At 42.3% G+C, this 45,427-nt stretch carries 63 protein-coding genes and 3 pseudogenes; 60 read left to right on the forward strand and 6 right to left on the reverse strand.

The genetic code is table 11. The features are described from left to right. Positions 1-116: 116 nt before the first annotated feature. From JC606_RS15670 to JC606_RS15900, 48 genes and pseudogenes are all read left to right on the forward strand, one after another. The gene (locus JC606_RS15670; RefSeq protein WP_198778920.1) at positions 117-842 is read left to right on the forward strand and encodes a class I SAM-dependent methyltransferase; all 726 of its coding nucleotides are present in this window, start codon (positions 117-119) and stop codon (positions 840-842) included. Between the two features lie 486 nt (positions 843-1,328). Then, complete coding sequence (locus tag JC606_RS15675; RefSeq protein ID WP_198778921.1) at positions 1,329-1,745, forward strand: GFA family protein; 417 nt, start codon at positions 1,329-1,331, stop codon at positions 1,743-1,745. A 119-nt stretch (positions 1,746-1,864) separates the two neighbouring features. Continuing rightward, complete coding sequence (locus JC606_RS15680) at positions 1,865-2,278, forward strand: lipocalin-like domain-containing protein (RefSeq protein ID WP_198778922.1); 414 nt, start codon at positions 1,865-1,867, stop codon at positions 2,276-2,278. 112 nt (positions 2,279-2,390) lie between these two features. After that, on the forward strand, positions 2,391-3,269 hold the full coding sequence (locus JC606_RS15685) for a transglutaminase-like domain-containing protein (RefSeq protein WP_198778923.1): 879 nt from the start codon (positions 2,391-2,393) through the stop codon (positions 3,267-3,269). 170 nt (positions 3,270-3,439) lie between these two features. Further along, positions 3,440-4,057 carry an HAD family hydrolase gene (locus JC606_RS15690; RefSeq protein ID WP_198778924.1) on the forward strand — a complete coding sequence of 206 codons (618 nt, stop codon included), beginning with the start codon at positions 3,440-3,442 and terminating at the stop codon, positions 4,055-4,057. A 130-nt stretch (positions 4,058-4,187) separates the two neighbouring features. Continuing rightward, positions 4,188-4,784: a nucleotidyltransferase domain-containing protein gene (locus tag JC606_RS15695; protein ID WP_443083683.1), complete on the forward strand. Its 597-nt coding sequence runs from the start codon at positions 4,188-4,190 to the stop codon at positions 4,782-4,784. 50 nt (positions 4,785-4,834) lie between these two features. Continuing rightward, positions 4,835-5,260 carry a GNAT family N-acetyltransferase gene (locus JC606_RS15700; RefSeq protein WP_198778926.1) on the forward strand — a complete coding sequence of 142 codons (426 nt, stop codon included), beginning with the start codon at positions 4,835-4,837 and terminating at the stop codon, positions 5,258-5,260. 44 nt (positions 5,261-5,304) lie between these two features. Then, positions 5,305-6,072 (forward strand): alpha/beta hydrolase family protein, encoded by a 768-nt coding sequence (locus JC606_RS15705; protein ID WP_137408504.1) that lies wholly within the window; start codon positions 5,305-5,307, stop codon positions 6,070-6,072. Between the two features lie 293 nt (positions 6,073-6,365). Then, on the forward strand, positions 6,366-6,830 hold the full coding sequence (locus JC606_RS15710) for a cupin domain-containing protein (protein WP_198778927.1): 465 nt from the start codon (positions 6,366-6,368) through the stop codon (positions 6,828-6,830). A 25-nt stretch (positions 6,831-6,855) separates the two neighbouring features. Further along, entirely contained in the window at positions 6,856-7,365 is a 510-nt protein-coding gene (locus JC606_RS15715) for a GNAT family N-acetyltransferase (RefSeq protein WP_198778928.1), read from the forward strand. Positions 7,366-7,477: 112 nt separating this feature from the next. Beyond that, positions 7,478-7,906, forward strand: coding sequence for a GFA family protein (locus JC606_RS15720; RefSeq protein WP_198778929.1), 429 nt, complete (start codon positions 7,478-7,480; stop codon positions 7,904-7,906). 268 nt (positions 7,907-8,174) lie between these two features. Beyond that, positions 8,175-8,573: a GFA family protein gene (locus JC606_RS15725; RefSeq protein ID WP_198778930.1), complete on the forward strand. Its 399-nt coding sequence runs from the start codon at positions 8,175-8,177 to the stop codon at positions 8,571-8,573. A 58-nt stretch (positions 8,574-8,631) separates the two neighbouring features. Further along, positions 8,632-9,129 carry a GNAT family N-acetyltransferase gene (locus JC606_RS15730; protein WP_004741060.1) on the forward strand — a complete coding sequence of 166 codons (498 nt, stop codon included), beginning with the start codon at positions 8,632-8,634 and terminating at the stop codon, positions 9,127-9,129. 193 nt (positions 9,130-9,322) lie between these two features. Continuing rightward, positions 9,323-9,745, forward strand: coding sequence for a VOC family protein (locus tag JC606_RS15735; protein ID WP_198778931.1), 423 nt, complete (start codon positions 9,323-9,325; stop codon positions 9,743-9,745). A gap of 192 nt (positions 9,746-9,937) precedes the next feature. Further along, a complete protein-coding gene (locus JC606_RS15740; RefSeq protein WP_198778932.1) occupies positions 9,938-10,783 on the forward strand; it encodes an MBL fold metallo-hydrolase in 846 nt (281 codons plus the stop codon). 47 nt (positions 10,784-10,830) lie between these two features. Then, a pseudogene (locus tag JC606_RS15745) lies at positions 10,831-11,046 on the forward strand (glutathione S-transferase family protein); the annotation flags it as partial. Between the two features lie 95 nt (positions 11,047-11,141). Further along, a complete protein-coding gene (locus tag JC606_RS15750) occupies positions 11,142-11,618 on the forward strand; it encodes a hypothetical protein (RefSeq protein ID WP_198778933.1) in 477 nt (158 codons plus the stop codon). 128 nt (positions 11,619-11,746) lie between these two features. Further along, a pseudogene (locus JC606_RS23415) lies at positions 11,747-12,016 on the forward strand (GFA family protein); the annotation flags it as partial. Positions 12,017-12,242: 226 nt separating this feature from the next. After that, the gene (locus JC606_RS15755) at positions 12,243-12,998 is read left to right on the forward strand and encodes an isocitrate lyase/PEP mutase family protein (protein ID WP_102413587.1); all 756 of its coding nucleotides are present in this window, start codon (positions 12,243-12,245) and stop codon (positions 12,996-12,998) included. 192 nt (positions 12,999-13,190) lie between these two features. Next, positions 13,191-13,703 (forward strand): DinB family protein, encoded by a 513-nt coding sequence (locus tag JC606_RS15760; protein ID WP_116870506.1) that lies wholly within the window; start codon positions 13,191-13,193, stop codon positions 13,701-13,703. A gap of 28 nt (positions 13,704-13,731) precedes the next feature. Next, positions 13,732-14,190, forward strand: coding sequence for a GNAT family N-acetyltransferase (locus JC606_RS15765; protein ID WP_198592997.1), 459 nt, complete (start codon positions 13,732-13,734; stop codon positions 14,188-14,190). Between the two features lie 82 nt (positions 14,191-14,272). Next, entirely contained in the window at positions 14,273-15,121 is an 849-nt protein-coding gene (locus JC606_RS15770) for an NAD(P)-dependent oxidoreductase (protein ID WP_198778934.1), read from the forward strand. Between the two features lie 115 nt (positions 15,122-15,236). Continuing rightward, on the forward strand, positions 15,237-15,686 hold the full coding sequence (locus JC606_RS15775; RefSeq protein WP_198778935.1) for a DUF3291 domain-containing protein: 450 nt from the start codon (positions 15,237-15,239) through the stop codon (positions 15,684-15,686). Positions 15,687-16,036: 350 nt separating this feature from the next. After that, positions 16,037-16,522: a GNAT family N-acetyltransferase gene (locus tag JC606_RS15780; RefSeq protein WP_004741049.1), complete on the forward strand. Its 486-nt coding sequence runs from the start codon at positions 16,037-16,039 to the stop codon at positions 16,520-16,522. A 70-nt stretch (positions 16,523-16,592) separates the two neighbouring features. Continuing rightward, the gene (locus tag JC606_RS15785; RefSeq protein WP_004741048.1) at positions 16,593-16,982 is read left to right on the forward strand and encodes an HIT family protein; all 390 of its coding nucleotides are present in this window, start codon (positions 16,593-16,595) and stop codon (positions 16,980-16,982) included. A 46-nt stretch (positions 16,983-17,028) separates the two neighbouring features. Continuing rightward, positions 17,029-17,637, forward strand: coding sequence for a pyridoxamine 5'-phosphate oxidase family protein (locus JC606_RS15790; RefSeq protein WP_198778936.1), 609 nt, complete (start codon positions 17,029-17,031; stop codon positions 17,635-17,637). 5 nt (positions 17,638-17,642) lie between these two features. Further along, positions 17,643-18,074: an NUDIX domain-containing protein gene (locus JC606_RS15795; RefSeq protein ID WP_198778937.1), complete on the forward strand. Its 432-nt coding sequence runs from the start codon at positions 17,643-17,645 to the stop codon at positions 18,072-18,074. Positions 18,075-18,176: 102 nt separating this feature from the next. After that, positions 18,177-18,899 (forward strand): riboflavin synthase subunit alpha, encoded by a 723-nt coding sequence (locus JC606_RS15800; protein WP_198778938.1) that lies wholly within the window; start codon positions 18,177-18,179, stop codon positions 18,897-18,899. A 35-nt stretch (positions 18,900-18,934) separates the two neighbouring features. Further along, positions 18,935-19,471, forward strand: a complete 537-nt coding sequence (locus JC606_RS15805) for a GNAT family N-acetyltransferase (protein ID WP_137408488.1) — start codon at positions 18,935-18,937, stop codon at positions 19,469-19,471. Positions 19,472-19,515: 44 nt separating this feature from the next. Beyond that, entirely contained in the window at positions 19,516-20,145 is a 630-nt protein-coding gene (locus JC606_RS15810) for an HAD family hydrolase (protein ID WP_198778956.1), read from the forward strand. Positions 20,146-20,330: 185 nt separating this feature from the next. Then, entirely contained in the window at positions 20,331-20,747 is a 417-nt protein-coding gene (locus tag JC606_RS15815; protein WP_102425902.1) for a GNAT family N-acetyltransferase, read from the forward strand. 45 nt (positions 20,748-20,792) lie between these two features. After that, complete coding sequence (locus JC606_RS15820) at positions 20,793-21,227, forward strand: GNAT family N-acetyltransferase (protein WP_008217726.1); 435 nt, start codon at positions 20,793-20,795, stop codon at positions 21,225-21,227. 63 nt (positions 21,228-21,290) lie between these two features. Beyond that, positions 21,291-21,626 carry a 5-carboxymethyl-2-hydroxymuconate Delta-isomerase gene (locus JC606_RS15825; RefSeq protein WP_198778939.1) on the forward strand — a complete coding sequence of 112 codons (336 nt, stop codon included), beginning with the start codon at positions 21,291-21,293 and terminating at the stop codon, positions 21,624-21,626. A gap of 71 nt (positions 21,627-21,697) precedes the next feature. Beyond that, the gene (locus tag JC606_RS15830) at positions 21,698-22,054 is read left to right on the forward strand and encodes a hypothetical protein (protein ID WP_198778940.1); all 357 of its coding nucleotides are present in this window, start codon (positions 21,698-21,700) and stop codon (positions 22,052-22,054) included. Between the two features lie 122 nt (positions 22,055-22,176). Further along, a complete protein-coding gene (locus JC606_RS15835; protein ID WP_198778941.1) occupies positions 22,177-22,716 on the forward strand; it encodes a GNAT family N-acetyltransferase in 540 nt (179 codons plus the stop codon). A 27-nt stretch (positions 22,717-22,743) separates the two neighbouring features. Then, the gene (locus JC606_RS15840) at positions 22,744-23,136 is read left to right on the forward strand and encodes a VOC family protein (protein WP_137408483.1); all 393 of its coding nucleotides are present in this window, start codon (positions 22,744-22,746) and stop codon (positions 23,134-23,136) included. Positions 23,137-23,146: 10 nt separating this feature from the next. Next, positions 23,147-23,620 carry a GNAT family N-acetyltransferase gene (locus JC606_RS15845; RefSeq protein ID WP_137408482.1) on the forward strand — a complete coding sequence of 158 codons (474 nt, stop codon included), beginning with the start codon at positions 23,147-23,149 and terminating at the stop codon, positions 23,618-23,620. Between the two features lie 46 nt (positions 23,621-23,666). Beyond that, a pseudogene (locus JC606_RS23610) lies at positions 23,667-24,001 on the forward strand (hydroxylase). A gap of 95 nt (positions 24,002-24,096) precedes the next feature. Further along, the gene (locus tag JC606_RS15855) at positions 24,097-24,513 is read left to right on the forward strand and encodes a VOC family protein (protein WP_198778942.1); all 417 of its coding nucleotides are present in this window, start codon (positions 24,097-24,099) and stop codon (positions 24,511-24,513) included. Between the two features lie 42 nt (positions 24,514-24,555). Continuing rightward, a complete protein-coding gene (locus JC606_RS15860) occupies positions 24,556-24,978 on the forward strand; it encodes a GNAT family N-acetyltransferase (protein WP_198778943.1) in 423 nt (140 codons plus the stop codon). Between the two features lie 54 nt (positions 24,979-25,032). Continuing rightward, positions 25,033-25,614: an HD domain-containing protein gene (locus tag JC606_RS15865; protein ID WP_198778944.1), complete on the forward strand. Its 582-nt coding sequence runs from the start codon at positions 25,033-25,035 to the stop codon at positions 25,612-25,614. Between the two features lie 168 nt (positions 25,615-25,782). Further along, on the forward strand, positions 25,783-26,196 hold the full coding sequence (locus tag JC606_RS15870; protein ID WP_061031371.1) for a GNAT family N-acetyltransferase: 414 nt from the start codon (positions 25,783-25,785) through the stop codon (positions 26,194-26,196). Positions 26,197-26,263: 67 nt separating this feature from the next. Further along, entirely contained in the window at positions 26,264-26,656 is a 393-nt protein-coding gene (locus tag JC606_RS15875; RefSeq protein ID WP_102423003.1) for a hypothetical protein, read from the forward strand. Positions 26,657-26,818: 162 nt separating this feature from the next. Next, positions 26,819-27,076 (forward strand): hypothetical protein, encoded by a 258-nt coding sequence (locus tag JC606_RS15880; RefSeq protein WP_137408479.1) that lies wholly within the window; start codon positions 26,819-26,821, stop codon positions 27,074-27,076. Positions 27,077-27,180: 104 nt separating this feature from the next. Next, positions 27,181-28,185 carry a S66 family peptidase gene (locus tag JC606_RS15885; RefSeq protein WP_198778945.1) on the forward strand — a complete coding sequence of 335 codons (1,005 nt, stop codon included), beginning with the start codon at positions 27,181-27,183 and terminating at the stop codon, positions 28,183-28,185. 41 nt (positions 28,186-28,226) lie between these two features. Beyond that, a complete protein-coding gene (locus JC606_RS15890; RefSeq protein ID WP_105057113.1) occupies positions 28,227-28,748 on the forward strand; it encodes a GNAT family N-acetyltransferase in 522 nt (173 codons plus the stop codon). 141 nt (positions 28,749-28,889) lie between these two features. Next, on the forward strand, positions 28,890-29,351 hold the full coding sequence (locus JC606_RS15895) for a DUF302 domain-containing protein (protein WP_198778946.1): 462 nt from the start codon (positions 28,890-28,892) through the stop codon (positions 29,349-29,351). A gap of 228 nt (positions 29,352-29,579) precedes the next feature. Next, complete coding sequence (locus JC606_RS15900) at positions 29,580-29,804, forward strand: hypothetical protein (protein WP_105057115.1); 225 nt, start codon at positions 29,580-29,582, stop codon at positions 29,802-29,804. Positions 29,805-29,892: 88 nt separating this feature from the next. On the opposite strand, the gene JC606_RS15905 is transcribed toward JC606_RS15900, so the two are convergent. Further along, positions 29,893-30,225, reverse strand: coding sequence for a PBPRA1643 family SWIM/SEC-C metal-binding motif protein (locus JC606_RS15905; protein ID WP_171731877.1), 333 nt, complete (start codon positions 30,223-30,225; stop codon positions 29,893-29,895). A gap of 333 nt (positions 30,226-30,558) precedes the next feature. On the opposite strand from JC606_RS15905, the gene JC606_RS15910 reads away from it, so the two are divergent. The 3 genes from JC606_RS15910 to catB all read left to right on the forward strand — a co-directional run bounded on the left by JC606_RS15910 (position 30,559) and on the right by catB (position 32,493). Continuing rightward, a complete protein-coding gene (locus tag JC606_RS15910) occupies positions 30,559-30,954 on the forward strand; it encodes a nuclear transport factor 2 family protein (protein WP_198778947.1) in 396 nt (131 codons plus the stop codon). A gap of 86 nt (positions 30,955-31,040) precedes the next feature. Further along, entirely contained in the window at positions 31,041-31,772 is a 732-nt protein-coding gene (locus JC606_RS15915) for a glucose 1-dehydrogenase (RefSeq protein WP_198778948.1), read from the forward strand. A 94-nt stretch (positions 31,773-31,866) separates the two neighbouring features. Next, on the forward strand, positions 31,867-32,493 hold the full coding sequence (gene catB, locus JC606_RS15920) for a type B chloramphenicol O-acetyltransferase (RefSeq protein WP_198778949.1): 627 nt from the start codon (positions 31,867-31,869) through the stop codon (positions 32,491-32,493). A gap of 34 nt (positions 32,494-32,527) precedes the next feature. Here the strand turns inward: catB and JC606_RS15925 are convergent, their stop codons facing one another. Further along, positions 32,528-33,706: a BamA/TamA family outer membrane protein gene (locus JC606_RS15925; protein ID WP_198778950.1), complete on the reverse strand. Its 1,179-nt coding sequence runs from the start codon at positions 33,704-33,706 to the stop codon at positions 32,528-32,530. 114 nt (positions 33,707-33,820) lie between these two features. Next, positions 33,821-34,186: a c-type cytochrome gene (locus JC606_RS15930; protein ID WP_137408472.1), complete on the reverse strand. Its 366-nt coding sequence runs from the start codon at positions 34,184-34,186 to the stop codon at positions 33,821-33,823. Positions 34,187-34,390: 204 nt separating this feature from the next. Here JC606_RS15930 and JC606_RS15935 point away from each other — a divergent pair, with 204 nt between their 5' ends. From JC606_RS15935 to JC606_RS15945, 3 genes are read left to right on the forward strand one after another with little or no spacing between them, the layout of a single operon-like run. Further along, positions 34,391-34,642 carry a Rho-binding antiterminator gene (locus JC606_RS15935; RefSeq protein ID WP_105024956.1) on the forward strand — a complete coding sequence of 84 codons (252 nt, stop codon included), beginning with the start codon at positions 34,391-34,393 and terminating at the stop codon, positions 34,640-34,642. Positions 34,643-34,650: 8 nt separating this feature from the next. Beyond that, positions 34,651-34,884, forward strand: a complete 234-nt coding sequence (locus JC606_RS15940; protein ID WP_186171967.1) for a hypothetical protein — start codon at positions 34,651-34,653, stop codon at positions 34,882-34,884. 52 nt (positions 34,885-34,936) lie between these two features. Beyond that, positions 34,937-35,386, forward strand: a complete 450-nt coding sequence (locus tag JC606_RS15945; protein WP_198778951.1) for a GyrI-like domain-containing protein — start codon at positions 34,937-34,939, stop codon at positions 35,384-35,386. A gap of 81 nt (positions 35,387-35,467) precedes the next feature. On the opposite strand, the gene JC606_RS15950 is transcribed toward JC606_RS15945, so the two are convergent. Then, on the reverse strand, positions 35,468-36,127 hold the full coding sequence (locus tag JC606_RS15950) for a glutathione S-transferase (RefSeq protein ID WP_198778952.1): 660 nt from the start codon (positions 36,125-36,127) through the stop codon (positions 35,468-35,470). Positions 36,128-36,231: 104 nt separating this feature from the next. Between JC606_RS15950 and JC606_RS15955 the strand changes: the two genes are divergently transcribed. Then, positions 36,232-38,487, forward strand: a complete 2,256-nt coding sequence (locus JC606_RS15955; protein ID WP_198778953.1) for a peptidase U32 family protein — start codon at positions 36,232-36,234, stop codon at positions 38,485-38,487. Between the two features lie 196 nt (positions 38,488-38,683). Here the strand turns inward: JC606_RS15955 and JC606_RS15960 are convergent, their stop codons facing one another. Together JC606_RS15960 and JC606_RS15965 are read right to left on the reverse strand one after the other, a co-directional pair. Further along, positions 38,684-39,148: an acyl-CoA thioesterase gene (locus tag JC606_RS15960; RefSeq protein WP_004741007.1), complete on the reverse strand. Its 465-nt coding sequence runs from the start codon at positions 39,146-39,148 to the stop codon at positions 38,684-38,686. Positions 39,149-39,274: 126 nt separating this feature from the next. Then, positions 39,275-41,113, reverse strand: a complete 1,839-nt coding sequence (locus tag JC606_RS15965) for an ABC transporter ATP-binding protein/permease (protein WP_198778954.1) — start codon at positions 41,111-41,113, stop codon at positions 39,275-39,277. 516 nt (positions 41,114-41,629) lie between these two features. On the opposite strand from JC606_RS15965, the gene artP reads away from it, so the two are divergent. The 5 genes from artP to JC606_RS15990 all read left to right on the forward strand — a co-directional run bounded on the left by artP (position 41,630) and on the right by JC606_RS15990 (position 45,247). Further along, on the forward strand, positions 41,630-42,358 hold the full coding sequence (gene artP, locus JC606_RS15970) for an arginine ABC transporter ATP-binding protein ArtP (RefSeq protein WP_061031351.1): 729 nt from the start codon (positions 41,630-41,632) through the stop codon (positions 42,356-42,358). 97 nt (positions 42,359-42,455) lie between these two features. Further along, positions 42,456-43,187: an arginine ABC transporter substrate-binding protein gene (locus tag JC606_RS15975; RefSeq protein ID WP_102424729.1), complete on the forward strand. Its 732-nt coding sequence runs from the start codon at positions 42,456-42,458 to the stop codon at positions 43,185-43,187. 3 nt (positions 43,188-43,190) lie between these two features. Continuing rightward, a complete protein-coding gene (artQ, locus tag JC606_RS15980) occupies positions 43,191-43,877 on the forward strand; it encodes an arginine ABC transporter permease ArtQ (RefSeq protein WP_171367241.1) in 687 nt (228 codons plus the stop codon). After that, positions 43,874-44,542: an arginine ABC transporter permease ArtM gene (gene artM, locus JC606_RS15985; protein ID WP_137408466.1), complete on the forward strand. Its 669-nt coding sequence runs from the start codon at positions 43,874-43,876 to the stop codon at positions 44,540-44,542. Before artQ ends, artM begins: the two co-directional genes overlap by 4 nt. 360 nt (positions 44,543-44,902) lie before the next feature. Further along, positions 44,903-45,247, forward strand: a complete 345-nt coding sequence (locus tag JC606_RS15990; protein ID WP_198778955.1) for a hypothetical protein — start codon at positions 44,903-44,905, stop codon at positions 45,245-45,247. The last annotated feature ends 180 nt before the right edge of the window (positions 45,248-45,427 follow it).

Here is a 45,427-nt window from a genome sequence, read left to right on the forward strand (position 1 = left end):
AGCTAACCCACGATATTGGAGGCTAGCACCTTTCGTGGGGGTCATTATGTCTATGTGCTTCTGATATCAATCATTCTGTTAAGTGTTTAAATTAGAAAATAGCATGGAAGGTAATCATGGAATATAACAGCCCCATTAACCCAAGTTGTATAGATAACTTACTAGATGAGCTATGGCTAAATGAGGACTCTTTAGTCTTAGATGTTGGTTGTGGTAATGGCGAGTTAATTAAAAGAGTTATAGAAAAATTTAATTGTCGGGCGGTAGTCATTGATAACGATGAATTGGAAATCGCTAAAGCAAAGGAAAATCTGGAATCGTATTTGGACCAAATTACCTTTCATACATCTGCATTCAAAGATGTTGAGTTGCCTAGGGGCGCATTTGATGCGTGTTTTAGCTTAGGCTCTACTCATGCTTTTGGCGATGTTGGTGAAGCTTTAGACAATGCATTATCTGACATGAAATCTCTTATAGTTTCCAATGGCGTAATTGTACTTGGGGATGCGTATTGGCGAAAAGAGCCAGATGAGGAATACTTACTCGCAACAGGTATTGATCCTTTAGAATTAAGGTCAAACTTAAAAAATATAGAAGCAGGCAATCAGTTAGGCCTCGAATGCGTTTATGCTGTTCACTCTTCCTATCAAGATTGGGACACATTTGAAAGTTCGTTTTGGTTGGCATCCGAACGAGAGTTGTTACTAGATCCTGCGAATATTGAGTTGTTGGACAAAGTCAAAACGATACGACACTGGAAAGATGCGTACTTAAAGTGGGGACGTGAAACAATGGGTTTTGCACTATACCTGTTTATTAACTCTACACACCGACCCACTTAACAAGTGTTTAAGAGTGATTTACAACGCGTGGCATTTTTACATTGCGTATCATGCGGAGGTTAATAAGGTATTACGTTTCTCAAACCTTAACGGTGCTTTAGTACGGGGTTGACATCAATGGTCATGAGTTTTGGTGTTGCTGGCTAAGTGCGAGGAACGAATCCTTTTCTAACTTAAAATCAGTAAAAGTAGGGGAGTTCAGTTCGTTTTCCTTTAGCTAACTTTCGCCTCTTAATCGCGTTTAAGTTTTGTAGCTACCCGCCACACTTCATTATTAAAAAGCTTTTGTATAATTCGAATTTTCAATATCTTGTGGCATATAAATAGAAGTCGTGGATGTACTAACAAATGACACAAGGCTGATTTGTAACACATGGCATTCTCTATGCGTTGGTTTCAGTATGTAAAGTGGTATGCAGGGGCTTTCTGTTACGTTACTGCCCTTAGCAGGGCGTTATATGTTTTCATCAATTTAGGAGTAATTTAATGTCTTACGTAGAGACTAACTGTCTATGTGGCGCTGTAAAAATCAAAGCAGAAAGCATCAACCCTAATTTCACTGTTTGTCATTGTCAGTCATGTCGAACTTGGGGTGGTGCACCTTTTTTCGCAGTTAAATGTGGAACTCAAGTCAAAATTGAGGGGAAAAACAAAGTAAAAATGTACAAGTCATCCTCTTGGGCTTCTCGTGGTTTCTGTCTTGAGTGCGGCACTCATTTGTTTTACAAGTTCAAAGAAACAGGCGAATACAACATGCCAGTGGGCCTATTTCCAAACATAGAAGGTTTGAAAATGGACATGCAATACTTTAGCGACATGCGTCCAAGCTATTACTGCTTTGCCAACGAGACTAATGAGATGACTACAGAAGAAATCATGTCTTATTTTGCGGACAAGGTGTAACTAAACATATAACAAACATTTAAAAGTGGTTCGTAACGTATGCAACTCTTATAGCACTGAGTTTCCTATTGTTTAGAACTTCATTGAGGTTAGGTCCCCAGGAAATTAAGGAAGCACAAGTGAAACTATCAAAGGAAATTCTGGTTGGTGTTTGGTCTTTAGATGAGTTCATCATCCATAGAGAATCAGGTGAAATGTTTAATTGGCCGGGGAAACAAAACGGTACTCTAATTTATACAGACAACGGGTTTGTTAGCGTCGCACAGAATAGAGATCCACTAACTAATCCTACAGACGAAGATAAAAAGAGAGAATCAAACTTCTATACCGCTACTTATGAATTAGATTTAGAGAACAATCGTGTGTTTCACTTTGGGCTTCAGTCTAGCGTGAAATCTGTTATAGGTGAACGTATGGAGCGTGAAGTTGAGCTACTAAAAGATGGTCGATTATGGTTATCTGGTAAAGGGCTAAAAGAGCGAGTCACACTCGTATGGTCAAAAGTTGATACCACGCAAACTGTTCAAGGGTGATTCATAACGCTTGGTATTTTTACTCTGAACCGGGTTACGTTCAATTTGAGGTTGTTTCTGTAAATCTCGTTTCAACCTATGCGTACAGATATCTACAAAGGATTAGAAACAGATGCTTATCAATGACTATACCGAAAACACGGAGTTTACAGAGCTAACTAATGACCTGTTAGACATCCGTAAAATATCTGATGATATAATGGGTATATGTAAGTTTGTTCAAGGGAATCTTATTCACTCATATTGGTTAGAGCACTACGGTGTTGAGGCTGATCCGTTAAACAAGCTGACCGAAATGCAGACTCGGTATGCTAAAGATTTAGTCTCTTTAGCAATGTCGAAATCAGGTGAGCCTTCACACGTTTTCAAGAAACCAAACCATAGAGTGATCAGTATTTGTAGAGACTTTTCACTATTAGTTTGCGCAGTATTGAGAACAAAAGGAATACCAGCGAGACTAAGGAGTGGCTTTGCGACTTATTTAGCTCAAAACCATTTTGAAGATCACTGGGTATGTGAGTATTGGAACAAAGAAAAAGGGTGGATAGCCGTCGATGCTCAGTTAGACGATATTCATCGCCAAGTCTTGAACTTTGAATTTGATCCGTGTGATGTACCGTCATCAAGCTTTATCCTAGCTGGGCGGGCTTGGAAGCTATGTCGTCAAAACGCTGAGTCTGATGAAAATTTTGGTTTTCGAGATTTCAAAGGATTAGCCTTTATCAAAGGGAGCCTAATTCGAGACTTATATGCATTATCAAAATTTGAAATGCATACGTGGGATACCGGTTGGGGCATACTGCCTAAATTTATAACCCCTATTTCTGGAGAGTGGGAATTAACTCTGCTAGACGAACTTGCAGAGGTCAGTTGTTCTTCAGATAGTGTTAAAGCTCTTGAGTTAGTGAAGTCGTGTAATGAAATAAGGCTTCCAAGCGGCTGGGATTGTTCTCAGTTTCCGACATTGAGTGAGCTCTATGCTTCACTGTAGCTATGGCCTACGAAAGCAAAGAAATTAAACTTGATTCATATTCCAGTGATTTTATCAGTCGTTGAAAGGTGATAGGTGAACACTGTTCTGAGAGTATTTTAGTTTGGTGTTTGGTGTTTGGTGTTTGGTGAATTTTTCGAGCCATTTCATTCATTTTAAAGGAGTAAATAGTGAGTTCTGAAAGGATAAAAAATATTGTTTTCGACATCGGCAATGTCGTCGTTCGTTGGTCACCTGAAGAGATTATTCGTCTTACTTTTGGAGATTGCGCATCTGCAGAAGAGAAAGCGAAGTCTGTATTTCAGTCTGATATTTGGTTAAATCTAAACAAAGGGCTGTTATCTGAAAATGATGCAAAAACCCAATACCGTGATGTGCTAGGTTTCACTGAATTAGAATGTGAACGTCTATTTTACTACGTTAAGCAAACCCAAATCTTGATTTATGGCTCCGTAGAGCTTATTAGACGTTGTAAATCTGCAGGTTATAGAGTTTTTGCATTGACTGATAACGTCCATGAAATTGTTTCTCATTTAAAAGCAACATATACATTTTGGGACTTATTTGAAGGCGCTATTGTTTCCGCTGAGGTTAGTCTACTTAAACCTCAAGTTGAAATATACGAATCATTGCTCTATCAGTATGGCTTAGAGGCATCAGAAACCGTTTTCATTGATGATATGCCATATAATGTGGCTGGCGCAGAGTCAGTTGGTATGAACGCAATTCTCTTTAAAAACACTTATCAATGTGCACAAGCTTTGAAAGCACTGGGTGTCCAACATTGACAATATAATTGTCACTAGATCGCAAAGCCTGATTCATGGTTCTCGGCATTTGTTGTTCGAATTGGTTGAAATATCTATCCTCAAGATCAGGTTTGACGGCTTTGTTTAATGAAAATATTTTGCTATCAAAATGGAGGTAACTTTGAGAACAGAAAAGCTAGAATTAAAGCATCTTCCCCTTCAAAGTGAACTTATTCGCTCTGTTTGCTCAGCCTTTATGGTAGAAAGTGACGTAGTAGCGGCTGTGCTATTAGGCTCATTAGCAGCAGGGAAAGGTGACCGAGTTTCGGATGCTGATATTCTTATTTTTACGAAGAACAACTTCCATAAATCTGCCAATAAGTGCTTCTCAGTTTTTGAACACGACAAGGAAATATTTTACCTACTTGACGGCTTTCACAATGATAATGCTTACTTTAAAAAGTATATCTTCAATGATTTAACGAGTACCGAAGTTCACTGCTTAGATTTGAGTGAACCGTTCAGTATTTCAAAGCCATTCAAAGTTCTATTCGATAAAACAGGCATCATCGAACAAAGGGTAACCAGTGAACCCGCTCCAAAACATGAGGATTCTCCTGCCTATACGAATGGTGATAAAGGGCTTACTTGGGAACTTTTTAATTGCATTAAGTGGATGAGTCGAGGGAACCATGAGTTGGCTAAGAACCATTTAAAGAAGCTTGTCGATAAACTTGAACCGACTGCATTAAAAAAAGAACGATAGTTTATTCTTTGCGAGAATATTATTTTTTCAACCAAATTAAGGAAAAATCATTGGATATCACTTTTACTCACTCGCCGAGCCCTCAAGATATCGATCAGATTTACCAAGGGCTAGGTGATTTCAATCGAAGATTTATACCAGAAATCACAGATGAGTCTTTTGCAATTTTTGTTCGCGATAAATCAGGAGAAATTCTCGGAGGTTTAACTGGTTTTATCTATATGACTTCAGTTCAAATTAGATTTTTGTGGTTAACAGAAAAGGAAAGAAGTCAGGGGTATGGAGCTGCACTAATACGAAAGATAGAGATGTATTGTAAAGAGCGAGAAATACGTAATATTGCAGTTGACACTTATACGTTCCAAGCCCCCGACTTTTATGAGTCTCATGGTTTCAAGGAAGTAGGTCGTTATAAGGACTATTTGAAAGAAGGAGTAGACAAAATCTCTTATCAAAAAGTATTAATAGACGACTAACAAATGGAAGCGTAAGTGACTTATAACTAAGGGTAAGAGGAATCATGGAAGGTGTTTTAGTCGAAAAAGTTGTTTTAGGTGAGATTGTACACTTGCTTTATTGCAATAAAGAGTGGGTGAAAAGCCCTTTAGTCATCATCTGTCATGGTTGGAACAATGATAAGTATGAAGGTTCTAATTTGGCGTTAAACCTAGCTCTCCAGGGTTATTCAGTCATCTGTTTTGATTCAGATAGCCACGGTGAGAGGAATGATGGCAATGCTCAGAGCATGGATAGCCACGCGCGTTTTATTAAAAGGGTGACACAGGTTATCAAGCAGAACGCAAACGACATTGATACACTTATTAAGCATTATCAAGAAGATATTCGGATTGACCCATCAAGGATAGCTCTTGTCGGCATTTCAATGGGGGCACTGTCTACATTCTATTCGCTGACTCAAAATAACCAGATTAAAGTTGCGGTGCCTATTCTTGGTTCTCCTGATTTCGTCGGTTTGGAGAAGTTCGCATTAAAAGCAGATTCGGACAATAAGACTTTCAACGAAGACGAAAAGTTAGCAATTAGGTATATGAAAGAGATCGATCCATGTTTGTATCTTCTTGAAAATGAAAGTCGCCCAATGCTAATTATAAATGGCGAGAGAGATGATTGGGTTCCAGCCAAGTTCGCGAAAGACTTTTTTGAAAAGGTTAAGAGTAAATACGATAAAAATAATACTGAAATTGCGTTCAATTTGGCTGACGAATCACATTATTTTTCGAATGATATGCGTGATCATACGATATGTTGGTTGAATAAACATCTGTAAACTACCACTTATATCTGGAACGAAAAACAGCTAACAACTGTCCCCGTTCTGATTCATAAGGCTTGGTGATTCTGTTTCCGGTGAAGGGTTCAGTTTGGAATATTTCAAGACTATGTTTTTTTAAAAATCGGCAAAGTACAAGAAATCTAATGTAAAGAGTGATTTATCGATTCAATATGCAAGCTTGAGGGATTCAGATTAAAAGCATTTTAACAGTTCGCTAAGTCTTGAGGCTAGAGAAGCTTATCAATCTTTGCTGTCGAGCTTTTCATCACATCCCACTGAGGAAAAATATGACGAAAGTAAAAGATACTGCAAGCTTAATAGGTGACACTTTTAACCCGTTTCCAGAGCCATACAAATCAATTCTGGGGGACTCTGAATGTAAGGGACTGGGAGACCTATTTGGCTTAACCCAGTTTGGAGTGAACCTAGAGATACTTGAACCCAATGCGCAATCAGCTTTAAGACATTGGCACACAAAATCCGACGAGTTCCTATATTTGCTTGAAGGTGAGCTGTGCTTAATCATGGATGGCGGTGAGCAAGTTATGAAGCGAGGAATGTGCGTTGGTTTTCCCGGTGGTATCGAGAATGGGCATCATTTAGTAAACCGAAGTGACAAACAAGCAAAGTTTATTGTAATAGGTAGCCGTGTAGCAGGCGATAAAGCTCATTATCCGGACGACGATTTTAAGTGGGTAGAAGCAAGTTCTGGTAATTGGGTGGCATGCAAAAAGGACGGCACGCGCTATTAGCATATTAGTAGATAGGAAGGGAGTTTTGACACTCACAAGAGAATTCGAATGCTTAGATCTTACATTTAGGCCAGTGGTCGTTGATGACGCCCTTTACTTGTTCAAATCTGTAGGTTCAGATTTGTTCCCTAAGTCGCTTCCTTTAGCAGACATTAAAACGCTCAAACAAGCACGAGAGTGGTGTTTAGAACGTGCTTTAGAGTGGGAAGAGGGTAAGTGCTATGTTTGGAGTTGTCGGCATTTAAACGATTCGCAAGTTATTGGTCAGGTCACGTTACTCCCTTTGGAAAATTGTTTTGCGTTAGCTTATTGGATTAGTCCCAAATGTTGGGGTAAAGGCATTGCTACGCAAATGTGCAAAGCATTATTATCACAAGTTCAGAGTTCCGGCTATCAAGGCGAAATTTGGGCTGGTGTTCACTCTTGGAATCACAAAAGCGCTTCGGTGTTGAAGAAGTTGGGCTTTCAAGAGATTACCTCTAGTAACGCAAATACTGTGGAGTACCGTTTAGCAATGGCTGAATATCAAGTTTAAGAGTTGCTGCCATTTAACCTGTGGTAGTGAGTCTTTTGGATAATCATCATTAGATATTGCTTGCCTGTGCCGATCAAACGTATTTTTATAGGTATTAACAAGGAGTATTTGAGTGAAAGGTAATTGTTTATGTGGAGTTGTCTCGTTTGAGTTGTCAGGCGTGTTACCCCTTATTTATCAATGCCACTGTTCATTGTGTCGCCAAGTCTCGGGGTCTTCATCAAATTCAGCTTTAATTATAAAAGAGTCGCAATTCAAATGGTGTACCGGCGAGCATCAAATTAAGTCATTTTCTACTCATTCGGGTTTTAAATCGGAGTTCTGTTCTCAGTGCGGTAGCCCTGTACCCAACATGAGTTCTAGCGGCGAATCTTATTGGGTTCCAGCTGCTTTGCTAACTGAAGCGGTAGATACAAAAGTTGCTGCCCATGTTTATGTTGGTTCTCACGCTAATTGGGATGTAGGTTTTGTTAATGACGGGATCCCTCAGTTTGAAACAATGCCAAATGAACAAGATTGGTTAGCGCTAAACGGGAAATAACTTCGTTAAGTGGGCTTTCCTTTTCTGCCCCAAAAGTAGCCTGAACTTAACCATAGTACTTATAACGTCGTCCATATTATCGTTTCTATTGCTCATTGATGCGCATCGCTACTCAGTTCCGTATCTATCTTTATGATTGGTGTTTTTGATATTTAATCAGTGGCTTATAGTCGACTAGTCACTTGTGAGTTAGCTTCATGCTTTTGTCGATGTTATGAATACGAAAGTGGTTGGGTGACTCGGTTAAATGCTAGTAATGAGGTATTAAATGGTTTTAGGAAGTTGTCTCTGTAATGCTGTACAGTTTAAAGTCACTGGTGACTTTAAGCGTATCGTCAATTGTCACTGTAATTTATGTCGAAAAATGAATGGAGCTGCATTTTCAACTTACGTTGCAGTACTGCAGACAGACTTTGAGCTGGTTACTGGTGATTTATCCTTTTGTGATGTGACGGAAAATGCGCGAAAACACTTTTGCGGTGAATGTGGCACACCGATATTCAATTCAAATCCAAAATACGCAGGGTTAAATATTCTACATCTCGGCTGCCTAGACTCAGATTTGTTAGGTGAGCTAAAACCAGATGTAAATATCTACAATGAGTCGAAAGTCAGTTGGTTAGAAAACATTTCAGGTTTGCCCACTTTCGACAAGGCAATAGGTTGACGCTAAAGCCCGTTCATTAGCATAGTTGAACTTGTTTATTTCATAGGTAGGCCCTTCAATGGAAGTACAATTAATTGAGATTAAAGAACAAGAACGGAAAGTGCTTGAGAACTTGTTCTCTTATTACATATACGACATGACCGAGTATATGAAGTGGAGCCCTAATAATGAGGGCAAATTCAGCTACGACTCTTCCCAGTTTGACGTGTACTGGGAGCGAGAAGATCATATTCCCTATTTCATCTATGTGGATGCCGAGCTCGCAGGGTTTGTATTGGTTCGCCGTTATCCTAGTGATTTATCGAGCTATGATATTGAACAGTTTTTTGTACTCAGAAAATTTAAAGGGCAAGGTGTTGGCAAGGAAGCCTTAGCACAGGTCGTTTCTGTATTTACAGGCAAATGGCAAATTCGAGTGTTGTTAGAAAACTCTGCGGCTCTATATTTCTGGAAGTCTGCTGTTTCTCGCATTGTTGGGGACAAATTTAGAGTGACGAAAGCCAATGATGTCGACCTTTTGATGTTCTTCATACACTTTGAAAGCAACGGTTATTGATTAGCGAAAAGTAGTTTCCGAGCTTCGTTGACATGGCTTCAAGTGAGTTAAGTATTGATAAGACAGTAGTAGCAATTCTCACTCAGTCGCTTAGCATCGTATTACTGATTAAGTTTGCTTGACCTCAAGTTAAGTTGAAGTAACAGAATGTTTTCGATTGTTATTCGTATCACTAACTAGAGGATTATTTAGCATGACTCAGATAGAGCATTTAAACATTACTGTTCCAGATATTGATGAAACCCTGATGTTTCTTAGTATTGTCGGCCCTGACTTTAAAATACGTAAAGATGTGGACCTCCCTGGCCGCCATCGTTGGGTTCATGTTGGAAATGAGCAAAGCTATTTCGCTCTTCAAGAGCCTCACTTAGACTCGCTCGCACCAAGAGCTATTCAAGAAACGTATAAGAACCATGGGGTCAACCATATTGGTTTAGTTGTACAAAATCTACAAACAATAGAAACTAAACTTGTCGAACAAGGCTATCGTCGAGGTATATATGCTCCAAGAGAAACGCATCGAAAGCGAGCATACTTTTACGATAAAGCGGGTTTTGAGTGGGAGCTCACAGAGTTTTTATCTGACATACATGATGAAATGTACTTATACGAGTGATCGTAGAAATATGTGTGACCAGCAATAAAAAGTTTACACTCGATGGCTATTACGCAATGGCTTTGTCATAAGTGGTTTTCTTGCCTATGTAGTACTCAAGGCTGCAACGGAGCCAAGGCCACAAGGAAATTAGCACCAAAGTTGCATTGATGTTTGCGCTCTGAAGAGTGGGCAAAAAATATAAGAGAAACGATGAAAATAACGACGTTAGTTGATAATAATCGCTTAGACAGTAGGCCTGATTTAGCTGTTGAACGCGGGTTGTCACTGCATATCAAAACTGAGTCGCTAAGCATGTTATTCGATATGGGAGGTGGCGGTACTTTTTGTCAAAATGCGCCTTTACTCGACGTAGAGATCAAAGACGTAGACCTAGCCGTTATATCACATAGACACCACGACCATTGTAATGGCGCCATCGATTTTGTTCGCCATAACTCTAATGCCAATGTGTTTTTGAAACACAGTGATGAGCGTAGCTACTACTTCCGTGCTTATGGTTTTAAAAATAATGTCGGTATTAATCCGGATTTACTGAAAAATAGTAGTGGTCGCTTGAAGTTCGTGAATAAGACGACCGAGATTGCGCGTAACGTATTTATCATTACTGATATCAGCGATAAATACGAAAAGCCAAAAGGGAATCAGTACCTTTACACAAAATCTCAGCACGAATGGAAGCAGGACTCATTCGATCATGAGCTTTTGTTAGTAATCAAAGAGGAAGACGGCATCGTTATTTTTACTGGCTGTGCGCATAGTGGTGTCCTAAATATGGTCGATACCGCGCTTACTCATTTTCCAGAAGAACGAATTAAAGCCGTTGTCGGGGGCTTTCATTTAGTGGGGTTACCCTTATTTGATAGCATTGGTGGGACTACGAAAAACATTAAAGACCTTGGACTTGCGTTATCAGAGTATCCAATTGATAAGCTCTACACGGGGCATTGCACCGGAAAAAAAGCATATAAGTTGTTAAAAGAAGTATTGGGAGAACGCCTGGATGCGATTCCAACAGGTAGCTGTATCATTGTGTAGTTACTCTCAAACTGGTTCCAATCAAATGTCATTTTGAAGGAGAGGGGATGGCAATTTTTTTATATAGCGCAAAGGGCTCGAATAGCTCAGAACGGGTAGAGTGGGTGCTTAATTTCAAGCAAATAGCTTACGATAGAATTGAAGTTAGCTCTAATGAACTAACGACAACATACCTCGATATTAACCCATTTGGTTATGTTCCGGCACTTTCGGTTGATGGTTTAATTTACTCTGAATCGATGGCAATCATTGAGTACCTTGAACATGGTATGGGCTCAGAATGACCACTAACGTGTCGCATTTTCGCTGCAGTAGAGGGTGGTGTTGAGTTAATTTTAGCTTACTTGGTTAGGTGTTTATGAAGGAAGTTGTACTATTTTCATTACTCTATTTGTGTTTTTACGGGATGTCTTTATTGGATAGTGATTTGTCCTCATTCACACATCATGTCGGTGTTATCAATATTGAGTCAGCCTATTGCGAGAATAGATATCGGCGCCGTATATGCGAGTCTATTTTTACTTTAGATGATATGCCGACCAGGTTCAGAGTTGATAAAAACCTTTCATCAACATTTAAAGAGGGAGAAGTCTATTATAATCGAAAAGTCGAAGTTCTATTTAATCCAAAGAGCGTCTCAAGCCAGAGAGAGCCTATAGAAGTAAGTAATATCATAAAAAATGGCTATTCTGTTTATGGATCTACGAAGTGGATCAGTGGTGTTTGGTTTGGTGTAATAACTTTGGTTTATCTGTGTATTTGTGTTGCACAATTTGTTTTCGCTATCGATAGATATGAAAAAAAACAGAACAAAAAACTTGATGCTGATTCTTAATGCGTGCCATCTACACTGTGCGTTGATTTTGGTGTCTATATCCAACCTGTGAGGTTTGTAATCTTCACTTGGTTCCGTGTTTCGTTTAATTTCCGCCACACATCTTAGTTGTGTAAGGAGGTTGGTAGTGCGACCGTCCTATTTGTCGTCGTTATGCTGCAGCTTGGGCGTACTTCTCTCCAGACCAAGTTCAAATCAGTATGAAGGAAGATACGGATTTTTACTGTTTGGGAGACAAAGAAGTAGAGTTTCACCGTTGTAACGCATGTGGGTGCCTGACGCACTATCTAACAACGCAGAAATGCTCCGAGGATATTTTGGCAGTAAATATGAGAATAGCTGAAAATGAAGTTATCTCGCGTATTCCTGTTCGTAAGATCAATGGTGCTTCCTACTAGTCATCCAATAACACAAGGCGATGAGGAATTATGGCTCAAATCTACTACGAATGTGGTTTGGTTTAAGCAAACTACCTGATGCGTATATTCGATAGCCTTATTGTTTGTTCGGTACATAAAGAGTCTGGGGTATAAATTTACTATTCACTTCCGAAACTGGCGAGTTCTTTGTTATGCCTGTTGCTAGCCTATGTCTGAAACCAAAACACTGTAAGGAGTATCAGACATGTTTAAGACAATGCATACCGCATCAAAACCACTCGTTATTTGTAATGTTTGGGATGTAGCAAGCGCCTTAATTGCAGAGCAAACCGGCTTTTTAGCGATTGGGACATCGAGTGCAGCGATTGCACGCAGTCACGGGCTTGATGATGGTGAAAATATCGAATTTGAAGAGATACTATCGGCGGTAAAAGCTATTGCACAGGCAACAGATCTACCTCTGAGCGTGGATATTGAATCAGGTTACGGAGATACACCGCAGGCAATCTATGAAAATATTACTGAGTTGGTGAATGTTGGCGTGGTCGGAATCAATATAGAAGATAGCGTAGTCGTTAATCGTGAGAGGCGACTTTGTGATTGGATGATGTTCTCGCAAACGTTGAGAAAAGTTAAAAGTATGCTCAACAAAGCCAACCTAGAAGTGTTCATTAATGTCCGCATTGACACATTTTTAATGGATGTAAAAGAGCCTCTAGTGGAGAGCATCAAGAGAATCCAAGCCTATCAGCAAGCAGGTGCTGATGGAGTTTTTCTTCCATGTATCAAAGGAACCGATGATATTAAAGCCGTTGTAGATAGCACGTTGCTGCCCATAAATGTCATGTGTGTTCCTGAATTACCAAATTTTAAAGAGTTAGAGGCTCTTGGCGTGAAGCGCATCAGTATGGGTAATTTCTTGTACGAAGCGATGCTTTCCTCATTGCAAAAGAACCTGATAACCATAAAACGTGAGCAATCATTTAGAACATTATTTTGATACCGCAACCCTAAATAGGATGCAAGCGATCGGAACTTTAAGCTACAGCACTTGTTTTCAAACCAAGTGTGACCCCGTTCCCGTGCGCGGATAAGAGTTGGGACTTTAAAACTCCACAGTTGATTCGCTTGATTTCCAAGGTTATGGAATTCTTAATGCACGGGAGTCAATCAAACAAAAAAGGACAAATAAATGCAGTTTGCTAAAGCATTTGAATACAAAAAATGGGCAAATAGTCAGCTACTCGACTTTGGAGAGAGACAATTTTCAAAACTGCCGGAAAATGATGGCATATTTTTCTTAAGAATTCTGAATCATACGACTGTAGTGGATAGTCTTTTTACAAGTCGAATCCTAGGAGAACCGGAAAAATACACTGCTGATAATACGGTTGAAACGCCTTCCTTTTCAGAGCTACGTGAGCGAATGGCTCATAACGATACTCGGTTAGTGCAGTATGCAATGTCAGCCTCAAAAGATGAGTTAGAGAAAGTCATTCAGTTTAACTTCATAGATGGTGATATAGGGACAATGTCTGTTGAAGAAGTCCTTCTCCACTTGCTCACACACGGTAATAACCACAGAGGCATGGCTTCTAGAGTGTTAGCTGAAAACAATTTAGAACGCCCAAAGGACACATTTACCCGTTACCTTCATCTCGCGGAGCCGATACGCAGAGGTAGCGCGGTGTTGAAAGAAAAATAGCAGTAAGTGAATTTGGGAATTCAATATGATGACTTTAAGAACTGCAGACACGCATGAGTTAGATGATATTTATCTTATGGGCTTTGATGTATGGGGAGGTTCCGCATCTGTCGATGAGTATCTAGCTTGTTGTAATAAAAGTGATAAGTATCAGAAGGGAACTTGGTATGTGCTTATTGAACATCAAAAAATCTTATCTTCCTTGATTGTTTATCAGGGAGTGTTTGGTCTTGAAGATGGTAGCTGTGGGCTTGGTTCCGTTGCTACACCTCCAGAGCTAAGAGGCAAAGGCTATGCTTCAAAGTTAATTAACATGATAAAGAATGAGTTACTCCAGCATCAAAATAATACGGTGTTGTTCTTACATAGTGATATCGACAAAACGTTTTATAGGCGGTTAGGGTTTACAGTGACTGAAGGTTCTGACTGCATGTACATTACGAGTGATGGTAGGGCATTTAAAGGGACCCTGCCTAGATACTTCTAATCGCAGATGTCATGTAAGCTTTTTCGTAAAATAAATTACCAGTGTTAGAAGCCTAAGGCTTGGCACTTAATTGAGGGAACGAATGAGAGTTTTGATATCAGGCACCAGTGGTTATATTGGTCGCCACGTTCATAAAATGTTCGTAGAAAGTGGCTTGGAGGTCTTTCGGTACTGTAGGGACAATGGTGTTGTTCCTTGCTCGGTTCATTCTAAAAACGTATCGAAAGGGTATGAAAATTACTTTGATGTGATTATCAACTGCGCGCGTCCTCATTGGGCAGAGTATTCAGCAAGTGAAATTGTCGATATTGAATCCAGGCTAATCAAGCAGCTTGATAATTTTGCAAGTGAAAATGCAATAAAGATTCACACCTCGGGAGTTTGGTTATTTGGCCGTGCATCTCACCAAGATCTTAAAGAGTTTAGACTTAACCCGCTCACAGCCGTTGAGTTAGACGTAAGAACAATTGAACATGCGATGAGTTCTAATTGGAATATTGTTTACTGCCCGAGCTTAGTGTATGGCGGTGACAATTGCCAATTAAAGCGAATCGTCGAGTCTCTTACTGAACAAACGGTTCAAGTTGCTGTTCCGTCGACAGGGTACAATCAATACGTGCACGTTTATGATGTCGCCAAATTTTATTTACTTTTGGTCTTAAACCCAACTTCGGAAACGCAGCACTTTATTGCAGAAGCTAAGGGGTATAGCCCAGAACAGTTTTCTCAACTCTTATTTGAATCAAACGTTATCGAAAAAGTCGATAAATGTTCTTGGAGTGAATTTGCGAGACTGAAGGGCCATGATGCAGCAGATATAGAACGATTAAATCTCACCCTTCCAGTTAGCTCTTTATTCGAATCGACAGAACTTATTAGCGACTACATAACAAGTTTATGTACTCAAATTAATTGTAGAACGCCTAGGTAGTTGCCGTGTTTCAGTGTGAAGCATCAGTGACGAGTTAAGGTTAGCGAATCGCCTTAGCTATTGCTCAAGGAAGCGTTCTTTATTTCCATCATAATCCATTCAAGGAAGAAGCATTGTGAAACTCGCTCAATTAAATATCGCACTCGCGAAATACCCTTTAGACGCACCAGAGATTAAAGATTTCGTCGATAACTTGGAATTGGTAAATGGCATTGCCGAAAGTAGTGAAGGGTTTGTGTGGCGCCTTAAAGATGAATCTGGCGATGCAACCAACATAAAAGCGTTTGATGATCCGAACATGATCGTCAATATGTCTGTCTGGGAATCGGTCGACGCGTTAAAGAACTTCATGTTTCGAACTCACCATCGTGACTTTATGCGAAGAAAGGGCGAATGGTTTCATCGCTTAGCGGAAGACACATATGTGCTTTGGTGGGTCAAGGATGATCACATCCCAACCCTTGATGAAGCGATTGAACGTTTAGAGCACCTCAGAGATGTAGGAGACTCTCCTTACGCATTTACCTTCAAAACAAACTTCACTGAGGAAGAGGCTCCAAGATAGTCTGTTGTCGGAGCTTGTTGGTGATCGGTTTACCTCAATAACTGGGTTATAAAACATTTTATCTATAGTAGCTCTTTGTTAATAATGTGTATCACTACGCACTTCCGCATCTATCCGGAATGGAGGCATATTTGCTATGGTAGTCAGTACGTTACGGAAATGTATTAGCCAGTTAGCGAAGGTTTATAACTTCTTCTAACCACTCAGTTTTGACCTTTTGCTGCTGTGTTCTCCTTTCCTAACATACTAATTATTAACAGGGCGCCTCCGATAAATAAGTACCACATCAATGTGTCAACTTGGTGGTAGTAGAATCCGTGTTGCCATAAATTTGGTTTAGGAGGAAATTCATGATCAGGGAAATGTCTAAATCTGACTTTGAGTCATTTTGGCCTACTTTCTCGGCTGTGATTCAAGCGCAAGAAACCTACGCATTTGATCCGGAAATGACGATGGAACAAGCCTTTTCGGTTTGGTGTGAACAGCCATCACAAACTTATGTCTATACCGAGAATGACGTTGTTTTAGGCTCGTATTACATAAAGCCTAATGCAATGGGTCCAAGCGGTCATATTTGTAACTGCGGTTACATGGTTTCCGAAGAGGCAAGGGGGCAGGGAATTGCTCGGTCTTTGTGCGAACACTCTCAACAAGTCGCGATTGAATTAGGCTTTGAGGCGATGCAATTCAACAGTGTAGTGTCGACGAACAAAACGGCAATCAAACTTTGGGAAAGGCTTGGCTTTAGTATTATCGGTGCCATTCCAAAGGCATATAAGCATCCTAAATTTGGTCCAATTAACAGCTACATCATGTACAAGTCACTCAAAAAGTAATGAAGCGCGATGTACGGCCTATAGCCCTTTAAGAAGGTAAGTGCTCAAAACTGAAACTTGGAGATTTTAAATGACAATAGTCGAAAAAATTGTTCGCCGCGAAATGGAGGCTGTCATCGTTTACGAATCTGATGATGTGGTTGCGTTTGCTGACCACAATCCGATCAACTTTGGGCATATTTTGATTTGTCCCACACACCCTTACACCAACTATATCGATGTACCAGAAGTTGTTCTCACTGAAATTCATTCTGTCGCTAGGCAGGTGTATCGACGTATTGAAGAGGCATTTAAACCTGATGGTATTTCATTCTTGCAAAATAACGGTGAGTTTAATGAGTTGTCTCATTATCATCTACATATCTTTCCAAGATTTGAGGGCGATCAGTTTGGTTGGAAAAGTAGTGAACTCGGCATCCAAAGTATGGAGAAACTGCGCGAGTCATTAAAAAATTTGTAATTATAGTGAAAATTAGATGCACAAAAGTGCACGAAGAGGCTTAACAATGAGTGAAATAAAAACATTAGAACAATTAAATGAGCTTTATGCCGAGCCGAGTAAAAGGGCTAAAAATAAAGTACTTCCAGCACTGGATGCCCATGCGATTACTTTGATCAACCATTGCCATTTCGCGGTTTTGGGGACGACAGACTCTCAAGGCTTTGGGGATCTGTCTCCAAAAGGCGGTGAGCCCGGTTTTATTAAGATTGTCGATGAGTCAACGGTCCTAATACCTGACAGTTCGGGGAACAATCGAATTGATGGTTTAAAAAACATCATCAATAACCCAGAAGTTGGATTACTGCTGATAGTTAATGGGATTGATGAAGTGGTACGTCTTAAAGGTAAAGCCAGCATTCATACCGATCCAAATTTGCTTGCCGCTTGTCCTGACGGGAAGAAAGCCCCAAAAGTCGTGATTAAAATCGCCGTAGAGTCTATGTACTTTCATTGCGCTAAGGCGGTAATGAGAGGCAAGCTTTGGTCTGATACGTTTAAAGTCGAGCGTTCTATTCTACCTTCACTGGCACAGATCATGAAAGATCAACAGAGCTTAGAAGGCCCAGCGATCAATCAAGACGATATGGTCAAATATTACCAATCGACACTGTGATACTCATGAAGAATGTAGTCCAAATTATCTTTGTTTCGGGCTCTAAGTTTCTGCTCGGCTTTCGTCAAAACACAGAAGCGTTCGACCAATATTGGGGATTTCCTTCCGGCAGAATAGAGCAAGGGGAGTTACCTCGGACCGCAGCAGAGCGCGAAGCGCGAGAAGAGGTCGCAGTTGACGTTGGTAACTTAGCATTGTTCGCGATTGTCTCTGATCCAGAGCTACCCATTTGTCACTATTTCTACTTATGCCATGAATGGGCTGGCGACATACAGAATGCTGAGCCCCATTTATGCCAAGAGTTACGTTGGTTTGAGCGTGATGAGCTACCCGAAAATTGCACACCGATAACTTACTTGATCACTCAGCAATTGAATGACACCGCGCTTACAAAAAACATAAAGCCTGAGATTGACCAACCAAAGCTTTGTGCGTAAGCCGTTCTGTGTTGAGTAACCGATTTTTCATTTAGGCTAGTGGCGTTGGGTATTAGTCAAACGTCACGTTGTGCCAACACTAAACACAATAACAGGGAAGATATGTTTACAGGTATTGTACAAACCGTTGCTAACATTGCTGAAGTCAGCGATAACAACGGAATAAGAACGTTCGTCATAGAGTTTCCGACAGGCTTTTGTCACGAGTTGGAAATTGGTGCCAGTATCGCAATTGATGGTGTGTGTTTGACCGTTACTGAGTTGCTCTCAGATGTTCGAGTAAAGTTTGACGTCATGCTGCAAAGCCTATTAATTACCACGCTAAGCAATTATGAAGTTGGTCAATCAGTGAACGCTGAGAGGGCGGCAAGAGACGGCGCTGAAATTGGTGGTCACCCACTTTCTGGTCACGTTGACTTTAATGTCGCGATTATCCAAATATCCGAAATTGAAGATAACTACTGCGTGCGCCTAGTTCTTCCTAATGAGTGGAAAAGATATGTATTCCCGAAAGGTTATATTGCAATCAATGGGGCTAGCTTAACCGTTTCTGACGTTAATAAAGTCGAAGGGTGGTTTGAGGTTTGGTTGATCCCAGAAACCCGTCGAATGACCGTCTTCTCATCGAAATCAGTAGGTAACTTCGTCAATATCGAAATCGAGCGTGGCACTCAAGTCGTCGTTGACACGGTGCGTGATACTCTAAATGAAAACTTAGGTCCATTGTTGCCTTTATTTGAGAAGTTACTTTCAGAGCAAGGTATCGATTTAGATGCATTGGGTTATAAGCCTAATACATTGGGTTTCTCAAGCGAACCAAAGTAATGCGGATTGGTACACCAAAAAGGTGAGCATTTGAAATGTTAGAAACGGCACGAACTCAGATTGAAGCAATGGGTAAGCAACACGCAGCAGCGCTTTTACAATATCACCTAGAAAATCGCTGTCATTTAGCTCCTTGGTCTCCCATGCGCGACGAGCAATTCTATACCTTGGGGTATTGGGAAGACTTTTGTCATGCCAGTGAAGCGTTATTCGAGAGCGGGAAAGAAATTAAATTTGTCGCAATCGACAAAGAAACGAGAGAAGTTGTCGGTGTCTGCAGTTACACCGCCATTGCTCGAGGTGTTTTTCAGGCATGCTTTTTGGGCTATCACATGGCACAAAAATATGAAGGGAAAGGTTTTATGACTGAAATTCTTGAGGTCACACTTCGATACATGTTTGACGTTGTCGGTCTCAATAGAATTATGGCGACCTATATGCCACGTAATAAAGCGAGTGAAAAGGTTTTGTTTAAGCTTGGTTTTGAAAAGGAAGGCTACGCCAGGAAATACCTGAAAATCGCAGGGAAATGGGAAGATCATATTCTTACCTCGAGGATTAGCGACAACTAGAAAGTACAATGGTGAGCAAATGACACAAGGAGAGTAAATTGAAAATGTATGAAGTGTACCTATTTGATATGGACGGTACATTGGTTAATTCAGAACCTCTAAAAGGCAAGGCTCTAGCATTAGCATGTCAAGATTATGGTGCAGCGGTAGACCACAATATTTACAAAGAGGTGATGGGAGAAAGTTGGCAGGTGGTGACAAACCACTTTTTCAAGCATGCTGATATCGCTCCAAGTTTGGCAGAGTTTAATCTAGCTTTTCGTTCACACTATGAGCAAATGCTAAGTGAGCAACTTGAATTGAATGATGGTGCTAAGGCTTATCTCAACAGCTTGAAACTTGCTGACAAAAAATGCGGTGTGGTGAGCTCTGCGGCAACTTGGATGGTTGAAAATATCTTAACCTCGTTAAAGCTTGAAGATACCTTTGACCTAGTTATCACACAGGAACATGTGACTAAGCATAAGCCTGATCCCGAAGCATACAATCTTGCTTTGTCTGGGCTTAACGCTTCACCAGAACAGACTATCGTGTTTGAAGATTCAGCTGCAGGTATTCAAGCAGGTAAAGCAAGTGGTTGTGATGTTGTTGCAATCCAGCATGAGTTCAATGGAAAGAATGACCTAAGTGACACCATAAAAATCATCAATACATATGAAGAAATGTCTCTTTGAGTATCTATCAACCATATGGACTGTAACCCTAATCTGTTCCATCACCTTTTTATCGTCAGGTGATCATCCCCCAAGCTACGCAAGAGATCGCCAAAAAGTTTGAAGATTGGCTTGTTGCCCCGGCAGAAATTTCAATAATGAATGAGTCATTTTATACAACTCGACAGACTAGGAGTACGTAGCAAATGGAATACGCGTTAGATACCGACCCATCAGATAGTGACATCAACGAAGTTCGCGCTGGTCTAATCAAACACAATACGCCATTTCTTGAAGGCATACCTAAATCTCAAGTAGGCTATTACGCCATGGAGGAGGGTGTTAAGGTTGGTGGTGTTATTGCGGATCTTTGGGGAAACTGGCTATTGATCAAGTTTCTTTGGGTCGATGACTCAATGAGAGGCAAGCAGGTCGGCAGCCAGTTACTGCAACACCTAGAAGAGTACGCACAGTCTCAAGGCTGTACCTCATCACTGGTCGACACGTTAAGTTTTCAGGCCAAACCTTTTTATGAGAAGCATGGCTACCAATGCCAAATGGTGCTTGAGAATTATCCTCTAGACTCATCATTAGCGTTTCTCACCAAGTCGCTAACAGAGTAATCATATAGGGCAAGGATGAACATAAACAAACACAAGGAAAGTGAAGTGATTAATATTCGAGAGATGTGCATCGCCGATTATGATTCTGTGATTAACTTATGGTGCGAAACCGAAGGTATGAGCATTCGCGATGCAGATTCAAAACAGAGCATTGCAACTTATCTCGAGCGTAACCCCGGCTTGAGCTTCATTGCAGAGTCTAAACAAGGCGTGGTTGGTGCGGTGTTAGTAGGGACGGATGGCCGTCGTGGATATTTGCAGCATCTAGCGGTCAGTACTGAATTTAGAGGACAAAATCTAGGTTGCCAACTAGTAACTGAAGCGGTTAACGCATTGGCTGGGGTAGGTGTCCCCAAGACACATTTATTCGTGTATAACGATAATATTAACGCTCAGAAATTCTATGAAAAGTTAGGCTGGTTTCCACGTGATGAAGTGCGGATGTATTCGTTTAATAGCTCGGGTAATAGTAACGCCTAACGGATCGATATAGTCAGAAAAAGCGGCACATAACTAATACCAGGTTAACCAAAGGAGTAAGATTTGCCTCATTGTATTATCGAACACTCGTCGACAATTAACGCCGAGCAACTGAACAAGAAAGTGTTTTTAGGAACACTGAACTCAGAGTTATTCGAAGCCGATGGACGAGACATTAAAGTTCGAAGTATCGCTTATGAGAACTACCAAACGGGTACAGAAAAAGAAGATTTTATCCATGTGACTGTGCGTATATTGTCTGGCCGAAGTGACACCGACAAAGTAATGCTATCTGAAACAGTAATGATGCAATTGCTGTCTTTGTCCCTCAGCAGAGCATCGATCACTGTTGAGGTGGTTGATATGGACAGAAATAGTTACGGAAAGGTCGTTGTGTAACAGGCTGGAAGTCGCATTTTATACGCTGATCTTTGTATCTTCACTCCAACTCGCTGCAGGAATATTGGGAAATGTTGTTTATCCATAAATCTCAACCTTTGGTTCATGGTCCAGAACTATGCTCTGAGCTCGCCGATTTTTTAACTGACAATAAGAGTAAATTTGAGGACCAACTGGTTCCAGACCTGTCGTACATCGATGATATGGCACATGTGGTCAACGGAATCAAAATCAAAAGCGTGCAACATGTGAATTATAACCAGTATCGTCTTGAATATGCGTTCGACTGGGAGCTCTTTCTCGGATGTTCTGATAGAAATGAAACAGGCGTTGAGAATGGGCGTGTCCTGTTTATCTTGGAAGACGATAATAATCTTAATTTCGATTTTCCAGATAGGAGCTCAAGAGATACTTGTGACGAGTTTTAACTGACACGTGGGGCATTGCTTTGGATTGGTGTTGATTCTTAAGGCTTGGCATTAACGATGCACAATGAGTAACCCGATAAAACATTTCTGCCATTTGAGGCGAAGTTGGAATAGGAGTAGTAATGAAAATAGTAGAAGCACAACACTCTGATTTAGGGAGTTTGTTCGTATATCTGGATACACAGTTGTCAGAAATCGCATTAGAAGAGACACCGCTATTCCAGCCAGTCTCAAAGTCAGATTGTAAAATGTCTGAAGCACATAAGGCTCGCTTTTCTGATGGGTTTAAGTTTGAGTTTGGAGAGAATGGCTGGCGAAAAATTTGGTTAGCTAAAGATTCGAATGGTGCTATTCGTGGCCATATCGACTTGCGCCATCATAATGGTAATTACTGTTCTCACCGTGTGTTGCTTGGTATGGGTGTCGACAGCAGCGTGAGAAAGCAAGGCTTAGGCTCCAAGCTAATGAATGTGGCGACTCAATACTGCCGAGAGAGCGAAGCGATTGATTGGCTCGACCTTAATGTATTGTCAAACAACCTTCCGGCTAAAAATCTTTATTTGAGAACGGGGTTTACGGTTGTCGGCGAAATGGAAGACTACTATCGAATTGATGGTCAGTCGGTGTCTGAACTAACAATGACATTACAGACGAAAGGGTAAAACATCCAAGTCAATCAGGAGACTAACTTGAGCAAACCAATAGCAATTCTGATTCATGTCCCAAACATAGAGCAGGGACTAAGTTGGTATCAAGCGGCCTTTCCTGAGTCTGTCGCCACCTATCATCCGTCTTCTGACTTTACGACTCTAGATATCAATGGTTTTTCTATTGAGATTGTGCAAGCGGATGGGAAAGTTGGCTCTGGCAAAAAGGGGACAGTCCTTTATTGGTCTACAGAGGACTTTGACAAGTCACTTTTGCATTTTCAGTTAATTGGGGCTCAGTTATACCGAGGTCCAATGGAGATTGAAGGCGGGTTGACGATGTGCCAAGTCGAGGACCCTTTTGGAAACCTGATTGGTTTACGCGGCATTCGTAAAAATATCGCTTGTAATGAGACACGACTAGATAGCGAATAAAGGAATAATAATGATTACTATAGAAAGACTTAATGATGCTCATATTGAGCAAGTTAACGAAATTCAGCTTGCGGATGAACAGGTTAAATTCGCAGGAACAGCAGCGGACTTTCTGTCAGATGGCAGCGAGACCACGCATCTACACATTATTAAATATGGCAGTGAGGTGGTGGGCTTCTTTAAGCTTGATGTTGCTTACCCAGCGGGCTACAAATTTTGCCCTGAAGGTAGTGTTGGCTTAAGGGCGTTTGCACTTGATAAAAACCAACAAGGAAAGGGGCTAGGTACTGGCGCGGTGCAAGCGCTATTTCCTTATCTAGCAGCCAATTACGAAGGGTATGAATGGATTTACTTAACGGTTAATTGTAAAAACCCCTCAGCCTATAGGTGCTATGTTAAAGGTGGTTTTGAAGATACCAATGAACAGTACCTTGGTGGCGCCGCTGGGCCACAGTTCATTATGCGTGGAGCTATTAACGCTTAACTAAAATCTGTTTATCAAAAGGCAACTGGGAATCAAAGGAATGGCCATGAAAGTTCAATATCTTGAAATTGTTACCTCTGAAGTAGATACGGTTTGTGCGACTTACGCGCAGATCTACGATGTGAAGTTTAGTGATGTGGATTTGAACTTAGGTGGTGCTAGCTCTCTAATGGTGGAGTGATTGGCGTAAGGGGACCACTTCGTGAAACTGAGGAGCCAGTCGTTCGCCATTACACGCTAGTGAAAGACATTGAAGCGGCAGTAAACGCAGCTGAAAAGTTGGGTGCTGAAGTAGCAGTTCCACCAATGGAGTTACCACGTCACGGAATGTGTGCCATTGTCATTCAAAGTGGTGTTGAACTCGGTTTTTGGCAGCTGTAGCTGGTCGTTTGACTAAGAAGTTTAAAATTTAAAGTGGCATTTGTTCTAAGGAGGGAACATGTCAATTACATCCGACACCCTCAACAAGGTATGTTATGAAACAAAATATTGTCCATATTGCACTTGTCGTAAAAGACTACGATGAAGCCCTAGATTTCTACGTAAACAAACTCAAGTTTGAACTTATCGAAGATACCTACTTACCAGAAGAAGATAAGCGTTGGGTTGTTATTGCTCCACCTAATTCACACGGTGTGAGCTTATTATTAGCGAGAGCCTCCAAGCCCGAGCAATTGGATTTTATCGGCAACCAAGCTGGTGGCCGTGTGTTCCTCTTCTTAAATACCGATGATTTTTGGCGTGACTATGAACGCATGGTGTCTCTGGGAATCAAATTCGTTCGAGAGCCGAAAGAGCAAGCCTACGGAACAGTGGCGGTATTCGAAGACCTTTATGGAAACCTATGGGATCTTCTGCAATTAAACCCAGACCACCCAATGGCAAATCGATAAACCTGAATCTTACAAGCCAACACCAAATAGCACCGGAGCAACATGGACATAACCAAAATTTCAGCGGATAACGTGCTGCCCATTCGTCACCAAGTACTCTGGCCAAACAAACCAATGTCGTTTTGTGCGGTAGAAGGCGAAGAGCATGCCTCGCATTATGGTGCTTATATTGATAACCAATTAGTTTGTGTTGCGTCTGTTTACGTTCAAGGGAAGCAAGCCAGGCTACGTAAGTTCGCTACATTGCCAGAATACCAAGGGCAGGGTGTTGGCTCTAAGGTGATCGCGCACATCATCAAAGATCTACAAGCGGATAAAGTGAGTTATTTTTGGTGTGATGCTCGCACAACCGCTTTGGGTTTCTATCAAAGGTTTGAGATGCAGGTTGAAGGCGTTGAATTCCAAAAATCAGGAGTCTCTTACTACAAGATGTCGGTTCGGTGGGGGGAAAGACGTTCACTGTAACCCTGTGCATCAGTCGTATATCTAAAACATCAATTCAAGTTAAGGAAGCGTATCGTGGAAGAAATCAAAGGCATTTTGCAATTCATGGCTGAAGTGGAAAAGTTGAAGGATGTTCATAGACAAACGAAGCCAGTTGGTCTGGATCGCTATGAAAACTCCGCTGAGCATAGCTGGCATGTCTGTTTGAGTGCTCTGATGTTGAAAGACTACGCGAATGAAGAGATCGATATAACCCGAGTGATGAAGATGCTGCTTATACACGATCTCGGTGAAATCGATGCGGGTGACACGATCATCTATGCCAGTGAAACGGAAGAAAACAAACTTAAAGAGAGAAATTGTGTTGAGCATTTGCTTGAGTCATTGCCGAGCCATCTAAGATCCGAATATTTGGAGCTATGGCTAGAATTTGAAGCGGGTGAGTCACCGGAAGCGAGATTCGGTAAAGCGATTGATAGAGTGCCCCCTTTACTTCATAACATCCATGGCGGCGGTCATAGCTGGAAGAAGCACAATATATCTAAAGATAAGGTACTGACATTTAACGGTGAACGCATTTCTAAAGGCAGCAAGGCACTGTGGAGTGAACTCGAAGTTCAACTTGAAGCGGCCGCCGAACAAGGGTTATTGAAGTAAATTTAAATCCAGATTGCCAAGGGTGATGGAAAAGGAATGACATCATCCACACCTTTTAGGCGCTGATATGCCCTTTAGATTGTGACATTCTCATCAAAATATCTAGGCACTGTTTATTTACACAGTTGTCGTGTGTATTCTCACAGCTCATTAAAAGGAGTAGTAAGAATGGCGTTCAATTACGAAGAGAAAGTCCCTAATCCAGCCGAGTTTTGTGAGATGCGAGTGAAAGCAAAATTATCACCGAAGTCACTGAAGGCAGCCACAATCGCTTTACCAAATAGTTTATACGGCATTTCTATTCGAGATGGTGACCAACTCATTGCGATGGGGCGTGTTGTTGGCGATGGCGCGTGTAATTTTGAAGTGGTTGATGTCGCAGTCGATCCAACCTATCAAGGGCAGGGTTTAGGTAGAAAAGTGATGGAATACATCGACAATTACCTATCGTCTGTTGCACTGGAAGGATCGTATGTTTCCATGATTGCTGATGAACCGGTGTTTTATGAGAAACTCGGTTATAAGCTTGTATCTCCAGCTAGCCAAGGCATGACAAAGAAGTTTCCACCCAAGCGTATGTAATAAAGAATTGTGGCTCTACTATGACGTTATGCAAAGAGCCTCAAGTTTAAAAGGAACACATCAATTAATGAAAAAAAGAATCTTGGCGTTATCGCTGCTTGGTCTATCAAGCAGTGTATTCGCTGACAGTGAATTACCAAGCACTAGTTATGAAATGACCGTTGCAGTGGAAGAGCAATCCCTAAAGCACGACTTTCCATCTGTTAAGTTTGATTACCTTGGCCAGACGCTTACCACGAGCGTTGATGAGTGTTCGTATACTGGAACGCTCTCTGAAGATGACGACAACACGATTCTTCTATCGGCCACGATGTCATGCACTTATGAAAGTGGATCAAGCTACAGTGAGATGCCAGACTTCGTGCTCAAGCATGAGGGTGGTGAAGCGAGTATGAGCTTTGGTGATGGCGAGACTGATATGTGGACATACTCCGTCACAGTTAAGAAGCTCGATTTATAGTTAACCTTCATTAGCAAGTTGACACGTTAGCCATGGCACTCTTGTCGCCTCTTGCTGCGTAACTACATGCCATGAGACGTCGATCAATATAATAAGTTAGATAATCCAACGTTAGATTGTTACTATGCAATCAACTTTATAAATGCGTATTGGTTTATATAAATGATTGATAGTAAGTACATTAAACACCCATACTACTGTGAAAACTGTAACTCAATGACTCCACACCTTGCTATGAGCAGCTCTGTTGAGGAGCAAAAGGAGCAGGCGGAATCAGAAGCAAGGCAGTGGAAAATAGGGATGATGGTGGAGTATATCGTAAACCTGCTCTTTAAAGACGACAAAGACACGCCTGGATTTTTCATAGACCAAGAATATCAATATCAGTGTGAGAAGTGCGGCACCAAGTCATGGCATTGATATTATGAAATTTTGTTTCAGTTGATACCTAACTTTTAGCATCTAAAACTTCAGCTAATAAGGCTCATTATGCCGTTTCCTTTTTGTTATGGAGGACAAAGGAAGTGATTTACCCAAAGGCTTTAAACACCGGTGACAAAATTGGTTTTTTCTCACCGTCTTCCCCTGCGACAGTGTTCGCTCCCAATCGGTTTGCTCGCGCTAAAAATTACTTGGAATCGAAAGGTTTCACCTTAGTCGAAGGCTCATTGACGGGGAAGTCTGACGGCTACCGTTCTGGCTCTATTCAAGCAAGAGCCGAAGAGCTAAACCAACTGATTCGAGATCCTGAAGTTCGCTGCATTATGTCTACAATTGGCGGCAACAATAGCAACTCGTTATTACCGTATATTGATTATGAGGCACTCAAAAAGGATCCAAAGATCATCATCGGTTACTCCGACGTAACCGCATTGCTATTGGCGATTCATGCCCAAACTGGCTTAATCACATTTTATGGCCCGGCACTTGTTGCCTCATTTGGTGAGTTTCCGCCGCTGGTTGATCAAACGTTTCAATCATTCAGTGAGTTGTTGTGCGAGAGTACAAGTCAACATCAATACACCATGCCCAAGGTATGGACGGATATTAAACACGACTGGGAAACTCAAAACTCCGCGAAGCCAGTCTACAACAATGAATGGAAGTTCATCGGCGCAGGAAAAGCCAATGGCAGAGTGATTGGTGGTAACTTGAGTACGATGGCTGGGATATGGGGTAGCCACTATATGCCCGAAATTCTCGACGGCGATATTTTCCTTATCGAGGACTCGTTGAAGGGTATTGAGACCGTAGAGCGCTCTTTTGCGCACCTGTTGGCTTGCGGGGTGTTTGATAAGGTGGGCGCTATCATCTTAGGTAAGCATGAGTTATTCGACAATAAAGGGACCGGACGAACACCACTCGATGTGCTTCTTGAAGTGTTAAAAGGGAAAAGCGTGCCGATATTGTATGGATTTGATAGCTGCCACACTCATCCAATGTTAGTCACGCCACTTGGCGTTCAAGGGAGTATAGACTTTGATAATCAGACCTTTGAGCTGCAGGGACCTTGGGTTACTAACTTCTAGTCTCATCGTGTCTCGGGAATCCATTTGGAGCAAGGAAGTGCATGGAAATCATATCTGAAATTGAAGTAAGTAAAGAGCAGCATCAAGCGATTACCACACTCAGGAACAGTGCATTCCCAGAGCATCAGGTTCAACGCTCATACTACAAACAACTCCCTCATATGCGCGCTCTGAAACACCATGAAGGACAGTTGGTTGGTTATCTTGGCCTTGATTATCGAATGATCAACGTTGGCGGTCATGCTTTTAAAGTTCTAGGTGTTATTGATTTTTGTATCGCCGAGGACGTTCGAGGTAAAGGTCTTGGTTCAACAATGCTTTCTGAACTTGATGCTTATGCAAAGGAGAGGGATGTTGATTTCATTATCTTAATCTCCGAGTTACACAGCTTTTATTCATCGCACGGTTACAACCGAGTCGTTGCCGACCATTCTTGGCTAAGGCTCAATGAGCATCTAAGTTATGGCATCGCGGTCGAGGAAGTTGACGACCTGTATGTCAAATCGATCAGCGGTGTCAGTTGGCCATCTGGGAACGTCGATTGGTTAGGGTACATGTATTAACACTGATAATAGGATGCATTGGAAAGGTGATCCTCTCGTCAAACTGAGTTTATAAACCTGTCTATACTGAGTTAGGTTACGCCACGACGTTAGATGGCGCTATGAATGTAAGTTTGATTAGGTTAAATCTCAGAGGTGACGATGAAAAAATTACTACCACTATGCGCCATTCTACTTTCTGCATCCTTTTCAGTTGCCGCTTCTGATGGTTTGATAAAGTACCAAAGTAATTACTCAGTGAAAGAGACGGCAGACCGTTTTGAAGAAATGGCCAAAAGCAAAGGTTTAACCTTGTTTGCAAGAATCGACCATCAGAAAAACGCGAGTAAGGTCGATCTTGAATTGAGACCAACGGAAGTCATCATCTTTGGTAACCCGAAAGTAGGGACACCATTAATGCAATGCGCTCAAGAAGTCGCGATAGATTTACCGCAGAAGGTGTTAGTCACGGAGGATTCTAATAAGAAAGTATGGTTGTCTTACAACGATCCTAATTACTTGGTAGAGCGTCACGCGATAAATGGCTGTGACGAGGTGATTAAGAAGATTTCAGGTGTGCTTAGTAACTTGTCTGAGGCGACGGTTGCTAAAACGAAATCTTGATTAGGTCGCGCTTAGAACTACGTGCGAAAGAGTAAGAGCTTCACATCATAAGAAGTGTGAGCGAGTTAAACAGCTTTGTGCATAAACAAGTAACTGATTGACTGACTTTTTCACGGTTGCCATATTTGTTATATGCATCTTTGATTCTATAAAATGCCTTGAGATTAATTGAAGCTATGTCATATTCATATATCTTAAGTCTCTGTTACCAATAGGATTATAGATAGGATGTATGGAAGTGAACAAACACGAGCATTTTGTTGTAACTGCAAAGCGCTAACATTGCACAAATACACTTTGTTCAGTAGCCAAGCACAAAAAGCACCACAAGATGAGAAGAAACCAGGCTTGCTGATGCAAATCTTGTCTGGGTTTATTTCCAATGGAGCAACGGGAGATTACAAATGCACTCGATGCGGTACCTACTTAGAGACGCCGGACCATCTAGATTGATGAAGGGTTTGGATAAATAAAAACGGGAAGATCTCAGCGATCTTCCCGTTGTATTTCGTTTTGCTATTGGCAATTCAATTTAGAAGTCTTAAGCGCAGCACTTCTTATATTTCTTACCGCTACCACAAGAACATGGATCGTTACGGTTAGGCGTTTTTTCAAACGTCATTGTTTTTGGCTTGTTTAGCACAGTATCAAGCTCAATCGTGTTCTCTTCTTTCTCTGCGTCTACTGTTACGTTAACGAAGATAGCGTGCTCAGCAGCCAGTGCTTCAACTTCTGCTTTACGAGCTTCAGTTTGAACCATTGCAGAGATTGGAGATTCTTCAGTACCCGCTTTTACATCGCGGTTTACGTTGTAGCCTGCAAGAACGTGGTTTTGTCTTGTTTCGATACGGCCTTTGAAAAATAGTTTCGACATGGGGTACTCATTAAGAAATAGTGTTATTGCGCTCATGTTGATGGCGCATGGAGCGGGGGATTATACGCATATATTCCAATTGATAAAGCTGAGATCCAAACATAGACAGCAATCTTTTTTACACGGTAGTTTCGATCGGTGTGGAGTATTGACAGTAACTTAGTCTGCACGGCTCGCGATGAAAGATAGACGATTCGTAGAATCGAGGCCATGACCAAAAGCATGCGGCCTGACAAGGTTTTAGTATTATTTTAAGCTTGGTATTTGCTGAAGCCTAGATCTACCGTTAATGTGTGTTAGATCAGAATAATAGCGAACATAAAGGACTAGGTAATGACACCAAAAGAAGTGGTATTAGGTTTTTGGGAAGCCATGCGTACCAATGATTTTGCAAAAGCGAGCGAATGGTTGGCGGAGGATTTCCAAGGTTATTGGCCACAGTCATCTGAGTTAACCGTTGGGCGAGATAACTTCACAGCGATCAACTCTGAATACCCAGCAAATGATGTGTGGAAATTCACGCTCAACTCAATTGTATGTGAGGGTGATACTGTTGTTACCGATGTGTCAGTGACTGACAGTGTTCTTAATGACCGTGTGATTACCTTCCATACCGTGGTTGATGGCTTGATCAAAAAGCAAACTGAGTTTTGGCCGGATGGCTTTGCCCCACAAGAGTGGCGTTCGCAATGGGTTCAGTTAGTCAGTCCTGAATCACTCAATCAATAACCTCAAATGCCACAACACGAGCGCACAGTAGCGTACGTGAATAACAACAATCAGATAAATTGAAAGTCAGCAAGTTAGGAGAGTTCATGAACAAGGTCGTAATCGTTACTGGAGGAAGCCGAGGTATTGGTGCTGCAACATCTAAGCTATTAGCAAAACAAGGCTATGCGGTTTGTGTCAATTTCATCCAAAATGAATCAAGAGCTGAAGCGCTAGTTAGCGAAATTAGAGAACAAGGCGGCACTGCTATCAGTGTGCGTGCTGATGTCTCGGTTGAATCAGACGTTAAATCCTTGTTTGAAATTGCACGCAATAAACTCGGGCCTGTGACTCATTTGGTAAACAATGCGGGCATCTTATTCACTCAATCTGCATTAGAAGATATTGAGCTTGATCGCTTTGAAAAGGTAATGAAGTCAAATGTGTCGAGCTGCTTCCTCTGCAGTAAAGCCTTTATCAAGCAAGTGGATGGTGCTGGCTCGATTGTGAATGTATCGTCTGCGGCTTCACGTACCGGAGCGCCATTCGAATACGTAGATTATGCAGCTTCGAAAGGTGCAATGGACTCCCTTACTAAAGGTTTGTCCCTTGAACTGGCGTCAAGAAACATCCGTGTCAATGGCGTAAGGCCGGGTTGTATCTATACTGAAATGCACGCCGATGGTGGTGAGCCAGGAAGAGTGGATAGGTTGGCTTCACAACTTCCGTTGCAAAGAGGTGGCACGCCAGAAGAGGTCGCGAACTCTATCGCTTGGTTATTGTCAGATGAAGCTTCTTATGTGACAGGGTCATTTATTGATATTGCCGGTGGGCGTTAGGATAAGTAAGGCTTTTACGCAAAAATAGAAATTAGTTAGAATCATAGCGCAATAAAGAGTACCCAACTAAAAGAACGAAACTAAGAGTACAAATATGAATAACTATTTTGAAAGCCCATTCGTGGGTAAATCACTTAAAGAACAAGTAACCAACCCAAATATCATCGTGGGTGAGCAAAGTTACTATTCCGGCTACTATCACAAGCATAGTTTTGATGATTGTGCGCGCTACCTGCTTCCTGACCGAACTGATATCGACAAGTTGATCATCGGTAGCTACTGCTCGATTGGTTCTGGTGCCGTGTTTATGATGGCAGGCAATCAAGGTCACCAAAAAAAGTGGGTCAGTACATTCCCATTTTTTTATCAAGATGATGAAAAGTTTGAAGGGGCAATCGACGGCTTTAAACGTTCTGGAGACACTGTGATTGGCAATGATGTTTGGATTGGCACAGAAGCGATGATCATGAGTGGCGTAAAGGTTGGCGATGGGGCCATTATCGCCAGCCGCGCAGTTGTAACCAAAGATGTTGAGCCGTACTCAATTGTTGGTTCTAACCCAGCTCGTCATATCCGCTATCGTTTTAGTGAAACTGAAATTGCGCAGTTGCTAGAAATGGAGTGGTGGGAATGGAATGAAGATCAGATCAAAGGTGCGATGTCCTTGATGTGCTCTTCTGATATCGATGGCTTGTACCAGTATTGGAAGACCTTCGCTTAATATCTTCTGCTTGGTACATTGAACCGTGATTTAGCTAGATACCGGCTCCGACTTGAAAGTAGAGTGCGGTATCTTCTTCGCTGAACGCAATATCAATCCCTGAAATCAGGCCATAACGCCTTGCGATAAGGTATCGGAAACCAACGCCATACGCTGCGTGTGAGCTTTGTTCGAACATATCGCTGTCACTGTCGCCAGCATAACCAATCCCAGTAAACTCACCGGTAGACCAACGTGGCGTCCATTGTTTGCTTACTTGCACCTCTGCCGCAAAGGTATGCTCTCCTTGATAGCGGTTTCTCGCAATACCCCTTAACTGAATGTCTGGATAGTATTGAGGTGAGAGAAAGCGTTCATCAGTCGACAAGGATTTGTATTGTCCGCGCAACGCGAGATTCCATTCCTTGTTGAGTTCCCAATAGTTCAGCCCTTCAAGATTGAACGTTTGGTAGTTGTAATCACTGCCAAGTCCATCGCCAAACCATAGATACTCAGCGACATAGTTATAGCCTTGAGTTGGATTTAGAAAGCTGTTTTTACTGTCGTACTCCGCGATTAAACCTAAGCCTGATGAGGTAGGTGAGGTATTCCCAATATTGTTTAGGATCTCTTGTGCTTTAGGGTGGTTATTGAGTGACAATTTAGGTGCAAAAAACTGTTGAGATAGGCCAACTAACCATGGCGAGTCTTGGATTCTAAATTGAAGCTTTTGTATCCCTCCCATGCCTTTTAAACCAAGCTCGATACCTTCATTTGGATCGAGTGGAGAAAGGGCATTGGGAGAACTTTGTCGGTAGAAAGTCATGTTGATATCGCCATAACCTAAACCACCAAGGTAGCGTATCGAATCCTCTTTCCAGCTGCGCTTGTGACCAATAAATGCCATCCAAGTGCCATTTTCTGTCGCAAAGCCACCGAACGCGGTGATTGCAGGTGTTAAGAGTTGTGCGCCGCCGTCAAGGGACTTCTCCGCCAGTGCTTTGCGTGTGTTTTTCTGCTCTTCTGATTCATGAAGGAAGATACCGGTGAAACCACCACCGTAGCCAACCGCTGGCTCTGTGATGAGAATCGGGACGGGTAAAAAGCCATGGGCATTTTCAGCTAGGTATTCACCCATGTCCAAGTGACCATCGATTTGGTCGATAAAACTCACCGCACCTGCTGTTGTAGAGACCAGCACGAGAGCACTTGTGGCTAGGGGGGTTGAGTTCATAACGTTCCGTATTATTCACTGTCCAATAATTTCAGTTTAATCAATCGAATAGATAGCGCAATAAAACGAACGTTATTAAGTAAGAACTGTGTTTAAACGTGAACCGAATAACAGTTATCGTTGGATTGTCGCTATGTAGTCAAGAACATCAATCGCATCTTGCTTTGTGATAACGCCTTGCCATGCGGGCATACCTTCCTCGATATTGCCTTCTAAAATCTCATCAACCAAGGAGTTCTTTGTCGTAAAGAATTCGCCAAGCTTATTGGGAATATTGGCGGGTTTGCTTGGCAGAGATGCTGTTGTTGGTCCATCACCTAAACCTTTATCACCATGACACGCTTGGCAAAGCTGTCGATATTTGGTCTTGCCGTTGGCGAAGTGGCTCGCATCATTCGCTGTCGCGGCACTCGCGGTGAATGACATGATTGACGCCATTAAACAAAAAATGAAAAGGGCTATGTGTTTGGTGGTTTTCATTGTCTGGTTCTCGGTTACTACTGAACAATGAAAGCATAAGCAAAGGTGAGTAGAAGAAACGTGAATAACAAAAGTGGGACTATGATTAAAACCATGATCATCTGGTGTATGGCTGTTTCAATGTGATATGAGTAAATGATTGATTATAAACAGTTTGCATAGAATGGTATGTCGCATTAGTGTGGTGGATTAATGGGAGGCATTATGATTAGTTGCAGTGATTACGATTATATTGAAATTGTGTGTATGCACAGATACCCAATTAAGCTCACTTTACGTTCTGGCGAACAGGTCGAGGGTGTTGCATTAGATACCCAGCGTAACCAAGACAAAGAAGAATGCATTAAGCTAAGTGTCTCTGGTCAAGAACAACTTGTTGTATTGACGGGAATTACTGAATTAGAAGTGTGTGTCGACAACCCTCATTTTAAGCAAAAATCTTTCAAAACGTCATAGGGTGACATATGAGTAATTCAATAGAGCAAAGCTACTGCACATCTTGTCGTGATCGTACGCAACACGTTGTTGTTTTGGTTAGAAAGGAAAGTGCATTTGCAGGCAAGCCAAACCAAAAGCGGCATGAATTTATCGCAGGCGTAATTAAAGGATGGTTTCTTGGTCCTTTTATCGCCTCTATGGATGAGTTTTCTCGCCATGTTGTTTGTGAAAAGTGCGGACACAAAGAAATCCAAGATTAGAATCGATTTGGCTTAATCGTTGATGTATTAAAATGGCTTAGGAAATAGAAGAGTGAAAGAACAAATATTAGAAGCGGTAAAGGCATATGGTTTTTCGGTAAGAACCAACAATACCGACGAGGTTGATCCAGCAAAGGCAAAAATAGGGCAATTGTGGCAAGGCTTTTTCGAACAAGCTTTCCCTAAGCTGACCCCAGACTCAAAGGTATACGGCGTTTACACCAACTACGAGTCAGATTTTACGGGTGACTTTGATGTGATTGCTTGTACCAATGCGCTTACTGATAACGACATTGACCAATTGGTCGAAACAAAAATTGAACCTGGAAAATACCTGACGTTTTCGGCACAAGGCGAATTCCCACAAGCGGTGATCGATTTGTGGGGAGAAGTATGGGCGTATTTTAACGCGCCAGATTGCCCACATACACGAACGTACACAACCGACTTTGAGCTGTACAAAGGCGAAACTGAAGTCGAGATATCAATTGCGATTCAATAATCTTTGAGCACTGATATATCCTGTAAAAGTTAATGAAATAAAAGAGCCGCTCGGTTTGAGCGGCTCTTTTGCTATTTGGAATTATCCAAAAAGACAATCTTGCTTGGTGTCATTCCATAATGGGTACTGTTTCATTACTTGGGTATAAAGTTTACTTTCGAGGTGCGATCGCAACCAACGCCCGACGTTCTGGTATTCAGACTGCACAAACCATTTCTTTTCTACTCTTACAAACTGGCTCACGAATGGCATTACGGCAAAGTCGGCTAGGCTAGGGAAATCTCCAAACAAATAGTCATGGTGGGCGAGCTTAGCCTCAAGTTCGCTGATAAAGGCTTCGCACAAGTTCCTACGTTGCTCGATGTCGTCATTACGATAGCGAACAGAAGCGCGATACTTCTCTAAGTGACCAATAAACTCATTGTCATTTTGTTGAATGAGCTGGTGGATTTGCTCATTGAGTGAAGGGTTACTCGAACGAAGCAGATCTTGAGGATCGTTTTGTTGAAGCGCCCACATCATCACATCTAAGCTCTGCTCAATAACCTTTCCATCGGATAACACTAAAACTGGAACTGTACCTTTTGGCGAACTGGCCAATAGTTCACTAGGCTTGTCTTTGGTGACGATTTCTCTTAGTAGTACTTGTTGTTTCGATAAGGCGATGCCCATTCTTCCACGCATTGCGTAAGGACAGCGACGAAGAGAGTACAGGACGGGTAGAGCTGAAGGATTAGGCATTGTTGAGGTCATTGAGTTTGAAAAGTGTTGTACAGTGGTAAACAGATCGTGATGTGGGTAGAATACGCGGCTTAAAAATTATAAGTAAGTGAGCGACTTCAAAAATGAGCAGAAAAATTGAGTTATTAGCCCCTGGTGGCGATGTAGAAGCGATCAAAGCAGCCATCGTAGCCGGAGCAAATGCAGTTTATTGCGGTTTAGATACCTTCAACGCTCGTAACAGAGCTTCTAACCTGTCGTTAGATGAGTTGAACGGGGTAATCCGCCTTGCTCATGAATACGGTTGTGAGATCTTTCTAACGCTTAACGTTGTGCTGCTGGAGCACGAAACGAAGAGCATCACTAAGCTATTAAACCAGCTGGTGAACACAAAGGTAGACGGCATCATTGTCCAAGATTTGGGCTTGTTTAACTTAGTGAAGAAGCACTTCCCATCATTAGATGTTCACGCTTCAACTCAGCTAACCACACACAACGAAGGTCAGATTAAGTTCCTGTCTAAGATTGGCGCATCGCGCGTTAACTTGTCGCGTGAGTTGAACCTGCCTGAAATTAAAATGCTGACCGAAGTCGCACACGGCCATGATGTACTAACAGAAGTGTTCGTACATGGCGCGTTGTGTATCGCGTTTTCGGGTCAATGTTACTCAAGCTCAGTAAGTGTGGGTAACTCAGGTAACCGCGGTCGTTGTAGCCAAGCATGTCGTGATGAATATGAAATCACCAATGCGGGTAACCGCTTCCCACTGAACCTAAAAGACAACTCTGCCTATTACGATTTGCCAGAACTGGTAGACGCAAAGGTAGACTCGCTTAAAGTCGAGGGTCGTATTAAAGGCGCACACTACGTTTACACAGTGGTAGATACGTGGCGCAAGCAGATCGATAGCTTTGTACAAGAGGGTTTGTTGCTTGAAGACGATTCTAACCTACACAAAGTGTTCAACCGTGAATTCACGAACTCTTTCCTTAAGGGCAACCTAACGAAAGACATGTTCATCGATAACCCTCGTGATAACAGCATTAACTATGCGGTTGAACAGGCGAAAGAGAAGAACAACGAAATCTCAGTGGTTCAGATTCAAGAAGCGACAGTACAGCTGCATGAAGCGAAAGATGTACTTGGCGACGAAATGCGTGACAAGATTAAGTTCCTTGATATCCGCAAAACGCCGGTTGCTATGTCTTTCAGCGCAAAAGCAGGTCAGCCATTTACGGTGGCAGTGAAGACAGAAAAAGAGAATTTCACCCTGCAATCTAAATCGCTGCTTACTGCAACAGAAGAAAAAGCGATCACTCAAGAGCTACTTGAGAAGCGATTCAAAAACGTGAAGAGTGCGGTTCACACACTAGAAAGCCAAGATTTCAGCGAAGTGGACCCTGGGCTAGTGATTCCGTTGAAAGAAGTGTCTGACCTTAAAGACGAAATTGACTTCATTCTAAACGGTTCTGTTGAAGTGATTAAGCACGTTGAAGTGCCAGCACTACCACAGCACCCTAAAGTGAACGAGAAGCCGACTATGTCGATGCTTATCGCTGACGTTGCAGACTTGCACCTATGTGATGTGACGGACGCGGACGTTTACTTCAAGCTCCCAGAAAGCTTTAAGAAGCGTTGTAACAAATACATCGATATCTTAGCGGCAAACCCACGTTTGATTCCGTGGTTCCCAGCAGTATTGATTGGTAAGGACTACGACGAAGCTGTTCGTATTCTTGAAGTCGTTAAGCCTGCTCGCATCGTGACTAATAACACGGGTATGGCATACAAGGCTTACGAAATGGGTATCGAGTGGGTTGCAGGTCCATTCATGAACACGACAAACTCTCACGCACTAGTGACGCTTAAAGAGGAGCTAAACTGTGCGGGCGCGTTCATTTCGAACGAGATCAACAAAGGTCAGATTCGTCATATTCGCCGCCCAGAGAACTTCAAACTGTTCTACAGCATTTACCACCCAATCTTGATGATGACTAGCCGCCAATGTTTCTTCCAAAGAACAGTAGGCTGTAACAAACCAAGCATCGAAGCAGGTTGTATGTTGAAGTGTGAGAAAGCGACCACGATTACTAACGTAAAAGGTATCTCGTTCGCGGTTGATAAACAGAAGGGTGGCTACCCAAGCATTTACAACCATGAGCAGTTCCTAAACCATGACGCTGTAACGGATTTCTCTGGCCTGTTTGACGAATTCTTTATCGACCTAACCAACATTGGCGCGGGTTCTAAAGAAGTTCAAGACAAGGTAGAGCTGATCAAGCACTTCGAAGGTTTAATCAACGGCGTTGAAGGCTCACAACAACACCTAGAGCAACTTGTCGAGATTCGTACTAACGCTCAGTACGTTCAAGGTTTATAGGGTCCAAGGTTTATAGGGTTAAAAGTCTATAGCGGTAAAGTTCTTTAGGGTTCGCGGCTATAGGGGGGGAAGGTTTATAGCTCTCAATACCTATATCCCAAAGCTAATAGGCTCAAAAAACCAAACAAAAAGCCACTCAAACGAGTGGCTTTTTCTATATCTGAGGTTTCTAATTCGGTCTGAATTAACGAGTCGTTTATTCCGCTACTGCTTCTTGTTTGAAGCATGGGCTTTTTAGCGTGTTCATTCGCTCAATTTCACTGGTTAGACGCAGTGACAGCAGCGCTTTTTGGTTCGATGCAAAGTCAAACATCACGATAGTCGCGGTACCGACAGTCGTAAGCTTTTGCTGCGCTTTACTGACGATCGCGTATTCCATAGTAAAGCGGTCGTCTTGAATGTCGGTGACTCGTGAACCCACCATCAAAGTATCAGGGTAGGTGACAGGTCGGAAATATTTACAATAAGTGTCGCCAAGAACAGGACCAACCTTAGTGATTGCCATCTCTTCCATCAGTTCTACGTGCTTAAAGAAATCTAAGCGAGCGGTTTCGAAGTAACGAAAATACACAGCGTTGTTGACGTGATTGAGTGCGTCCATTTCTCCCCAAGCGACTGGGATTTCTGTTACTACCGGGTAGTCAGATAATAATGCTTCCATGCGAACTCTCTTATTGTTATTTATCCTTCATTGGAATAAAAACCCTACCGCTAATTTAACAAAACTGCAACACGTGTGATTTAAGTTTTTGAAGCCAGAAATCACACGTTGTCAGAGGCTTGGCTGTTAGCTACTAACTGGTTCGTCACTCAGGTGTTTGAATTGGAGTTCAACCAAGCGTTGGTATAGTTCACAGCTATTGATGAGCGACTGGTGGTTGCCGATGTCTACAAGCTGTCCTTGATCGAGCACCGCAATTTGGTCTGCGTGTTTGATTGTTGATAAACGGTGGGCGATGATGATCGTCGTTCTGCCGCGCATTAATTCTTCCAATGCTTGCTGAACATGATGCTCACTTTCGCTGTCTAGAGCGCTTGTTGCTTCATCCAGTAGTAAGATGTTGGGATCTTTCAAGATGGCACGCGCGATGGCAATACGCTGACGTTGACCACCAGACAGCCTTACGCCGCGCTCTCCTAGGAAACTCTGGTATCCATCTGGTAGGTTCTGAATAAACTCGTGAGCGTGCGCTTTTTTCGCCGCTTCAATCACTTGCTCATCAGTCGCTTCTGGGTTGCCGTAGCGAATGTTATGGAACACATCGTTACTGAACAGAGCGGGTTGTTGAGGAACAAGCGCCATCTGCTTTCTTAGTTCGTTCGGGTCAAACTGATTGAGTTTCACGCCACCTAGCGTCACTTTACCCATTTGAGGGTCGTAGAAACGTTGCAGCAATTCAAATAGGGTGGTTTTACCTGCACCGGATGGGCCAACTAACGCCAATACTTTACCTTCGTGCGCGGTTAACGACAGGTTGCTTGTTGCTGGTTGATCAGGTCTAGACGGGTAACAGAAGGTCACATTATCAAAAGCGACTTCTGGCGTTAAGTTATCGAGCGATGTTGGATTCTTGACTGGGGCAACGATGTGGCTTTCCACTTGCAGAATCTCAATTAAACGCTCGGTGGCACCTGCCGCACGTTGCAGTTCGCCCATCACTTCAGAAATTGTCCCTAGGGATGAAGCGACCATAATCGCGTAAAAGACAAATGCAGCCAGATCGCCGGCGGACATGGTGCCGTTGATAACATCAGTACCACCCACCCAAAGCATGCCTGCAATCGCACTGAACACGATAACAATCACGCCAGAGATAAGAATCGCGCGCTGTTTTACGCGTTGACGACCAATTTCATAAGCCTTTTCTACTTCAAGTGCGAACGACGCTTTCTCTTGGGCTTCTCGGCTGTAGCTCTGCACGGTTTTGATGTGCTCAATCGCTTCTCCCGCATAAGAGCCAACATCTGACATCGAATCTTGGCTTTTACGTGATAGCGCTCTTACGCGACGCCCGTAAACCAAAATTGGAATCAAGATAAACGGCACCGAAGCCAGCACGATAAGCGTGAGTTTAATGTTGGTGGCAAACAACATGATGATTGCACCAAGGCACATTAGCGCGCTGCGCATCGCCATCGAGAACGAAGAGCCGATGATACTCTGAAGCAGGGTGGTGTCTGTTGTGATGCGCGACATGATGTCGCCACTGCCATTGGTTTCAAAATAACTCGGATGAAGTGTCACAACGTGATTGAAGACGGATAAGCGGATATCCGCGCTTACACGTTCACCAACGGAAGAAACCAAATAGAAGCGGAAGAAGGTACCAATAGAGATCAATACCACCACGACCATGATGAATTGGATAGCGCTACCTAAGTCTGATAACGATTGTTGGCTAAAACCCTGGTCAATCAGAAGGCGAATACCGTGTCCCACAGAAAGGGTTAAGCTCGCCGTGAAGATCAAAGCGATCAGAGCTGCAATCACGCGGCCTTTGTAAGGTTGAATAAATTTAATCAGCTCAAGCAAAATGCTGAGGCTTTTCTTCTCTGGTTTTGATTCTGGATTCTGTTGAGCTTGTCGCTGAGTTGCCTCAAGCGTAGAAGAGACATCGTTTTGCATATGATTGCCTTAGTGTTTGTCGCTTTAAGAATAGATGACTGGTTACTTGTAATACGTCTTGTTCGCTGGCAAGTGCTAGTTATTGAGAATAGATGCCATTAAAGCATTTATTGGAGCGTAACGCTTCCTAGGAAACTCAATTTTCTATAACTCGTGTGCATTCGATGCGTACGTGGAAAGCTAAACAAAAGGAAAATTAAGCACACTTATTCGCTGCTGTCAGAGTAATAATAGGGTGGTTATCCCTGATTTTTATTCAGGTGTATAGGTTCAATTAAGAGTCTACTACCTTCGCTTATTAAGTGGGTTTGGATTTATAAAAACGTTTGCTTTTTGGTGTCATATTCTAGTTTTCAATAGCTTGGATGAAAAGAGGTATGAGCAGTTAATGAGGCTGTTTTTTGCGCAGTATTTGTTACAAAAATTCAACAAATTAATTTTTTATACATTTTTCTTGCATAAAAGTTCAGTTTAAATAGAATAACCAACAAATGACAATTAATGCAGTAATTTGGCATGAGTATTCAAGTAAAGAGCATCAACAAATCATACGGCGATATCCAAGTTCTTCACGACATCAGTTTTAACTGTGAGAGTGGCGAAACCTTGGTACTGCTTGGCCCAAGCGGCGCCGGTAAGAGTTCACTACTGCGTGTTTTGAACCTGCTAGAAATTGCTGATAACGGTGAGCTAGACATTGCGAATGAACAATTCGATTTTTCTAGCCAGATCCAAGAGAAGCAGGGGCTGAAACTTCGTCGTAAAGTCGGCATGGTTTTCCAACAATACAACTTGTGGCCACACATGACGGTAATGGAAAACTTGATTGAAGCACCAACTAAGGTTGCAGGCCTAGATAAGCAAGAAGCGATCAATCAAGCGCAAACAGTTTTGAAAACTTTACAGCTTGCAGACAAAGCAGACGCTTGGCCGTTACAACTATCTGGTGGTCAACAACAACGTGTCGCGATTGCTCGTGCTCTTATGATGAAGCCGGATGTATTGCTGTTTGACGAACCAACAGCGGCTCTTGATCCAGAGATCACTAACCAAGTAGTTAGCATCATTAAAGAGCTAAGCGGCACTGGAATTACTCAGGTGGTAGTGACTCACGAAGTTGACTTCGCCAAGAAGATTGCGAGCCACGTTCTTTACCTTGAAAAGGGGTACATCGTGGAACACGGCACCAGCGACGCATTTATTAATCCGCAGACTCCAGAGTTTGCTGAATATTTGACTCACTAAGTCACTGACTAGATTTACCTAAACACAACATCGATTAAAACAATCAAATTATAAGAATGGCCACAGGCCACTATCACAATGTATTCGGAGTAACAAAATGAAAAAGATTCTACTAGCTTCACTTATCGGTCTTGCTTCTTTCAATGCAGCAGCTCAAGAAGAAATCAAATTCGCAATGGAAGCGACTTATGCACCATTCGAATACATGGATGAGAACAACCAAATCCAAGGCTTCGACGTCGATCTAGCAAACGCACTTTGTGAAGAGATGAAAGCAACGTGTACTTTCCACAACCAAGCATTCGATAGCCTGATTCCAGCTCTTAAATTCAAACGTTACGATGCGGCTATCTCTGCAATGGACATCACTGAAGCACGTCTTCAACAAGTAAACTTCTCTGACGCTTACTACGACAACTCTGCAGCATTCATCTCTATTGAAGGCAAAGTAGCAGACCAAGCAGCACTAGAAGGCAAGCGTATCGGTGTTCAAAACGGTTCTACTCACCAAAGCTACCTTCTTGAGCAACTACCAGGTGTGACAGCAGTACCTTACTCAAGCTACCAAGATGCATTCATCGATATGAAAAACGGTCGTATCGATTCTGTATTCGGTGACACAGCGGTAGTCGCTGAATGGTTTAAGAAAGAAGACAACCTAACGTACGTTGGCGACCAAGTAACAAACCAAGAGTACTTTGGTAACGGCTTTGGTATCGCAGTAAACAAGAGCAACCCAGAGCTAGTTGCACAACTGAACACAGCACTTGCAGCAGTTAAAGCAAACGGCGAGTACGACAAGATCTTCAACAAGTACTTCGGTAAGTAATTTATGGAATTAACGGGTTACTCTTTAGGGCTCGTCGAGGCAAGCTGGATGACTATTCAGCTTGCATTCGTAAGCCTATTGGTTGGATTAGTTCTAGCGGTAATGTTTGCAGGCGGAGAAATGTCTCGTCGTGTTGCAATCAAATGGCCGACAACCGCGTTCGTGACAATCGTACGTGGTCTACCAGAAATCTTGGTGGTTTTGTTTATCTACTTTGGCTCAACACAAGTGCTCTTCATGATCACTGGTGACTTTGTTGAAGTTAGCCCGTTCTTATCTGGTGTTGTTGCGTTGTCACTTATTTTCGCTTCATACGCTTCACAAACTATTCGTGGTGCATTGAAAGCGGTAGGTAAAGGGCAGAGAGAAGCGGCGAGTGCATTAGGTATTCCACAATCTCACGCATTCTTCAGAATTGTTTTGCCACAAGCAGTAAGACACGCACTACCAGGCTTAACGAACCAGTGGTTGGTTCTGTTGAAAGATACTGCATTGGTTTCTCTGATTGGCGTCACCGATCTACTGAAGCAAGCGCAGTTAACATCAGCAGCAACGCACGAAGCATTTACTTGGTACGCAACGGCGGCAGCTATCTACCTAATCATCACATTGATCACGCAAAGAGCAGTAAAAGTGATTGATGGTAAGTTCTCTATTCAGGGGTTGGGTAACAAAGGGGCAATGGCATGAATCAACAATACCTCTCTCAAATGCTTGAAGGTTTAACGACCAGTCTTCAACTCACCGGCGCGTCACTGCTTGTTGGTTGTATCTTGTCGCTACTGATGACGGTAACACTGATCCTAAGATTACCTGCGATTCACTGGGTAACACGTGGCATCATTACCTTGTTCACTGGTACACCATTACTAGTTCAGATCTTCTTGGTGTATTACGGCCCAGGTCAGTTCGATTGGATTCGTGAAAGCTTCATGTGGACATGGCTCAGCCAACCTTGGTTCTGCGCAATGTTGGCATTGGCTTTGAACACGGCGGCATACAGCACGCTACTGTTCAGAGGCGCATTCAATGCGATTCCTGCAGGGCAGTGGGAAGCATGTCGTGCACTAGGTATGGACAAAATCACGACGCTTAAAGTGCTTCTGCCATACGCATTACGCCGTGCCGTTCCAGCTTACTCAAACGAAGTGATTCTAGTCTTCAAAGGCACATCACTAGCAAGCACCATTACCATCATGGATTTGATGGGCTACGCTCAGCGTATTAACGGCCAAACGTACGACACACTGACTGTGTTCGGTATCGCTGGTGCATTCTACCTAGCAGTAAACGGCATTTTAACACTTATCTTCCGCCAAGTAGAAAAGAAAGCCCTCGCATTTGAAGCGGCGTAAGCTAGCCAGTCAAAAGCTTAACTAACGTATAAAGCCTGCCATTTATGTTCGCATAGATGGCAGGCTTTTTTGTGTTTTCAACATAGCTCGGAGGGCTGTGGACACATACAGTGCGAGGCGGGTTTAGCTAGATTCATAACATATGGAAATATTCTGTATTTTGTTATTTGATATGCCTATCTATGTTTTAAGTCACTGAAATAATGTAATAAATCGTGCTAGATTGCTATGCATATGAAACTAGATAGAATGATCCTGTATTTAAATGAAGAATTTTTCGATCTAATAGCTGTTATGCATTAGAGGACTTCAATGGATTTAGAGTACCAAAAAGCTTGCAACAAATACTCTGTAAGATATATGAGTAATTCGAAGTGGTTTAAGTTGTTTGCAGCTTGGGCTGATGCTGGAATTGAGGTAGAAGTATCATATTGGAGGTTTATTGACTCTGAGCATGAAGAAGTTCACTGCTTACCCAAAAGCTATGACTTACTGCCACATGGGTTTGCAGACGGTAGGTTTCAACCATTCGAATACAAGTGGATATTGTCAGTAGCTATCCCACAGAATTATAGACCAAAATCGAATGTAGCATTTGAACGTAGCCAAGATGTAGAGCACCTTAAATCAATAGCTAAAGAATTGGGTCACTTTCCAATCTTTGATCTCGAGAATGGTATCGAAGTTAGAGGCTACGAAGAATAATGCATAACAAATTGTTCAAGAGTGATTCGGCACGCGTGGCATTTTTACTATGCGTTGGTTTTAGTGGTTAAGGTGTTATGCGGCGGCTTCGGTATTGCGTGCCTCACACCTTAACAAGGCGTTGTTATGACCCCCACTGTCAATTAAAAACGTAGAAGTTTCTGCTCCCTCATTTCAGAG

The organism is Vibrio sp. IB15 (genome assembly GCF_016406055.1).
Classification (GTDB): Bacteria; Pseudomonadota; Gammaproteobacteria; order Enterobacterales; family Vibrionaceae; genus Vibrio; species Vibrio chagasii.

Bases quoted from the DNA above. Each gene is read 5' to 3' on its own strand.
- JC606_RS15670 (WP_198778920.1), top strand. From the start codon at position 117: ATGGAATATAACAGCCCCATTAACCCAAGTTGTATAGATAACTTACTA.
- JC606_RS15675 (WP_198778921.1), top strand. From the start codon at position 1,329: ATGTCTTACGTAGAGACTAACTGTCTATGTGGCGCTGTAAAAATCAAA.
- JC606_RS15685 (WP_198778923.1), top strand. From the start codon at position 2,391: ATGCTTATCAATGACTATACCGAAAACACGGAGTTTACAGAGCTAACT.
- JC606_RS15695 (WP_443083683.1), top strand. From the start codon at position 4,188: ATGGAGGTAACTTTGAGAACAGAAAAGCTAGAATTAAAGCATCTTCCC.
- JC606_RS15705 (WP_137408504.1), top strand. From the start codon at position 5,305: ATGGAAGGTGTTTTAGTCGAAAAAGTTGTTTTAGGTGAGATTGTACAC.
- JC606_RS15710 (WP_198778927.1), top strand. From the start codon at position 6,366: ATGACGAAAGTAAAAGATACTGCAAGCTTAATAGGTGACACTTTTAAC.
- JC606_RS15725 (WP_198778930.1), top strand. From the start codon at position 8,175: ATGGTTTTAGGAAGTTGTCTCTGTAATGCTGTACAGTTTAAAGTCACT.
- JC606_RS15730 (WP_004741060.1), top strand. From the start codon at position 8,632: ATGGAAGTACAATTAATTGAGATTAAAGAACAAGAACGGAAAGTGCTT.
- JC606_RS15735 (WP_198778931.1), top strand. From the start codon at position 9,323: ATGACTCAGATAGAGCATTTAAACATTACTGTTCCAGATATTGATGAA.
- JC606_RS15740 (WP_198778932.1), top strand. From the start codon at position 9,938: ATGAAAATAACGACGTTAGTTGATAATAATCGCTTAGACAGTAGGCCT.
- JC606_RS15750 (WP_198778933.1), top strand. From the start codon at position 11,142: ATGAAGGAAGTTGTACTATTTTCATTACTCTATTTGTGTTTTTACGGG.
- JC606_RS15755 (WP_102413587.1), top strand. From the start codon at position 12,243: ATGTTTAAGACAATGCATACCGCATCAAAACCACTCGTTATTTGTAAT.
- JC606_RS15760 (WP_116870506.1), top strand. From the start codon at position 13,191: ATGCAGTTTGCTAAAGCATTTGAATACAAAAAATGGGCAAATAGTCAG.
- JC606_RS15765 (WP_198592997.1), top strand. From the start codon at position 13,732: ATGACTTTAAGAACTGCAGACACGCATGAGTTAGATGATATTTATCTT.
- JC606_RS15770 (WP_198778934.1), top strand. From the start codon at position 14,273: ATGAGAGTTTTGATATCAGGCACCAGTGGTTATATTGGTCGCCACGTT.
- JC606_RS15780 (WP_004741049.1), top strand. From the start codon at position 16,037: ATGATCAGGGAAATGTCTAAATCTGACTTTGAGTCATTTTGGCCTACT.
- JC606_RS15785 (WP_004741048.1), top strand. From the start codon at position 16,593: ATGACAATAGTCGAAAAAATTGTTCGCCGCGAAATGGAGGCTGTCATC.
- JC606_RS15790 (WP_198778936.1), top strand. From the start codon at position 17,029: ATGAGTGAAATAAAAACATTAGAACAATTAAATGAGCTTTATGCCGAG.
- JC606_RS15795 (WP_198778937.1), top strand. From the start codon at position 17,643: ATGAAGAATGTAGTCCAAATTATCTTTGTTTCGGGCTCTAAGTTTCTG.
- JC606_RS15800 (WP_198778938.1), top strand. From the start codon at position 18,177: ATGTTTACAGGTATTGTACAAACCGTTGCTAACATTGCTGAAGTCAGC.
- JC606_RS15805 (WP_137408488.1), top strand. From the start codon at position 18,935: ATGTTAGAAACGGCACGAACTCAGATTGAAGCAATGGGTAAGCAACAC.
- JC606_RS15810 (WP_198778956.1), top strand. From the start codon at position 19,516: ATGTATGAAGTGTACCTATTTGATATGGACGGTACATTGGTTAATTCA.
- JC606_RS15815 (WP_102425902.1), top strand. From the start codon at position 20,331: ATGGAATACGCGTTAGATACCGACCCATCAGATAGTGACATCAACGAA.
- JC606_RS15830 (WP_198778940.1), top strand. From the start codon at position 21,698: ATGTTGTTTATCCATAAATCTCAACCTTTGGTTCATGGTCCAGAACTA.
- JC606_RS15835 (WP_198778941.1), top strand. From the start codon at position 22,177: ATGAAAATAGTAGAAGCACAACACTCTGATTTAGGGAGTTTGTTCGTA.
- JC606_RS15845 (WP_137408482.1), top strand. From the start codon at position 23,147: ATGATTACTATAGAAAGACTTAATGATGCTCATATTGAGCAAGTTAAC.
- JC606_RS15855 (WP_198778942.1), top strand. From the start codon at position 24,097: ATGAAACAAAATATTGTCCATATTGCACTTGTCGTAAAAGACTACGAT.
- JC606_RS15860 (WP_198778943.1), top strand. From the start codon at position 24,556: ATGGACATAACCAAAATTTCAGCGGATAACGTGCTGCCCATTCGTCAC.
- JC606_RS15870 (WP_061031371.1), top strand. From the start codon at position 25,783: ATGGCGTTCAATTACGAAGAGAAAGTCCCTAATCCAGCCGAGTTTTGT.
- JC606_RS15875 (WP_102423003.1), top strand. From the start codon at position 26,264: ATGAAAAAAAGAATCTTGGCGTTATCGCTGCTTGGTCTATCAAGCAGT.
- JC606_RS15880 (WP_137408479.1), top strand. From the start codon at position 26,819: ATGATTGATAGTAAGTACATTAAACACCCATACTACTGTGAAAACTGT.
- JC606_RS15890 (WP_105057113.1), top strand. From the start codon at position 28,227: ATGGAAATCATATCTGAAATTGAAGTAAGTAAAGAGCAGCATCAAGCG.
- JC606_RS15895 (WP_198778946.1), top strand. From the start codon at position 28,890: ATGAAAAAATTACTACCACTATGCGCCATTCTACTTTCTGCATCCTTT.
- JC606_RS15900 (WP_105057115.1), top strand. From the start codon at position 29,580: ATGTATGGAAGTGAACAAACACGAGCATTTTGTTGTAACTGCAAAGCG.
- JC606_RS15905 (WP_171731877.1), bottom strand. From the start codon at position 30,225: ATGTCGAAACTATTTTTCAAAGGCCGTATCGAAACAAGACAAAACCAC.
- JC606_RS15910 (WP_198778947.1), top strand. From the start codon at position 30,559: ATGACACCAAAAGAAGTGGTATTAGGTTTTTGGGAAGCCATGCGTACC.
- JC606_RS15915 (WP_198778948.1), top strand. From the start codon at position 31,041: ATGAACAAGGTCGTAATCGTTACTGGAGGAAGCCGAGGTATTGGTGCT.
- catB (WP_198778949.1), top strand. From the start codon at position 31,867: ATGAATAACTATTTTGAAAGCCCATTCGTGGGTAAATCACTTAAAGAA.
- JC606_RS15925 (WP_198778950.1), bottom strand. From the start codon at position 33,706: ATGAACTCAACCCCCCTAGCCACAAGTGCTCTCGTGCTGGTCTCTACA.
- JC606_RS15930 (WP_137408472.1), bottom strand. From the start codon at position 34,186: ATGAAAACCACCAAACACATAGCCCTTTTCATTTTTTGTTTAATGGCG.
- JC606_RS15935 (WP_105024956.1), top strand. From the start codon at position 34,391: ATGATTAGTTGCAGTGATTACGATTATATTGAAATTGTGTGTATGCAC.
- JC606_RS15940 (WP_186171967.1), top strand. From the start codon at position 34,651: ATGAGTAATTCAATAGAGCAAAGCTACTGCACATCTTGTCGTGATCGT.
- JC606_RS15950 (WP_198778952.1), bottom strand. From the start codon at position 36,127: ATGCCTAATCCTTCAGCTCTACCCGTCCTGTACTCTCTTCGTCGCTGT.
- JC606_RS15955 (WP_198778953.1), top strand. From the start codon at position 36,232: ATGAGCAGAAAAATTGAGTTATTAGCCCCTGGTGGCGATGTAGAAGCG.
- JC606_RS15960 (WP_004741007.1), bottom strand. From the start codon at position 39,148: ATGGAAGCATTATTATCTGACTACCCGGTAGTAACAGAAATCCCAGTC.
- JC606_RS15965 (WP_198778954.1), bottom strand. From the start codon at position 41,113: ATGCAAAACGATGTCTCTTCTACGCTTGAGGCAACTCAGCGACAAGCT.
- artP (WP_061031351.1), top strand. From the start codon at position 41,630: ATGAGTATTCAAGTAAAGAGCATCAACAAATCATACGGCGATATCCAA.
- JC606_RS15975 (WP_102424729.1), top strand. From the start codon at position 42,456: ATGAAAAAGATTCTACTAGCTTCACTTATCGGTCTTGCTTCTTTCAAT.
- artQ (WP_171367241.1), top strand. From the start codon at position 43,191: ATGGAATTAACGGGTTACTCTTTAGGGCTCGTCGAGGCAAGCTGGATG.
- artM (WP_137408466.1), top strand. From the start codon at position 43,874: ATGAATCAACAATACCTCTCTCAAATGCTTGAAGGTTTAACGACCAGT.
- JC606_RS15990 (WP_198778955.1), top strand. From the start codon at position 44,903: ATGAGTAATTCGAAGTGGTTTAAGTTGTTTGCAGCTTGGGCTGATGCT.